The organism is Streptomyces glaucosporus (genome assembly GCF_039533345.1).
GTDB lineage: Bacteria > Actinomycetota > Actinomycetes > Streptomycetales > Streptomycetaceae > Streptomyces > Streptomyces glaucosporus.
In genome coordinates, this window is the sequence record NZ_BAAATJ010000022.1 from 1 (window position 1) to 57671 (window position 57671).

Sequence of the window (57671 nt, forward strand, 5' to 3'; positions counted from 1 at the left end):
CGCCCGCCGCGCCTGCGCGAAGCGCAGGCGGCCCCCTTCGCTTCGCTCCGGGGGCCAGTTGGCCGGCCTCGCTTCGCTCGCCGCGCCCGTGCGGAGCACGGGCGGTTCCCTCCGCTTCGCTTCGGGAACCGAAGCCCTTCGCTTCGCTCCGGGGGAGCCAACTGGCCCCCTTCGCTTCGCTCCGGGGGCCAGTTGGCCGGCCTCGCTTCGCTCGCCCGCACTTCCCGCCCGCTGCGCGCCCGGGCTCGGCGCTGCGCGCCTCGCGCAGCGAGGGCGTCTTCGCTGCGCTCGACACCTGAGGGGGCGTCCGTGCTGTGCATGGAAGTGCCCGGCTCGCTTCGCTCGCCGCGCCCGCGCGAAGCGCGGGCGGCTCCCTCCGCTTCGCTCCGGGAGCCACCGGGAACCGAAGGCCCTCCGCAAGCCGGAAGGTCTGAACGCCTCGCTGCGCTTGCTCGACCTGAAGGGCGACCCGCCGCGCGGGCCGAGAGGGGTTCCGCTGCGCTCCACCCCCGAAACCGGGCCCAGTCACAGTGGAGGTGAACAGCCGTCAACGCATGAATGGGAGTGGGGGCCTGGTCCGTTGCACGGGCCAGGCCTACTACAGCGAGAGCGAGCCGGGGCAGTCGACGAAAGTGACGGACAATCACAGAACCGCCGTCCCGCAAAAATTGACAGATCCCCTCGTCTGGAGATGCACTGCTGTGTAGATTCTGGGAAACCATGCCACATCCCGGAAGGGGTTGTGGCCGCGGATCCAGAGAGTTCCAAAACCTGTGCGGGACGCCTCAAGGAGCGGACTCGTATCTTGGCGGGGAAGCCGAAGTACCCTTCGGCACACCGTTCGAGCCCACAGCGCGTGCGGCTGTGCCCACAGCGCATGCGGCTGTGGTGTGAGGCCTGAAACCATCTGGTCCTTGGTTCGCTGCCTCCTCAGCTTCCCCTCAGCGCATCGAACGCTGATGACATCGATGGTGCTGCCCTGCCCGTTCCTCCCATGGCGACCCCGGCCACAGAACGCCCGCCCTCACGGCGTGACACGGGCACGACGGAGTGCGGAGGCCACCGGAGCTGCGCGGCCCCCAGGGCCGCGCAGCGGAACCACCCACCGGCCCCGACCACTCTTGCCTGCTTCAACCGTCACGGCCGGTACCACCCGAGACTCAGCACCGCTGGTGCCGTCCACCGGCCCGCACCTGGAACACGGCGCCGCACGCGAAGCGACACAAGCCACGACGGTGCCCGGGCCGCGCCTGCTCCCAACTTCTGCCACTCATATGTAGGTGGACGAAGAAGGTGCAGGTCACAGCGTTGTGGGTCTCGAGTTATGTACCTGCTGGGGGGACATATCTCTGGCGATGTGTCCCGGCTGAGGGGACACATCGCCTGCTCAATGTCAACTGGAGGCGACACTGTTTCCGACCTGGTGTCAAGTGGAGGCGACATGGTTCCCGACCTGGTGTCAAGTGGAGGCGACATCCCGAGGCGGATGTGTCCGGCGTGGGTCCGGCGGGGGGAGGGGAGATCTGTCACCCCTGGGGGACACAACTCGCACAGGATGTCGTGTTGAAGCGACATGAATGTCAAGCGGGGGTGACATACTGCTGGGCGTCCGGAGATCAACAGCTTGGAGATGCAGCCTCGTGTCGACAGAGCCGCAGCGCCGCCGTACGAGCGCCTCGGGGGCGCCACAGCCGAGGCTGCCGCTGAACGACCCGGCCGACGCCTGGGACAGGCCTCTGCGGCCCGTCAAGGACCTGGACGACGTCGCCCGCGCCTACCCCGGCCGCAAGCTCACGCTGGACAGCGAACGGAAGCCGCTGGAGTTCTACGGGCCGCCGGACCAGCCGACCGCCTTCTCCATGGACAGTCTGGAGTTCTTCCTGGTCATCGCGCAGTTCTTCCGCGAGGCGCTGCCTCTGCGGCTGATCCTGCTGATGATCGCCTGCCAGAGGGCGGGCGGACGCATCCACCTGACCCAGGAGGAGATGGCGCACGTCCTGGACGTCGCGCGCACCAAGGTGAACGAGGCGCTGCAGGAGATCATGTCCCACGGCATCGTGTTCCGGGTGAAGCGCGGCGTGTACCAGTTCAATCCGCCGTACTCCTACCGGGTTGCCGAGTTCATTCCGGGAACAGAGACCATCGAGCCGGAGTACGTGCGGGTCGACCAGCACGTGACCATTGCGAAGATCAGGTCGGATGAGAGTCTGCCCGATCTGGTGCGCTTCCCCTCACTGGAGAGGATGCGCCAGGAAATCGAGCGGCTGCGCGAGGAACGGGCGAGAATGCGTGCCGAGCGCCGCCGCGGGCGGACGCAGCAGAAGAAGGGCACCGAACAGTGAGCGGTCTGCATTTCGCCGCAGTGAACGCGGAAGGCGTCGTCGCCGACCTGGACCTACTGCCCGCGGCCTACCGCGTGCTGCTGAAACTGCGCGCCCACAGTGAGCCGGGCGGCCGCATCGAGATCGACCAGATCACCATCGCCCAGATGCTGGGCCTGAGCCGGGCCGCCGTCAACGCGGCCCTGCGCGACCTGGACCTGGCACAGCTGGTGAAGAAGCAGCGTCCCGGCATCTACCAGCTCAACCCCATGCTCGCCGCCTACCACTCCCCCGAGGACGCCATCGCAGCGGTCAAGGCGATGCCGAAGCACGAACGCCTCAACTCCCCCGACTTCGTCGAGCGCTACCGCCAGGCCGTCGCGGCCTACCAGGACCAGCTCGCCGAGAAGCGTCGGCGCCGGGACGACGCCAAGCGCCGCCAGAACCTCAAAGCCGTGTCCTGACCCGGCGCCCCCTCCTCGTCGCGACGGCGCCGCACTCCCACGGTGCGGCGCCGTTCTCGTGCGGCGGCGTGCTGCACGGTGAAGTCCTCAAAGCCGCCGACTCCCCGAATCCGCTCGGCCCGCCGGAATGCGCACTCTGGAAGTTGGCCGCCCGGAGCCCGGCTGCCGAGGATGAGGACCCGATTCGCACCTCGGCGAAGGGAGCGATGGTGCCGTACGCGGCGGTCGCCGGCGGTCTCCCCCGGATCGGCGGGCCGCCGGCCCGGCATCCGGCCCCGGGCCGCCACGGTTCCTCCGCCGAACCCGTTGTAACCACCGGTACGGGGCCGCGTGCCGGCGCGCCACCCGTTCCCCGTTCCCACAGGAGGGCGACGTGGACTGGTCCATGGCGGACATCCCCCACCAGCGGGGCAGGATCGTACTGATCACCGGCGGTTCCGGCGGGATCGGCCTGGAGACGGCCAGGGCGCTCGCGGCCCGCGGGGCCCACACCGTCCTCGCCTGCCGGGACGTCCGGCGGGGCCGCGCCGCGGCGGACGCCCTGGACGGGCGTGCGGACGTCGTGCGGCTCGACCTGGCCTCGCTGGACTCGGTGCGGCAGGCGGCGGACGAGGTGCGACGCCGGTACGGGCGGCTCGATGTGCTCGTGAACAACGCCGGGGTGATGTTCCCCCCGCGCCCGTACACCGAGGACGGCTTCGAGGCGCATTTCGGCGTCAACCACCTGGGGCACTTCGCGCTGACGGGCCTGCTCCTGGACCTGATGCGGCAGGTACCCGGCTCGCGGGTCGTCACCGTGGCGAGCCTGGCGCACCGGATCGCCCCGGGCGGTTTCGACGCGGACGGGGCCCGGTCGGGGGACGGGCGGCGGTCCGTCGCCGCCTACGGGCGTTCCAAGCTGGCGAATCTGATGTTCTCCCGCGAGTTGCAGAGGCGGCTCGCCGACGAGGGGGCGGGGACCGTGTCGGTCGCCGCGCACCCGGGCCTGTCGGCGACCGGGCTGTGGCACGGCGACGCACCGGCGCTGCTGCGGCCGGTGAGCCGGATCGCCCTGCGGGCCCTCGCCCGGCCGCAGGGCCGGGCGGCGGAGCCGGTGCTGCGGGCGGCCACGGACCACCGCGTGCCGGGGGGCGCGTACCTGGGGCCGGGGAGGCTTTTCGAGACGCGGGGCGCGCCGGTGCCCGTGGGGTCCGGCCGGAACGCCCGGAGCGTGCGGGAGCAGCGCCGGCTGTGGGAGCTGTCGGAGGAGCTGACCGGGGTGCGGTACGGGCGGCCGTCCCGCGGGGAGCGGGAGGGGCGGGCCGCGGCCGGCGCAGGCCGGGACGGAGGGCCGTCCGGAGGGGCTCTGCCCCGTCACCGCCCGCGCGGGGCGGCCTGAAGCACCGCCTCGCGCGGGCGGTGACGGGGCAGGGGCCGCGGACCGCGGGAGGGCGGGCCGGGCGCCTTGTTCAAGTGCTTTTCTCCGGGATTGCCGTTCTCGGCCCGAACAGCCGTCCGGCGGCTGAACGTCCCCTACGGTCGACGCACCATCGGAGAACGGCAGAAGGGTCTTTCCGTGTATTCCGTTCTGGACAGGACTTCCGGCACACGGCGCGTTCCTCCCGTCTCGTCCGACGACGGCCGGCCGCGTTCGCTGTTCGTCAACGGCCACTTCCCCCGCCGGCGCGGGCTGGTGGTCTCCGTCGCCGCGCTGTTCGGATTCGCGCTGACGGTCGTGTGGTCCCACGAGTTCGTCGACCAGACCATCGGCGCCAACGTCGCCGGCGCGCTGCTGGGTCAGGACGCCGCGACGGCGTCCCTCGGCAGTTCCCTGATCGGCATCGCGTTCGCCCTGGCGACCGGTGTCGCGGGAACGTTCACCGCGTGCAACGTGGCGGTGTTCAGCGCGGTGGCCCCGCTGGCCGGGCAGGCCCGGTCGCGCCGCGGCCGGCTGGTGCAGCTCCTCAGGCCGCTGGGGTACCTGGCGGCCGGAGCCGTGGCCGTGTCGTCCGTCTACGGCGTGATCGTCGCGCTGGTGGGCACCGGCATGCCGCAGTTCCAGCTCGGTTCCCCGGGAGCGAGCGGTTTCCCGCCGGTCCTGATACAGGCCATGGTGACCTACGGGATCATCGGCGCCGTGCTGGTGTGGCTGGGGCTGGCCTCGCTGGGGTGGGTTCCCGACCCGCTGGCGCGGGTGTCCGCGCGTTTCCCGAACGCGCCCCTGGTCGTCATGGGCGCCCTCGTCGGCGGTTTCCTCATCGGCCGCCCCTACCCCCTGTTCCGGCGTCTGTTCCACGACGCGGCCGAGAGCGGCAACCCCCTCTACGGGGCGGCGGCCTTCTCGCTCCAGGCGCTGGGCAATCTGGTGGTGATGGGCGTGCTGTTCGTCCTGATCTCCCTGCTGGCGGGCGAACGGCTGCACCGCTGGATGTCGGCGCGCCCCAGCCGCGCCTCCGCGGTGATCGCCGCGGCCTTCGTCGCGGCGGGGGTCTTCATGGTCCTGTACTGGGACGTGCGCATGCTGGCCCGCCGGGATCTGATCTGGTTCCCCATGGCGCCCTGGGCGTGAGGCGTTCCGGCCGGAACGGCGGCACCACCGACGGCACCACCGACACGGCCCGGCTCGCGGCGGGGGAAACCGCCGCGAGCCGGGCCGGTGACGTGCCGTCGGGGGCCGCTACAGGCCGGCGGCCTTGCGCAGCGCATCGGTGCGGTCGGTGCGCTCCCAGGTGAAGTCCTCCAGCTCCCGCCCGAAGTGCCCGTACGCGGCGGTCTGCGCATAGATCGGCCGCAGCAGGTCCAGATCCCGGATGATCGCCGCCGGCCGCAGATCGAACACCTCACCGATCGCCTGCTGGATCCGCTCCACCTCCACCGTGTGGGTGCCGAAGGTCTCCACGAACAACCCCACCGGCTCGGCCTTGCCGATCGCGTACGCCACCTGCACCTCACACCGCGCGGCCAGCCCGGCGGCCACCACGTTCTTGGCCACCCACCGCATCGCATACGCGGCCGACCGGTCCACCTTCGACGGATCCTTGCCCGAGAACGCCCCGCCCCCGTGCCGGGCCATCCCCCCATAGGTGTCGATGATGATCTTCCGGCCGGTCAGCCCCGCATCCCCCATCGGCCCGCCGATCTCGAACCGCCCGGTCGGATTGACCAGCAGCCGGTACCCGTCGGTGTCCAGCTTGATCCCGTCCGCCTCCAGCCCGGCCAGCACGTGCTCCACCACGAACTCCCGGATGTCCGGCGCCAGCAGCGACTCCAGATCGATGTCGCTCGCGTGCTGCGAGGAGACCACCACGGTGTCCAGCCGCACCGCCTTGTCCCCGGCGTACTCGATGGTCACCTGGGTCTTGCCGTCCGGCCGCAGATACGGCACCGTGCCGTTCTTGCGCACCTCGGTCAGCCGCCGGGAGAGCCGGTGCGCCAGATGTATCGGCAGCGGCATCAGCTCCGGCGTCTCGTCACAGGCATAGCCGAACATCAGCCCCTGATCACCGGCGCCCTGCCGGTCCAGCTCGTCCTCGTCCCCCTCCACCCGGGTCTCATAGGCGGTGTCCACGCCCTGGGCGATGTCCGGGGACTGCGCCCCGATCGACACCGACACCCCGCACGAGGCGCCGTCGAAGCCCTTCTTGGAGGAGTCGTAGCCGATGGCCAGGATCTTCTCCCGCACCAGGGTGGGGATGTCCGCGTAGGCGGCGGTGGTCACCTCGCCGGCCACGTGCACCAGACCGGTGGTGATCATCGTCTCCACCGCCACCCGGGAGGTGGGATCCTGGGCGAGCAGGGCATCGAGGATGGTGTCGCTGATCTGATCGGCGATCTTGTCGGGGTGGCCCTCGGTCACGGACTCCGAGGTGAACAGGCGTACCGTCATGTCGTCATCTCCTCAGATCCGCGCATCGCTGTGCGGATCTCCTCGACGGCATCCGGGTCCGGGCAGGCGTGGGCGGCTCGCGCGGGATCCGGATGCTCGCGTGTCTTCGGGTGGTCGGGGGTCGCCGGGGGAGCGGAGCCGGCCGTGCTCCTCCCGTCCGGCGCGGCCGGCTCCGGACGGGCCCCTGACGTACTGGGTGACCGCGTACTCCCCCGTCACGGCCAGTGCCTCGTACAGGTCGTGGCGGCTTTCGAGCCGGGAGGAGTCCAGTGCCACCAGGGCGCGGCCGCAGCCCGCCTCCCGCAGCCGGTCGAGGGCCGCTCCGATCAGGACGAGCCCGACGCCCCTGCCGCGGAAGGCCGGAGCCACGGCCATGTCGACGATCCGTCCTCTGCCCTCCCACGCCTGCGCGAGGACGTGGCCGGCGGGGGTGCCGTCGAACTCCATGAGCAGGGACACCCCCACACGCCGCGCGGTGGCGGCGCCGAGCTGCTCCAGGCGGGCGCGGAAGGTCTCGGGGCCGAGTGTCCTGGCCCCGGTGGTCCGGGTGCGGAGGTGGATGTCGTACAGGGCCCGCGTGTCGTCCGACGCGCTGTCGACCTGCCGGATGCGGCCGCCCTCGGGCAGTTCGGCGGGGAGCGCCGCGCGGGACAGGTCGATCTCGCAGCGGTTGTACGTGATCTGCCTCAGGAAGCCCGCCTCCTGGAGCACGCGGGGGACCACCGGGTCGCCGTTCAGCACACCGCAGAGGGTGGCGGGGCGGCTGCCGCCGCACTCGCGGGAGAGTTCGTCGGCGCGCCGGAGAAGGCGGGTGACCAGTTCGCGCGCGATGCGGTCGCTGCCGTCGGGCAGCACGGTGAGGGTGCAGTCCAGTGAGGGGCCGCCCCTCGCGGTCAGGGCCGCCCAGGCGACGACCTCGCCCTGCGGCCTGATCACGCACCAGCTGTCGCGGAGGGCGTCGTGCGCCGGGTGGCCGGTCTCGAGGAGGATGTCCCCGCCCGTGCACCAGGCGGTACCGGTGATGGCCCTCTCGTAGGCGCGGACGAGCCGGACGAGGCTGTCCAGCCGTACTTCGGCGGCGCTCTTCACGGTGAGTGGCGAGGGTAGAGCCATGCGTCGCGGGCTCCCTTTCTGGAGACGGTGCGCGGCGGCCGTGGTCGTCGCGCACACGTGGATTGCTCAGGCCCTCCACGCCACCGGAAATCCCGCGGCGGAATTATGCCGATCCCATGAGAAGTGCATCCTTTCAGGTGAAGGGCGGCTCTCGGACCCAAGGGAATGTTTTCGTTCCGCAGCCTGCGGCACCGGTACCGCAGAGGTATTCGGATGCTAACGGCAAGCCGCTGACCTGGTGTTATCCGAGAATGCTGAGCATGTCCGGAGCCATGTGACAGGCAGCGGCCGTGTTTTCCGAATCGCCATTCGGATTTCCTGCGGTCCCGGCGGTGCCCGTGAACCCACCGGCCGGTCCGGTGTGGCGGCCCGTGCCGGTGCGCGGGCCCTCTCCGCGGCGCGGCGGCGCGGGTGGCTCCGCCCCGCCCGGCCGCCGCCCAGGCCGCCGCCCAAGCCGTCTCTCCGGGCCGGGCGGGCGCGTCCGTGCGCGCCCGCGCGCGCCCGGCTCAGATGGCCTCCCCCAGCAGGTGGGACTCCAGTTCGGAGGAGAGCCGGGCGCCGAGTCCCTCCCCGGGCTCCCTCGTGATCCGGAGCCACTCCTCGAACTCCGTGTCCCCGTCGGCGGATCCGGCCGTGCCCGGGTGGTCCCGGCCCTCCTCGTCGGGTGCGGTCATGTTCCCCACTCCTTCCTCTCGTCTTCCTCCCGGCCCGGTGGACGCGGACGGGACGCGGCGTGCTCCCGGTGGCCCGGGCCCCCGGGGCCCCGGGCGGGCACGCCCCCGGCGGTCCTCTCAGGCCACCGCGCCGAGGAGCGGCGGCCGCCCGGCGGCCGCGCGGGCCCCGCCCATCCACAGGACCTGGGAGATCATCCGCATCAGCCGTTCCTCCTCGGGCGGCACCGGCCCGTCCGCGGACGGCGGCGCGGGCGCCCGGGACACGGCCACTCCCACCGGGGTGGGCCAGCCGCGTACCGCGTGGCCGATGGTGCGGAGCGTGGCCAGGGTGGAGGCGGCGCCCTCGGGGGCGGCCCCGACGGCGACGCAGCCTATGGGGCGCCCGTCCAGGTAGGGCTCCGGCCCCTCCAGGTCGTTGATGTAGTCGAGGGCGTTCTTCAGCAGGCCCGAGACGGTTCCGTGGTAAGTCGGGGAGACCAGGACGACGCCGTCGGCGCGGCGCAGCTCCGACAGGAACTCCTCCACCGCGGGGTGCGTGGAGGCGAGGCCCGGCCGGTAGGCGGGGAAGTCTATCTCGGCTCCCGGGAAGACCCTGGCCGTCGCGCCCTGGTCGGCGCAGCGCAGCGCGCACCAGTCGGCCACGCGGTCGGAGGTCGATCCCCGGCGGAGGGAGCCGCTGACCAGGACGATGTGCGGCCCGGCGCCCCCCGGCACGCGGTCCGGTGTCTCGCGGGCCGCCGGGAGGCGCAGCTCCGTGCGGTGGGCGGGGGACCTGCGGCCGGAGGCGCCGGCGGCCCCGTGCGCGGCCGGTTCCGCCCGGGTGCCGCCGTGTCCCGTTCCGGCCCTGCCGGGCTCCCGGCCCGGCACGTCCCGGCGGCGCGCGGTGGGCACCGCCGCCCCGGTCCGCTCCAGGCGTTCGCGCTGGAAGGCGGCGAGCGCGGAGGGCACGTCGTCGTGGGCGGCCATGGCGTCGGCGAGGACGAGGGCGTCCTCCATGGCCGTGCCCGCTCCCCGGCCGGGGACCGATGCCTCGTGGCGCGCGGCGTCGCCGAGCAGGACGACCCGGCCGTCGGCCCAGCGGGGGGCCGGGGCGCGGCCGCGGAGGTCGGCCACGGCGATGTCCCGCGGGTCGGTGTCCCTGACCAGGTCCACCACGGGCGGGTACCAGCCGGTGAGCGCGGCGATCAGGTCCGTCCGCGCGCGGGCGGGCCCCTTGGCGGGCCAGATCCCGGGCGGCGAGGCGATCGTGGCGTTCCAGCACAGGGTGTCCCCGCCGACCGGGGTGACGCACAGCCGGATGCCGCGGCTGCCGACCGTGTACGGCCGCCGCTCCAGGACGGACCCGCGGACGCAGCCGGACACCGAGGCGTGCCCGCGGTGCTCGGCGGGGCCGTCCGCGAGCATCCGCCGCCGGACGGCCGAGTCGGCGCCGTCCGCGGCGACCAGGGCGGAGCATTCGAGGGTCTTGCCGTCCGACAGCCGGACGGTGACGCCGTCGCCGTGCTGGGTGTAGTCCTCGACGGCGGTGGCGAGCAGCACCGCCGCGCCCGCGGTGAGGGACTCGTCGAGCAGGGCCCGCTGCAGGGCGGAGCGCAGGATCAGGATCCGCGGGGCGTCCGGCGTCTCCTCCGCGGCGTCCGCGGGCTCCTCGGCCAGGATCTTTCCCGCCTCGTCCATCACCAGCCGGACCTCGCCGGGCCGGGGGACGTGGCCGGTCTCCCTGAGGCGGGCGCCCAGGGTGCCGCCGAGCGCGTCGGCGGCCCGTACTCCGCCGGGGTGGAGGACCAGGCCCGCGCCGCGGGTGCCGATCCGTCCGGCCCGTTCGATCACGGTGACGTCGATGCCCCGCCGGGCCAGCGCGACGGCGGTCGCCAGTCCGCCGATGCCGCCGCCCGCGACGGCCACTGTTCTCCTCTTGGCCATGGTTCAGCTCTCCTGTCCGTGTGTGCGGGCGCCCGGTGCCGGGCCGGTCGCCCGCACGGGACGGGCCCATGGGCGGTGCGCCGAGCCGGGCCGCCGGGGAGGCGGGTTCCGGGTGCGCCGGGGATGCCGTGGAGGTGTGCCGGACGCCCCGTGGCCGCCGGGCGCGTCCCGTGCGGGCGGTTGCCGGAGGGAGGCCCCGGGCCGGTGCCCGGGGCGGGGCCGGCCGTCCCTCCCAGGCCGTGGGGTGTCCTGCTCCCTCCCGGGGGCGGTGTGTGCGCTCCCCGGCCCGCGGGAGGGAGGGCCGCGGCGGCCGGACGGAACCGGCCGGACAGGGCGGGACCGGGGGAGCCGCGGACCCCTCCGGAGGGGCGGCAGGCTCCGCGGCAGGATGACGGCTTCATCGGCCCGGCCGGTTCCCCGGGGCCGCCGGCGGGTGGCGGGAAGCGAGCCGGGAGGTGAGGAGGACCGCGGTCCTCAGGGACGCCCAGGCGGTGAGCTCCACCAGTTCCCGGTCGCCGGGGTACCGCTCGCGGAAGGAGGCGACGTCGGCTTCGGTGACCTGGTACGGGGCGAGCGCGGTGAGCAGCGCGAGCCGGGCGGCGGGCAGGTCCGCCGGGCGCAGGGGACCGGCGAGCGCCTCCCCCAGCCAGGAGCGGCCGAGGCCGGGCGGGGACCCGTCCCAGCCGTCGAGCCGGGACGCCAGGGCCCGGCGGACCGGCGGGGGGACCCAGCGGGCCCCGTCCTCGACGGCGGCGGCCGAGCGTCCGAGGGCGTCCGCCACCACCGGGTCGGCCCGTGCCCACTCCAGACCGGGCGGCAGCGGCGCGGCGGGCAGCAGGCCGTTGCTCTCGCCGGGCCGCGGGGGGCCGGCGGCCGGGCTCATGGCCCTGGCGACCGTGCGCAGGATCGGGCCGCGCACGGCCGCGGGGGTGCGCGCGGGTACGGGCGAGTCGTCGAGGAAGACGCCGACCATGCGGTTGAGGTAGTGGAAGGCGAGGACCACACCGAGGATCTCGGGGGCCTCCTCGGCGGTGAACGGGGGCCGTTCGCCGCGGCCGGCGCCGGACCGGATCCACTCGGCGGCCCCGGCTCCGGGCGCGTCCGGCGCCGGCCGCCGGAGGGTCTCCAGCGCGGCCCGGTGGACGTCGACGCAGTAGGGGCAGGAGTTGCCCCGGGACACCTCGGCCGCGACCGCCTCCTTGACGGCCCGGCCGACGCGGCCCTCGACCAGCAGGGTCTCGCGCAGCAGCAGCCAGCTCGCGGCGAGGGCCCGGGGAGCTCCGGAGTGCAGGGCCAGGGGCGGTGCGATGATCCCGAAGTCCCGTTCGGCCTGCGCGTACACGCGGGCCACCAGCCCCCGGGCGCGGCCGGGGGGAACGGCCCCGACGTGGTGGATGTCCCGCAGGGAGCCGCGCAGCACGGCCCGTACGATCGTCCTCGTCGTCATCTGTGTGCCTTCCTGGAGCGCGGCGCGCCCGGCCGTGTCCCGGGCGCGCCCGCGGCTGCCGGCCTATTCGACGATCTCGAGCTGGGCCATCATCCCGGCGACGTTGTGCTCCTGCATGTGGCAGTGGTACACGTACTTGCCCTGCCAGCCGTCGAAGGTGGCCTGGATGCGGACCCGCTCGCCGGGCCGCACGAGCACGGTGTCCTTGAAGCCGGACTCGCCGGGCAGCGGCGGCTTCCCGTCGCGGTCGAGCACCCGGAACTGCACCAGGTGCAGGTGGAAGGTGTGGTCGATTCCGCCGAACTCCGAGTCCACGGTGTCGGCGTTGTAGATCTCCCAGATCTCGCTGGTCCCCTCCTTGACCCTGGCGTCGATCCGGTCGGGGTCCCAGGTGAGGTCGTTGATGGCGTACGCCATCTTGGAGGGGGCGACGGCGAGTTTGAGGCGGCGGGTCTCCCGGGGCGCGGGCAGCGGCGGGAGGGTGCGGAGCCGGTCGGGTATCCGGCTGGGGTCGTCGGCCCGGTGGGTGACGTCGAAGCGCACCACCGGTTTGCCGGCGTCGGAGAGCACCAGCTTGTCGCCGACGTTGTGGCGGGAGAAGTCCACGACGATCTCGGCGCGTTCGGCGGGGGCCAGTGTGAGGGTGGTGCGGGGGACGGGTTCCGGCAGCAGGCCGCCGTCGGAGGCTATCTGCACCATCTCCGCGCCGCCGAGGTCCAGCTCGAAGATCTTGTAGATGGAGGAGTTGAGCAGCCGGAAGCGGTACTTGCGGGCGGCCACGGGGAAGTAGGGCTGGGGCCGCCCGTTGGCCAGGAGGGTGGAGCGGGCCTCGGGGTGCTCGACGTCGAGGATCAGCCCGCCGTCCGCGTCGAAGTGGGCGTCCCGGAGCATGATCGGCACGTCGTACCTGCCCCGCGGCAGCCCCAGCCGCCGCTCCTCGGGGCTCTCGATCAGGTAGAAGCCGTGCATGCCGCGGTAGACGTGCTCGGCCTCCATGTGGTGGGTGTGGTCGTGGTACCAGAGGGTGGCGCCGTCCTGCCGGTTGGGGTAGTCGAGGGTGCGGGACGCGCCGTCGGCGATGAGGTCCATCGGGTAGCCGTCGCTCTCCGGCGGGACGTGTCCGCCGTGCAGGTGCACGTTCGCGGGCCTGCCGAGCCGGTTGGCGTAGGCGATCCGGACCTTCCGGCCGGCCGTGGCCCTGATGGTGGGGCCGACGAACGTGCCGCCGTAGGTCAGCGCCGGGGTGGTCTTGCCGGGCAGGATCTCGACCTGCGAGGGCCGCATGTCGATCCTGTACAGGTCGGCGTCCTCGGTCCTGCCCACGGGCCGGGCCACCGCGGGGACGGGCATGCGCACGGAGAACGGCTCGGCGGCCTGCCGGGACGAGGCCATCGCGCCCCTGGCCATGCGCCGCATGTGCCCGGCCCCGTGGTGGGACGGCGCGGCCGGGACGGCGCCGGCGGTCTCCGCGGTCGCGCGGCCCGCCTCCCGGATCGGCCATGCCAGGATCCCGCCGGCGGCCACCGCTCCGCCGAGTCCCAGCAGAACACGTCTGTCGAGCATCTGAGTCCCCTCGTCGCTCCGCGGGCGCCCGTGCGGTGCCCTTCCCGGCCTCGGCGCCCCGGAGGGGGCGCCGAGCCGATCCTGGCACCGCCGGCGCGCGGAGCCGTTATCCGATCGTGCGCTCCCGCGGTCTCGGCGCGGTTTTGGCAAACCGGCGGGTGCGGGGCAGCAACGACAGAGATGCGGCCGGCCGGGCGGACGGCGGAGGATGGTCCGCCGTCCGCCCGAAGACCGTGCGGAGCCCCGATGGGAGGGACGGGTCCATGGAAGACGCGACAGCCAGTCCGGCGGAGATCGGAAGGCACTACGACCGGCGTTCCCCCATCGGGGACGAACTCCGCGGCGGCCAGCTGCACATGTGGTACTGGTACGACCGCGACGACGACGCCCCGCTGCCGGAAGCGGTGCACCGCATCACCCGCAAGGTGACCGGCACCCTGGGGCTGCGCCCCGGGGAGCGCGTGCTGGACGCGGGGTGCGGCCCGGGCGAGACCGCGCTGTTCCTGGCCCGGCACCACGGGGCCGAGGTGACCGGGGTGACCGTGAGCGACGTCGAGCTCGAGGCGGCGCGGAACCGGGCCCGGTCCACCGGGCTGGAGCGGCTGGTGGACTTCCGGTACGGCGACTACATGGATCTTCCCTTCCCGGACGGCTCCTTCGACGCCGTCCTGGCCCTGGAGTCCCTGCAGAACGCGCCCGATCTGGGGAGGGCGCTGGGGGAGCTGCACCGGGTGCTGCGTCCGGGCGGCCGCGTGGCGTTCTCCGACTTCTCCCTGGAGAGCGCGGCCGAGCCGGAGCGGGTGGAGCGGTTCATGACCACGTTGAGGCTTCCGGTGCTGCCGACCCTTCCCCAGTGGCTGGCGTACGCCCGCTCGGCCGGGTTCGAGGTCGAGGAGTACACCCAGTGCGGGCCGCGCGTGTTCGGGATGAAGGGCAAGTACCTGAAGGCCGCGATGGAGCGGCGCGGGGAGGTGGCCGGGAAGTTCGGCGAGCGGGACGTCGCGGAGTTCTCCCGGCTGCACCGGGGTTTCTTCGCCCCCCGCAGGGACCAGATCGGCTATGTGATCGTCTGCGCGCGCAAGCCCGGCTGACGCCGGGGACGCACGGCGGGGGCCGGCGGGCCGGAAGGCCCGCCGGCCCCCGCGGTGTCCGCGCGGTGCGGCCCCGGCCAGACGGGTTCGGTCAGGCCCGGACGGGCTCCGGCTCGGCCTCCTGGGGCTGCCCGGCCTGCTCCGCGCCGCCGGATTCGGCCGCGGAGGTGGGCGGCAGGTGCCGGAACCACCGCCAGGCGAGCGTGGCCAGCACGACGAAGGTCACGGCGGCCAGCGTGCCCACCGCGTTGAGGCCGGAGGTGAACGCCCCCCGGGCGGAGGCGATCAGCTCGCCGGCCACGGGGTCGGACAGCCGCTGGGCCACGGCCACGGCGTTCGTGATGCTCTCCCGGGCGGCGGACGCCGCTTCGGCCGGCAGGCCGTCGGGGACCGCGATCTGGTCGCGGTAGACGAGGGTGCCGATGCTGCCCATGAGGGCGATGCCGGCCGCGACGCCGAACTCGCCGCTGGTCTCCGACAGCGCCGACGCCGAGCCGGTCTTCTCCGGCGGGGCGGCGCCCAGGAGCATGTCGTAGCCCAGCGCCAGGGTCGGGCCGAGACCGGCGTTGATCAGGACCGCGCCGATCACCACCATCACCAGGCTGTCGTCGCCGGGGACCTGGGACAGCACGACGTAGCCGGCCGCCGACACCAGGAGCCCGCCCGCCATGAGGTACGCGGGGCGGATCGTCCTGGCCAGTCCGGTGCTCACCCCGATGGCGACGAGCGTGCCCAGGGCACCGGGCACGAGCCAGAGCCCCGTGCTCCACGGCGAGAGCCCCTCGACCATCTGCAGCTGGAGGTTGACCAGCAGCAGGCTGCCGCCCGTGATGGTTCCGACCAGCAGGCTCAGCACCATGACGCCGCGGGCGATGCGGATCCGGAACAGGCCGAGGTCCAGCAGCGGGTCCTCCAGACGGCGCTGCCGGCCGACGAACAGCACACCGAAGACCACGCCGACGACCAGGGCCGCGGCGGCCTCCGGCGTCCAGCCGCGGGCGAGCTCCTTGACGCCGTAGATGAGCGGGATGATGGTCACCAGGGAGAGGCCGACGCTGAGCGGGTCCAGCCGTCCGGCTCCGGGGTTGCGGTACTCCGGCAGCAGCAGCGGCCCGGCGACGAGCAGCAGCGCCATCACCGGGACCGCCAGCAGGAACACCGAACCCCACCAGAACGACGACATCATGAAGCCGCCGAGGATGGGGCCGAAGACGCCGCCGCCCACGAAGCAGCCCGTCCACACCGCGATGGCGGTGCCGCGCTGCTTCGGGTCCTTGAACATGTTGGTGATCAGGGACACCGTCGACGGCGCGAGGGTCGCTCCGGCGATGCCCAGCAGCGCCCGGGTGGCGATGAGCATCTCCGGGCTGGTGGAGTAGGCCGCGAGTACCGAGGCGACGCCGAAGGCGGCCCCCCCGATCATCAGCAGCTTGCGGCGGCCGATCCGGTCGCCGAGGGTCCCCATGGTGACGAGGAGCCCCGCGAGCATGAATCCGTAGATGTCCAGGATCCACAGCTGCTGGGTGCTGCTCGGCTGGAGGTCCTCGGCCAGGTGCGGGAGCGCCAGGTACAGCACGGTCAGGTCCACCGACAGCAGAAGCGCCGGCAGGACGAGAACCAGCAGGCCCAGCCATTCCCTGCGGCCCGCTTTGGGGGTCGGTTCGTTCTCGGTGCTCGTTTGCATCGAGGGGGGTCCTTCCTTGGTCTCGGTCGGGGCGCGGCCTCGGGGGACGGCGCCGCGGCCGGCGGGGCGCCGCTGCCCGGCAAAGACCACGGGGGCGGCACTGTCCACGACCGCCCCCGCCGACGCGGCACCGGTTCCCCCCTCCCGGTTCCGGGTCGCGTTCGTTCCTCGATGCCGGGCGGGCCGCGCCGCCGCGGCCACGCCGGTGTCCCGAATCAGCGTCACACCGGCGGATTCGGGGCGGCAACTTCCAGATTGCTCTCCTCCCGCGGGGCGGTGTCCGCCCGTGCGGGCGGCCCCGGACGACGCGAGCGGCGCCGCTCGCGTACCGGGTCGGGTACGCGGCGGCGCCGCTCGCACGGCGGGCCGGGCGGGGGCGCGCCGGGTCAGTCCTCGCCGTTACCGGCGGGCGGGATGTTGTTGTTCACGCGGAACAGGTTGGTGGGGTCGTAGGCGCGCTTGACGGCGCGCAGCCGCTCCCAGGTGCGCTCCGGGTACGCCTCCCGGATGCGGGCCCGGCTGTCGTCGGCCAGGAAGTTGACGTACACGCCCGGCACGCCCTTCTGCAGCGCCGCGGTGAGGTCGTCGGCCCAGCGGGTGTGCTCCTCGGCCTCCCCGGGGTTCTCGTACATGGCCGCCACGTTGATCATTATCTTGCGGTCGCGGTGGGCGAACGCGGTGGCGTCCTGGGGGACGCGGGCCATCGCGCCGCCGAGCACACGCACCTGGACCGCCGGCACGACGGCCGTCGACGTCCTGATCCGGTCCAGGATCAGCGCCGCGTCGTCGGTGTCGAGGGTGTCCGTGAACAGGTTGCGGGCCGCGGCGACCGGGTGCTCCTCCTCCTCGGGCGGGTAGATCGCCGGATACGGCATCGGCTCGATCATGTCGGCGATCGGCGTGGCCAGGGCGCGGAAGGGCGCGATGGCCTTCTCGGCCGCCTCGCCCTCGCCCGCGTAGACCATCATGGCCATGACGATCGGGGTGCCGTGCAGCTCCTCGGGGACGAAGGGCATCGGCATCGCCGGCATGATGTTGACGATGCTGGTCAGCTCCTCCGGGGCCTGCTGCGACAGCTCCACGAAGCCGGCGACGACCTCGGGGGTCCCCGGCAGGACCAGCAGGCCGCCGAGGACCGTGCTCAGCTCGTGCATGCGCAGCCGCAGCCGGGTCACCACGCCGAAGTTGCCGCCGCCGCCGCGGATCGCCCAGAACAGGTCGGGCTCGTGCTCGGCGTCGACCCGGCGCAGCTCGCCGTCGGCGGTGACCACCTCGGCCGCCAGCAGGTCGTCGATGGTGAGACCGTACTTGCGGACCAGGTAGCCGATGCCGCCGCCGACGGTGATGCCTCCCAGACCGACGCTCCCGGTGTCCCCGAAACCGGTGGCGAGGCCGTGCTCGGCGGCCGCGTTGGTGAACTCGCCGGCGGTCAGGCCGGCCTCGGCCCAGGCGGTGCGCGTCGCGGGGTCGATCTGCAGGCCGCGCATCGAGGACATGTCGAGCACGATGCCGTCGTCGCAGAGGCAGAACATGCTGTGCCCACCGCTCTTGACCGCCAGGGGGATCCCGCTGTCGCGCACCAGCGAGACGACCCGCGCCACGTCGGCGGCGCCGGCGGGCCGCACGATCGCGGCCGGCCGCTGGTTCATTCCGCCCAGGTAGACGGTGCGCGCCCGGTCGTAGCCGGCGTCGCCGGGTACGAGCACCTGGCCCTCCGTCAGGGCGCGCAGCTGCGCCACCGGCACGGTGCCCCGCTCGATGACCGTGTTGGTCCTCTCCACTGTCAGAAGTCTCCTCGTGTCTTGCGGCGGTTTCGCCAGGGCACCATCGGCCCCGTACGGGTACGTCGCCGGGGCCGGCGAAGGTTCGGCGGTCCCGGCGGTTCGCTTCCGGCCGGTGGCGGCCGGCGTCTGGGGCGGGAGTCCGGCCGGCGGCAGCCGAAGGGCTCCCGTGGGCATGACCTGCCCATCGTGGTACGGGCGGAAGGCGCGGCGCATCTTGTGGATTGCGGTGTTCCGGCCCGGCGCGGCCGGGGGTGTGAGGGCATGCCAGGAGATGCGCGGCCGGCCGCCGGCCCGCACGCTGTCCGTGTGCCGTCCTGTCGTGCTCTGAGAGGTGGGGGATCGATGACATCGCCGTCTGACCGAGGGTGCGGGCCCGCCGTGGCCGGTGCCGGGACCGGGAGGTAGGGGTCGTGGCGCGGATCGTGGTCACCGGGGGATGCGGGTTCGTGGGCAGTCATCTGGTGGACGAGCTGGTCCGCCGGGGCGACGAGGTCACCGTGTTCGACGGTGGCGCGCCGCCGGCCGACCGGGCCGTCACGGGCCCGGTCCGCCACGTCACCGGCGACGTCCGGGACGCGGCGCGGCTGGCCGAGGTGATCGGGGAGGGGGTGGACACCGTCTACCACCTCGCCGCGGTGGTCGGGGTCGACCGGTACCTCGACCGTCCGCTGGACGTCATCGACATCAACCTGCTGGGCACCCGGAACGTGCTGGACCTGGCCGCGAGGGCGGGCGCGCGGGTCGTCGTGGCGAGCACCAGCGAGGTCTTCGGGAAGAACCCCGCGGTCCCCTGGCGCGAGGACGACGACCGGGTGCTGGGCAGCACCGCCGTGGACCGGTGGTGCTACTCCTCCAGCAAGGCGCTGGGCGAGCACCTGGCCTTCGCCTTCGCCCGTGAACGCGGGCTGAGAGTGTCCATCGTGCGCTACTTCAACGTCTACGGTCCGCGGCAGCGGCCTGCCTTCGTCGTCAGCAGGAGCATCCACCGGGCCCTGAACGGGCTGCCGCCGGTGGTGTACGACGGCGGGGGCCAGACCCGGTGCTTCACCTACGTCGGCGACGCGGTCGACGCCACGATCGCCGTCGGCACCAGCGACAGAGCGGTCGGGGAGTGCTTCAACGTCGGCAGTTCGGTGGAGACCACGGTGGCCGAGCTGAGCGCCGCGGTCGCGGAGCTGACCGGCACCGGGGCGGCCGTGCCGGTCGGGACCCGGGACCGGCTCGGCGAGCGGTACCAGGACCTGCGGCGGCGCATCCCGGACACCACCAAGATCAGGACCACCCTGGGCTGGCGGTGCACCACCGGCCTGCGCGACGGCCTCACCGAGACGATCGCGTGGGCGCGGCGGAACCCCTGGTGGCTCGCCCTGCCCGACAGCGGCGTGGCGCCGGAGGACGAAGCCGCCCCCCTCGGCGGCGCCGGCTCCCGGGGCTGAGCCGCCCCCCGCCCCGCCGCCCCCGGAGGCGGCGGGGCGGACGCCTGTCCGCGCGCGGGGGCGGACCGGTCACCCGGCCTCCCGCTCGTGCATCAGCAGCAGGAGGTAGGCCGCCACGGTGGAGTCGTCCCGTATGCTGCCCGCCCGGATCATCCGCTCGAACTCCGCGCGCGGGAACCAGCGGTGGCGCATGTCCTGCTCCTCGTGCTCGCGCCGGGGGGTGCCCGCGCTCAGGCCGGTGGCCAGGAACACGGTGAACGCCTGCCCGCTGGCGCCGTGCCAGCCGTAGAGCGTGCCGAGCGGCGTCCACGACGCCGCGCTCAGGCCGGTCTCCTCGGCCAGCTCGGCGCGGCCCAGCTCCTCCGCGGTGCCGGTGCGGCCCTGCGGGAAACAGCCCTGGGGGAACTCCCAGTACCGCCCGCGGATCGGGTACCGGTACTGGTCGACCAGGTGGAACCCGCCGCGTTCCGCGGCTATCACCACGGCGTAGTCGGGCCGGTCGACCACCGAGTAGATGCCGCGGGTGCCGTCCGGGCGCTCCACGACGTCCTCGCGCAGCGACAGCCACGGATTGCGGTACACCTCGCGGGAGGAGACCGTCCGGATGGGTCCGGACGCGGGCTTGGCGGGCCGGGCCATCGCATACCGCCTTTCCTCGCTCGCCGACCGTCGCCGTCAACGGTATGGGCGCCGCGCTGGGCCCCCCTACTCCCCCGTTGCTGAATTCCGGGCGGCGGCACGCCAGAAGATGCCCGCCGCACGCGGCGGTGAGGAGCATCGGCGTGGGCCACACTGCCTTCGATTGGAGATGCAAGATGCGCTTTCTCCCCGACCGCGGCGATCCCACCGTGGCGGTCATCGGTTTCGGGTACGTAGGTTCCTGCGTCGCGGCGACCCTGGCCGAGCGCGGGTTCGGCGTCATCGGGATCGACACCGACCCCCGGCTGGTCGAGGAGCTGGGCAGGCGGGAGTGCCGGTTCAGCGAGCACGGCCTCGCGGAGAGGCTGTTCTCGGGCCTGGACTCCGGGCGGCTGCGGGTGACCACCGAGACCGCCGAGGCGGGCGCCGCCGACGTCGTGCTGATCACCGTCGGCACGCCGGTGCGCGACGACGGTTCGCTCGCCGACGAGCAGCTGCGCGGCGCCGCCCTGGAGCTGAGCGGGCACCTGCGCCCCGGCCAGCTGGTCGTCCTGAAGTCCACGGTGCCGCCCGGCACCACCCGCGACCTGCTCGCTCCCCTGCTGGAGACGGGCGGGCTGGTGGCCGGCGAGGACTTCGGTCTGGCCTTCACCCCGGAGCGGCTCGCGGAGGGCACCGCGCTGCGGGAGCTGAGCACCTTCCCGATCGTGGTCGGCGGGCTGACCCCCGACTGCGCCGCGTCGGCCGGAGAGCTGTGGCGGCGCGCCCTGGGGGTGGACATCCTGCCGATGGAGACCCTGGAGGCCGCCGAACTCGTGAAGCTGGCCGACAACTGGTGGATCGACCTCAACATCGCCATGGCGAACGAGCTGGCCAAGCTGTGCGCGCTCTACGGCGCGGACGTGCTCGACGTCATCTCCGCGGCGAACACCATCCCCAAGGGCGCCGGCAACGTCAACATCCTGCTGCCCGGCGTCGGCGTCGGGGGGTCGTGCCTGACCAAGGACCCGTGGATGGTGTGGCGCACCGCCGACGAGCACGGCGTGCGCATCCGGACCGCGGCGGTGGGCCGGGAGGTCAACGCCGGGATGCCCGAGTACACGGCGGAGCTGATCATCGACGAGCTGATCGGGCTCGGCAAGGACCCGGCGGCGTCCACCGTGGCCGTGCTGGGCCTGGCCTTCAAGAACGACACCGGCGACCTGCGCGCCACGCCGGTCCGGGGGGTGGTCGAGGCCCTGGCCGCCGCGGGGGTCACCGTGCGCCTCCACGACCCGCTGGTCGACCGGGAGGCCGCCGCCGCGCTGTTCGGCACGGAACCGGAGGCCTCCCTCGACGACGCGGTGCGCGGGGCCGACTGCGTCGCGGTGCTCGCCCTGCACCGCGACTTCCTCGGCATCGACTTCGCCTCCCTCCCGGTCGCCGAGCCGTGCCTGCTGCTCGACGGCCGCGCCCACTACCCGAAGGAGACGATCGCCGAACTGCGTGCGGCCGGGTACGTCTACCGCGGCATCGGCCGGGGCGGGACCCCGGTGGCCGGGCGGCCCGCGCGGCGGCTGTCCCTGGTGAGGCCGGAGGAGCCCTTCTACCTGGAGGCGGGCTGACGGACTCCGCGGGCCCGGCGCGGAGGCGGTGGCCGGGCGGGGTCCGCGGCGGTGCCGTCCGGCGCCCGGCCGCCGTCCCCGTGCCGGTCCGCACCGCAATCCACGAGATGCACCGCGGTCCCGCCCGTACCACGATGGGGCCGTCATGCCCACGGGGACCTTCGGTGCCCGCGTGTTCCCGGCGGCCCGACGCCGCACCCGCCGCCCGCACCGGCACGGCCGGCCGCGCCACGTGCGATCCCCCCGCCGGCGCCCGCCCGGCCGGGAACGGCCGCCGCGCACACCGCGCCGGCCCCGAACGACGACCGAGTGGAAGGCATCATGACCATCATCGAAGGCACCATGGCCGTCACCGGAGGCGCCATGGCCGTCACCGAGTGCACCGAGTGCCGCATCTGCGGCAACCGCACCCTGCTGCCCGTGCTGGACCTCGGGACCCAGGCCCTGACCGGCATCTTCCCCCGCCCCGGCGAGATCGTGCCGACCGCCCCGCTGGAGCTCGTCAAGTGCTCCCCGGACGGCTGCGGGCTGGTGCAGCTGCGGCACACCGCGGACCTCTCCCTCATGTACGGCAACCGCTACGGCTACCGCTCGGGCATCCGGCCCTACATGATCAACCACCTGCACGGCAAGGTCGCCCGGCTCACCGGCATGGTCGATCTCGGCGCCGCCGACCTGGTCGTCGACATCGGCAGCAACGACTCCACCCTGCTGCAGGGGTACCCGGCCGACGGCCCCGCCCTGGTGGGCATCGACCCCACCGGCGAGAAGTGGCGCCGGTACTACCCCGAACACATCGAGCTGATCCCGGACTTCTTCTCGAAGGCGGTCTTCACCGAGCGGTTCGGCAACCGCAAGGCCAAGATCGTCACCTCGATCGCGATGTTCTACGACCTGCCGGACCCGGTCGGGTTCATGGCGGACGTGCGCGACATCCTCACGGACGACGGCGTGTGGATGATCGAGATGAGCTACCTGGCCTCCATGCTCGACGTGCTGGCCTACGACGCGGTGTGCCACGAGCACCTCGAGTACTACGCGCTGAGCCAGATCGAGTGGATGGCCGAGCGCGTCGGCCTCACCGTGTCGACGGCCGAGATCACCGAGGTCAACGGCGGCAGCCTGTGCCTCACCCTGGTCAAGGACCCGGCCCGGCACAGGATCGACACCGCCGGGATCGAGCGGATCCGCCGCCGGGAGGCCGAGCTCGGGCTGGACACCATGGCCCCCTACGAGGCCTTCGCGCGCCGCGTCCGCAGCCACCGCGACGTGCTGCGCGCGTTCCTCGACGACTCGCGGGCCGCCGGCAGGCTGACCCTGGGCTACGGGGCGTCGACCAAGGGCAACGTGGTCCTCCAGTACTGCGGGATCGACGCCCGGGACCTGCCCTGCATCGGCGAGGTCAGCCCGGAGAAGCACGGCTGCCTCACCCCCGGGTCCGGCATCCCCATCGTCTCCGAGGAGGACGCCAAGGCGCGCCGCCCCGACCAGCTGCTGGTGCTCCCGTGGGTGCACCGCCGGGGATTCGTCGAGCGGGAGCAGGAGTTCCTGGCGGGAGGCGGGAGGATGGTCTTCCCGCTGCCGTCCGTCTCCTGGATCTGACCCGGCCCGCCCCGCCCGAACGAGGAACAGGAGCGGCAGTGTCCGCACACATCGCCCCCGCCGGCCGCCCGGATCCGAGGAGCGGTCCGCGGAACGCCCTGCGCCTCGGTGTGATCGGCTGCTCGGCGTTCGGCGCGCGCACCATGCTCCCCGCCATCCGGGACACCCCCGGCGTGCTCCTGACCGCCGTCGCCAGCCGGGACCGCGCCAAGGCCGCGGCCTTCGCCGAGAGGTTCCACTGCGACCCCGTGGCGGGCTACGAGAACCTGCTGCTCCGCCAGGACGTCGACGCCGTCTACATCGCCCTCCCCAACGCCCTGCACCACGAGGCGGCGGTGGCGGCGCTGGAGTGCGGCAAGCACGTCCTGGCGGAGAAGCCCCTGACCACCACCGTCCGGGACACCGTCGAGCTGACCCGGCTGGCGGCCGCCCGCGGCCTGGTGCTGCGGGAGAACTTCGGCTTCCTGCACCACGGCCAGCACCGGCGCGTGCAGTCCCTGGTGCGCGAGGGCCGCATCGGCCGGCTGCGGCACTTCTCGAGCTCCTTCTGCTTCCCGCCCCTGCCCGGGGACGACATCCGGTACCGGCCCGAGCTGGGCGGCGGGGCCCTGCTCGACGTCGGTGTCTACCCGGTGCGGGCGATGCAGTACTTCCTCGGCGACGACCTGACCGTGGCGGGCGCCGTGCTGCGGAGGGACCCGGCCTCCGGCGTGGACGTCTCGGGCAGCTTCGTCGCCTGCTCGGCGGACGGCGTGATCGCCACCGGCGACTTCGGCTTCGAGCACGGCTTCGGGTCCCGCTACCGGCTCTGGGGCAGCACCGGGCAGCTCACCGTCGAGCGGGCCTTCACCCCGCCCCCCTGGTACGCCCCGGTCCTGCGCCTGGTGTCGCAGGACCTCGTCGAGGAACTCACCCTGCCCGCCGAGCACCAGCTGAGCGCGGGGGTGAGCGCCTTCGCGGCCGCGGTCGGCGCCGCCCGCGCCCATGGCCGAGACCCGCACCACCGGGAGTGGGCGGCGACGGCCGTCCGCACCGCCGAGCTGGTCGCCCGCATCGGCGAGGCCGCCCACCGGATCTAGACGAGTGAGTCCGATGTTCGTGCCGGCCGCGACCATGGCGAAGGGCGCCCGCTGGCCAGTGTGTGAAGACAACCCTGGACGCTTTTCCGGCGGCCCTGTACGTGTTCATCGACGACCACGTGGCTCCCCGTCGCCGGATCGGGCGACCCCCGAAACCGGCGGACGCCGACCTGTCGTGCACTGTTGTGCCTCGCGGTCGCCCAGGTCCTGCCCGGTTTCCCCCCGGCTCGCCACCGGATCCGCTTCGCACATGCCCGGCCGGGGCGCCTGTTCCGCTGCCTGCCCCGGCAGTCCGCCCGCACCAAGCGCCTGAACGCGGCCGGGCCGCTGATCAGCCAGGTGATCGAGGCACTGGCCCGGCAGGCGCCGACCTGGCACGGCGATCCGCGGCTGATCGACTCCACCCCGCTGCGCTGCGCGGCCTCCCGCGAGACCGTCAAGCGCTCCGGCCTCGCCGGGCACTGCGGGTACGGCCACTGCCGCGGCCACTCCCGCTTCTTCCGGCGATTTCCGCCCCCACCTGGTCACCACCGCCGAGGGCATGCCCGTCACCTGGTGCCCGGCCCACCCGAAGACCGGCGAGCGGGAGGTGATGGCCGCGCTGCCCGAACGCGACCACCACCTCGTCCGCCAAGGGCAGGCGATCCTCGCCGACAAGGGCTTCGCCGGTCGGCTACCTGCTCTTCCGGGAGACCGGGATCGAACCCGGGGCGCGGAAGCCGGCGTCCTCCCGGCCTTCACGGCCGCCGAGGACGCCGGGCGGGCCCTGGCGCGGGCCGCGAGGACGGATCTACCTGTTGATCCAGATGCCGAAGTCCCGCGTGGCCGTGTAGAAGTCCTGGAAGCCCAGGCGCGCCCCCGCACTACGGGTCACCGTGCCCTTGGCGATCGCGCCGCCGGCGGCCGAGGCGGTGTAGACCGGGCCGCCGCTGTCACCGCTGCGGGCCGCCTCCCGGCCGTCCATCTGCTCCGCCTCCACCAGGTCTTCGGAGTCGTTGTAGAAGAAGAGGACCTTCATGTTGCAGACCGGGCCGCCCGTGGCCCGTGCGCTGGTGATTCCGGACTGGCACAGGTACTCACCCGGGAAGACGTGGTCCCAGCCGTCGACCCGCACGCCCGCGTCGCTGTCGGGTCCCCCGGTGTACATGAAGTTGTCGGAGTTCGTGGGGATGAGCATCACGTCGTGGGCGTCACTGGACTTGGTGGAGGTGCCGATGTAGGCGCCCTGCGGGTTGGTGAACCGATTGCCGCTCCGACCGCAGTGCTCAGCGGTGAGCAGGTAGGTCGCGCTTGCGTCACGCACACCGAACCCGGCCGTGCACGCCCCGCCATTGAAGTTTATCTGTGCTCCGCCCGACCACGGCGCGCCGTCGTTCACACGCGAGCGTTCCTGGAGAGGCTCCTCGCTGATCGTCTTCACGGACACGCCGGCGATCCGGTCGACCGTGCTGTGGTCCTGCGCGACGGAGGCGGTGCGTGCTGCGCGGGTGGTGTCCTGTGCCAGGACCAGTCCGCTGCCGTCGGTGGGGATCTTGACGCTGTGGCCGAGCGAGGGATCCTTCTCCAGCCGGGCCTGTAACAGCTCGGAGGCGTCCCTGAGTTCGGCCAGCGAGTGGTCCGCGGCGACGATGTGCACGGGGGCGGTTCTGCGGGCCCGCTCCGCGGCCCGCTGTATGGGCTCGGGCAGGTCGCCCTTCCACCACAGGGTGACGTGGTCTTCCTGAAGGCCGATGCCCGTGTAGCCCTCGTAGTGGCCCCGCTCCTGGGCCTTGGCCAGGATGCTCGCAGCGGCGACGAGGGGTCGCTGCTCGTTCATCTTCCGCAGGTTGTCGGCGCCGACGGCCTGTGAGATCGGGACGCTCTTCTCGCTGTTGCCGTCGCGCTGCTGCTCGGCGCTGGCGCCCGGGGCGAGGGTGCCGACGAGCGCCATCGCCGCGGCCAGGGCCGAACCCGCAGCCCACAGGCTGGTTCTGCCGTATCTCATGAGTTGCCTTTCCTCTTGGCGTAGCAGTCTGTGATCAGACGGCACAAACATCCTCATGGGCCCCGATTTACATTCGATCTACAAATGATTAATACCAACCAGATACTCGGGGGTCGGAAGTGAAATACGGGGTCGTACGTGCAGCCGGGTGCGGTGCCGGGAGAGCCACCTTCTCGACGGACTCCGTGAAGACGTACCGCTCGACGTCCACGCACGGCTGGACGCCGACCGGACCGTCGAACCGAGTGCCGTACCGGCTCCGGTGCGACCGGCAGGGAGCCCGGCTCCACCGCAGCGTGCTCTCCACCGCCGTCGGCCGGAAGACGGCCGGACCCCACGCCCGTCATGCCGACTTCCTGCGCACCTGAAGGACGGACTGCCGCACTCGGCCCGCGACACCCCAAGTGGGCGCCCCCGCCGGCACCTTCACCCAGCCGCTGTCGTCCACGCGGCGCCCGGCTCGCCCGGCTTCTCGCGGTCTCCGGCCGTAGTGGAGATCGCGGCAGCCGATGACGAAACCGCGCCCGCGGTCCAGGAGTTGCCCGCCGCTCCGTGCGATCGCACCGGCGGACCGTACGAGCCCGGAGCCCGGCGAGCCCGGTGTACGGCCGCGCTGCTTCCTGGACTCGCGCCACGCTCGTGGCGCCGGGGGCGGCCGGCCGGGTTCCACTGACCAGCCATGGCCGGGTTCATGGTCGGGGTTGACGGCAGCCGCCGGTGACCCGCTCTAAAGGGCGTCCCAGACCTTGATGTAGCCGATGTTGTCATTCGCCCGGTCGCCCACGCACTCCGTGGCGTAGCCGTAGTAGTAGACCGGGTTCGGGTCGTCGTTGAGGGCGGCCATCTGCCCGGCGCAGCTGTTGTGGGTCTCGAACGAGGAGATCATGTACCGCGACATGCCGGCGGCGAGGGCGAGGAGTCGTTGTCCGGTGCGGGCGAAGACTCCGGCCGGTGTTCTGCCGCCGTGCTGTTCGAGGCTGAGCCGGCCTTTGAGGGTGTCGATGACGGCCTCGATCCACTGCCGGACCCGGCCGGGCATGTGCGAAGCGGATCCGGTGGCGAGCCGGGGGGAAACCGGGCAGGACCTGGGCGACCGCGAGGCACAACAGTGCACGACAGGTCGGCGTCCGCCGGTTTCGGGGGTCGCCCGATCCGGCGACGGGGAGCCACGTGGTCGTCGATGAACACGTACAGGGCCGCCGGAAAAGCGTCCAGGGTTGTCTTCACACACTGGCCAGCGGGCGCCCTTCGCCATGGTCGCGGCCGGCACGAACATCGGACTCACTCGTCCAGGGGGCCGCCGGAGCGGCCGGGTCACGCCGCCCGGGCCCTGCCGAGCCGCGCGGCGGTGCAGTCGCGCACCTCGGCGACGACCCGGTCGACGTCGGCGTCGGAGAGCGACTGGTGGATCGGCAGCAGCAGCGTCTTGGCCGCGGCGGCCTCGGCCCGCGGCAGCACGGCGTCCGATCCGTACGCCCGGATGCGGTGCATCAGCGGGTACCGGAAGGTGGTGTAGATGCCGCGTTCGTAGAGGTCGCGCGCGACCTGGTCGCGGATGCCCCCCTCGAACTGCACCCAGTACATGTAGTACGAGGAGGTGTGCCCGGCCGGCGGCCGCGGCGGCACGCGCAGCCCGGCCACCCCGGCGAGGCCCTCGTCGTAGGCCCGCGCGACCTCGTGGCGGCGGGCGACGAACTCGCCGAGCCGGCTCAGCTGGACGCTGCCGATGGCGGAGAGCACGTCGTTGGTGGTGGAGCGGCCCGAGAACGACGTGACGTCGTAGTCCCACCAGCGGGTCCGCGAGCGCAGCGCCTGGTCGTAGCCGCTGTGGAAGGAGGCCGACGACCCGGACCGGGCGGGCCCGCCCTGCTCCAGGCCGAAGTAGGCGATCCTGGGGGCGCGGGCGGCGAGCTCCGGATCGCGCACGTACAGCATGCCGCCGTCCACGGTCACCAGGATCTTGGCGTGGTCGAAGCTCCACACGCCCATGTCCCCGAAGGTGCCGCAGGCCCGTCCGTCCACCGTGGACGCGACGGCCAGGGCGGCGTCCTCCACCAGGCGGACACCGCGGGCGCGGCACAGCTCGGCGATCTCGGCGACCGCACCGGGGTGCCCGCCGTAGTGCAGGATCACCACGGCCTTGGTCCGTTCGGTCAGCACCGCCTCGACGTCGGCCGCGCTCGGGTTGAGCGTGGCCTCGTCGACGTCGCAGAAGACCGGCCGCGCGCCGCGCGCGGCGATCGCGTTGCCGACCCCCACGAAACTCACCGTCGGCAGCACGACCTCGTCGCCGGGGCCGACGCCGAGCAGCTCCATCGCGATGAACGTGGCCGAGGTGCACGAGTTCGTCGACGTGACGTGCCCGGGATCGACACCCAGGTGCCGGGCGAAGGCCGCCTCGAACTCGCCGGTTCGGGCGCCGCGCCCGACCCAGTTGCTCTCGAACACCTCGCGCACCGCGGCGAGTTCGCGCTCGCCCAGCGTCGGCTGCACAACGTTGATCATGCGGTCCATCCAGACTCCTTGGCGGTGGTTCGAACGGGGAAGCCTGGCCGGACGCGCACGGCGGGGACGGCCGGCGGAGGCCGGCGGGGCCGACGGATGCGAATGTGCCACCCGGCCCCGCGGGCGCGCATCTCCCGGCGTGCTGTACCCGCGCCCGGACCGTCCCGGCGCGCCGCAACGGGGAAGATGCGCCGCGTGCCGCGGCCGTACGACGATGCCCGCAACCACGTCCCCTGGGGGTTTCCGGTGCCCGCACTCCTCCGACAGCCCGCCGCCGGCACGTCCGCCGCCCTGGCCGCCCGCGTCACCGCCTCGGCGCGGACCGCCTCGTCGCGGATGAGCCCCGATGTCGACGCCTGGCTGGAGGAGAAGAGGCGGCAGCCGTTCGAGAGCACCGTGATCCCCCTGGAGGAGCTGACCGAACCGGGCGGATGGCGCTTCGCCCCCGGCACCGGGAACCTGGAGCACCACAGCGGCCGGTTCTTCACCGTGGAGGGACTGCACGTCAGGACGGACCACGGTCGCGTCGGGGAATGGTGGCAGCCCATTCTCGTACAGCGGGACATCGCCATCCTCGGCGTCATCGCCAAGGAGTTCGACGGCGTCCTGCACTTCCTGCTGCAGGCCAAGATGGAGCCCGGCAACACCGGCCTGGTGCAGTTGTCGCCCACGGTCCAGGCGACGTCCAGCAACTACACCCGGGTGCACCGCGGAGGGCGCACCCCCTACGTGGAGTACTTCACGGAGGCGGGCAGAGGGCGGGTCCTCGTCGACGTCCTCCAGTCGGAGCAGGGCGCCTGGTTCCATCTGAAGCGCAACCGGAACATCGTCGTCGAGGTCACCGGGGACGTGCCCGTCGGGGACGACTTCTGCTGGCTGACCCTCGGGCAGATCCGCAGGCTGCTCCGGCGGCGCAGCGTCGTCAACATGGACGCCCGCACGGTCCTGGGATGCCTGCCCGTCGAGGCCCCGGCGGGCGCGCCGGACGGCGAGGAGGTGTTCGACCGCGGCCCGGAGCCCTGCGGCCTGCACACGATGACCGAGGTCCTGAGCTGGTTCACCGGCCGCAAGAGCGCGTACGAGCTGTCCGCCCGGCTGGTTCCGATGGACTCCCTGGTGGGATGGCGCCGGGAGTCCGGGAGGATCGTCCCCGAGGACGGCGGGAACCTCGGCGCCGTCGGCGCGGACTTCAGCATCGTCGGCGTCCGGGCGCACGCCCGCACCCGCGAGGTGCACAGCTGGAAGCAGCCGCTGCTGGCGCCGCACGGCCTCGCCCTGGCGGGTCTGGTGGTCCGGCGCATCGGCGGGAAGCTGCACGCGCTGGTGCGCGCCGAGGTCCTGCCGGGCCACCGGGACACGGTGGAACTCGGCCCCACCGTGCGGTCCACGGCGGACGGCCGCGGCGGCACCCCGGCGGACCCCCGCCCGGAGTTCCTCGACTACGTGCTGTCGGCGCGCGGGCGCGTCCGCTACGACGCCGTGCAGTCCGAGGAAGGGGGGCGCTTCCTCCACGCCGAGACCCGCTACCTCGTGGTCGAGGCCGACGACGACTTCCCGCTGCGGGTGCCGCCGGATTTCGCGTGGGTCACCGTCGAGCAGCTGCTGGCGCTGCAGCGGCACAGCTACTACCTCGGCATCGAGGCCAGAACCCTGCTCTTCTGCCTGAACAACCTGTGAGCCGCCCCGGGGACGCGGCCCCCGGGCCCTCGTCCCCGGGGCGGCCAAGGAGGCAATCCAGAAGACGTCCGCGACGGGAGCCCGACGCCATACTGGTCACCGGGCGCGAGGCCCGCGCGGGCGGGATCCCGGTGCCGCGGAGAGGCCGCCGGACGCCACCGCCGCCGCGGTGGCCGGCAGTGCGCCCCTCGTTCCGGGCGTGTGCGCGGGCCCCCGCCGTCCGGCTGCCGCCGCCGGGCGCGTCACCCGGCACAGCCGCTGTCACCCGTCACCCCAGTGGAAGGACTGCGATGCGGATTCTCTTCGTCACCAACCCCTTCAGGGCGCACCTGTACGTGCAGGTGCCGCTGGCGTGGGCGCTCCGCACCGCAGGGCACGAGGTGTGCGTCGCCGGCCCGCCGGACATGGCCCAGGACATCGCGCACACCGGGCTGCCCGGGGTGTCCGTCGGCGAGGTGCTCGCCCTCGGAGAGAAGATGGCGCAGGCGGCGCCGAGCGAAGAGCCGATACGGATGGCGAAGGGGGCGCCGGACGGCGAGTCGGCGGGGCCCTGCGACCCCAGGGGCCTGCGCACCGGGAGATCGGTGCAGAGCGACTACGGCTGGGGCGACCCGCACGTCGAGCTGGAGGACTTCACCGCGGGCGTGCGCGCGGTGTTCTTCCCCGACTCCGCGTTCGAGGACCTGGTGGACTTCGCGCGCAAGTGGCGGCCCGACCTGGTCATCACGGACCCGACCGCCTTCCCCGGCGCGGTGGCGGCCCGGGTCGTCGGCGCGGCCCATGCCCGGATGCTGTGGAGTGTGGACAGGGTGGCGCAGCTGCGGGCGGCCTGCCGCCCCCGGTTCGGTTCCGCCGGCGACCCGATGCGGGACTGGCTGCAGCCGATCCTGGAGCGGTACGGCTGCGACTTCGACGAGACGGCGGTGCTCGGGCAGTGGACCATCTCCCCCTCGCCGCCCTGGATCTGGCAGCCGGAGGGGGTCCACTACCTCCCGATGCGGAACATGGCGTTCAACGGCCCCTCGATCAACCCGGACTGGGTGTACGAGCGCCCCTCCCGCAGACGTGTGTGCATCACGCAGGGCATCTCGCACCGGGATGCCACCATCGGCGGCGGGTCCTCGGCCCGTGACCTGCTGGACGCGGTGGCCGACCTCGACGTCGAGGTGATCGCGACCCTCGACGCCCGGCAGCTCGGATCGGCGGTGCTGCCGGACAACGTGCGTGCCGTCGACTTCGTCCCGCTGAACGCGCTGCTGCCCACGTGTTCGGCGATCGTCCACGAAGGCGGCACGGGCGCCTTCGCGGGGGCGCTCGAGCACGGCGTCCCGCAGATCGTCGTGCCCAACGACTTCAAGGTCGAGAAGTGGGGCGGTCCGCTGGCCATGGCGCACGGGCTGGAGCAGCGCGGCGCCGGGGTGTACGCGGGCAACTCCGGCACCCTGACCGCCGACGCGCTGCGGGACAGCCTCAAGCTGGTCCTGGAGGACCCGTCCTACGCGGCGAACGCCGCCCGGCTGCGCACCGAGGTGAGGGCGATGCCGAGCCCGAACGACGTCGTGCCGGCGCTGGAGAGGCTGACCGCCGAGTACCGCGCCCCGCGCCCCTGACCCCGGGCGGCCGCCCTCCGCCGGCAGTGGACGGCAGCCCGTTCGACGAGACGCGGCCCCGGCGCCGGGCGGTGCACCGCCCGGCGCCCGTTCCGTGCCGGGACGCGTCCGGACGAACCGACCACCGACCCACGACTCGAAGAACGGACCGGATGATGAAGGGAATCGTCCTCGCCGGCGGCAGCGGCACGCGGTTGTTCCCCCTGACCCTGGCGACGTCCAAGCAGCTGCTTCCCGTCTACGACAAGCCGATGGTCTACTACCCGCTCTCCGTGCTGATGCTGGCCGGGATCCGGGACATCCTGATCATCTCCACGCCGTCCGCGGTCCCGGTCATGCAGGAACTGCTCGGCGACGGTTCGAGGCTCGGCCTGAACCTGTCCTACGCGGTGCAGCGGGAGCCGCGCGGCGTCGCCGAGGCCCTCCTGATCGGCGCCGGGCACATCGGTCACGGCAGCTCGGCGCTGGTCCTGGGCGACAACGTCTTCCACGGCGCCGGGCTCCCGGAGGTGCTGCGCCGCTGTCGCGAATCGCTCGACGGCTGCACCCTGTTCGGCCACCCCGTGCCCGACCCGCAGCGGTACGGCGTCGGCGAGGTGGACTCCGAGGGCACGCTGGTCTCCATCGAGGAGAAGCCGCTGCGCCCCCGGTCCGACAAGGCGGTCACGGGCCTGTACTTCTACGACGACCAGGCCGTCGACATCGCCCGGGGGATCGCCCCCTCGCCCCGCGGCGAACTGGAGATCACCGACGTCAACCTCGAGTACCTCAGGCAGGGCCGGGCGAAGATGGTCGAGCTGGGCCGCGGTTTCGCCTGGTTCGACTGCGGCACCCACGACTCCCTGCTGGCCGCCGGCCAGTACGTGCAGTTCGCCGAGAAGTACGAGGGGGAGCGGGTGGCCTGCCTCGAGGAGATCGCCCTGCGGATGGGGTTCATCGACGCCGAGGCCTGCCTCCGGCTCGCCGCCGGGATGCGGCAGTCGGACTACGGCCGGCGCCTCGCGGACATCGCCTGCGGGCCGGCCTGAGCCGCCCCGCGCGCCCCCGGGGATCCGGGACGGCCCGGACCCCCGGGGCGCGCGGGGCGGCGGCGCCCCCGGCCCCCGGGGCGCGTCCGGACGGAGCCCGCCCGGACGCGCCGGAGCCCGCCCCCGGAAGCGTCCGGCGGCGCGGGGGGCCGGATGCTCCCGGGGGGCGGGAGAGCGCGGTCACAGCGGCGACGGCGTCCGCTCCTCTGCCGCCGCACCGGCCGTCCGCCGGGCGGGACGGTCCGGGACGGTCCGCCCGGCCGCCTCCCCGGCGGGGGCGCGGCGGCGGCTGCGCGAGGTGCCGAAGCGCCGCATGACCGGGCGTTCGACCAGGGTGAACAGCAGCCACGACACCAGCAGGGTGGCGCCGAAGATCAGCGCGAGCAGGCCGATCGCCCGCGGCGTGTCCCAGCCCGTGCCCACCCCCAGCAGCTGGTGGGCGTAGCTCTGGACGAGCTGGTGGGTGATGTAGAAGGCGAAGGAGATCTCCCCCAGCCACACCATGGCCCGGCCGGAGAGCCAGGTGCGCCGGCCGGCCGCCTCCTCCCTCGCGGCGCTGGCCACGAGGAGGCCGAGCGGCACCACCATGACGGCCACCAGGTGGTAGGAGGACGGGAAGAGCGGGGCCACGGCGTAGGCCGCGACGACGAGGGCCACCGAACCGCCGAAGCCGAGGGGGAGCCTGCGTCCCTCCATCACCACCCGCGCCAGGATGATGCCGAGGACGAAGTCGAGCAGCCGCGTGCCGGGGAACTGGTAGACGAGCCACAGGTCCGCCGCCGTGACGTCCATCGTCGGGAAGGTCCCCTGGTCGGGCAGCCGGTCGGCGGCGAACGGCACGGCGAAGACGGCCGCCACGACGGCCCCCGCCCACGCCCACAGGCGCTCGGGGCGGATGCGGTCGATGATCCGGATCAGGACCGGGAACAGCGCGTAGAAGAACGCCTCGCAGGACAGCGACCACGCCACCCCGTTGAAGGAGCCGCGGACCATGATGTCGGGGGACCACGACTGGAGCAGCAGCACCTGGAGGGCCAGGTTCCAGCCACTGACCGAGGCCTGCGCCACCCATGCCGCCAGCATCATGGCGATGACCAGGGTGATCAGGTGGAGCGGGTAGATCTTGAAGAACCTGCGCCGGAAGAACGCCGGCGCGGTGTCGTCCGCGCGCATCGACCAGGTGAGGATGAAACCGCTGAGGACGAAGAAGAAGCCGACGCCGGCCCAGCCGCCCTGGTAGAAGAGCGCGTGCGCGATGTCCTGCGTCCGCTCCGACGCGAAGAACCCCTGGTGGACGGCGTGGAAGAGGAAGACCAGGACGGCCGCGACGAAGCGCATGCCCGTCAGGGAGGGGAGCCTGGACGGCCCGGCCGTTTCGGTGGTGCGGAGTCTCGTCGTGTGCTGCGGCATCGGGATCGCTCTCCCCCTGCTGTGACCGTCTTCGAGTTCCGTGACTGTGGCAACCCGTCCGTGTCGCAGGCATCTCCCAGGTTGCGCAGTCCGCCTCCCCCGGTGCGCGGCGGCCGGGAAGCGCCCGAAGACCGCAACCCAGGAGATGCGCCGTCCGTGGCCGGAAGTCGACCATGGCCCGGGCGAGCCGACCGCGGCCGCCGGCACCAGACGGCGAAGGGATGACGGACGTGCCTGGTCCGGACAGGTGGGATCTACTGGTCAGGCGGGACGACCTCACGGCGGCCGAAGTACGCCCGGCCCCGTCGACTCCGCTGCGGCCCGGCCAGGTCCGGCTGGCGGCGGAGAGGTTCGCGCTGACGGCGATCACCGCCACCTACGCGCGCCTCGGCGAGTCCGAGCTGCCGTTCTTCGACGCGTTCCCCGGCCCCGAGGGCCACGGCCGCGTCCCGACCTGGGGCTACGCCCGGGTCGAGGAGTCGCGGCACCCGGACGTCGCCGTGGGAACCCGCTGCTTCGGTTTCCTGCCCCTGTCGACGCACGTCACGCTCACCGTCTCGCCGGCGGCCGGCGGGTTCGCCGACACCGCCCCCGAGCGGGACTACCTGCACCCCTGGTACCGCCGGTACCTCCTCGCCGGGGAGCCCGACGCCCTGGACGACCACCGCGTCCTGCTGCGCCCCCTGTACCCCGCCTCGTTCGCCCTCGCCGAGTTCCTCGGCCGCGAGGCCGCCCCCGGGACCGTGCTGATCACCAGCGCCTCCAGCAAGACCGCTCTGGGGCTGGCCGCCCTGCTCGCCGGCCGGGAGGACGTCACCACCATCGGCGTCACCGCGTCCCGCAACCTGGAGTTCGTGCGGGGGCTCGGCCACTACGACCGCCTCGTCACCTACGACGGACTGCCCGGCGCCGAGGTGCCCGGGTCCGCCGTCCTGGTCGACTTCACCGGCCAGGCGGAGCGGCTGTTCCGCGTGTACGAGCGGTTCGGCGCCGTGCTCGAGGACGCGCTGCTCGTCGGCTACACGCACCCCGGCGCGCAGATCGAGCCGCCTCCCGGGCTGACCGACCCCGAGCCGTGGATCTTCTTCACCCCCTCCGAGGAGGAGCGGCTCGTCGAGAAGGAGGGCGAGGAGTCCTACCGGGCCCGGTACCGCCTGGCCGAGGAGCGCTTCGTCCGGGACGCGCCGTCGTGGCTCGCCGTCGACCGGCTCGGCGGCCCCGAGGCGCTCGTCGGCGCCTACCGCTCGCTGATGGCCGGTGAGATCCCGGCACACACCGGCACAGTGGTCACCCCCCGCTGAGCCCCCCATCGTCGCCCACCCAGTCACCAACGGAGCGCTGCACCGTGACCCAGAGCCTCGACAGACCCGTCGCACCGGCCCGGCCGGCCCCCCCGGAGATCCCCCCGGCCCGGCCGGGCGCGCATCCCGCTCCCCGGAGCCGGCGGGGCTGGTTCGGCCGGTACTACACCGTCCCCCTGGCCGTGGCCACGGCCGCCTACCTGCTCTACCAGCTTCCCCCGTACCTCACGTTCGACCCGGCGCGGTCGGGCATCCCCATGCGGTTCCCGCTGCACTACGCCGTCCTCGCCGGGCACGTCCTGACCGGCACCGTGACGCTGGTCACGATGTGCCTCCAGCTGTGGCCGTGGCTGCGCCGGAACCACCCGGCCGTCCACCGCTGGAGCGGACGGCTGTACGTGTTCGCGGGTGCGCTGCCCTCCGCGGCGCTGGCACTCGTCATGTTTCCGTTCTCGTTCCCCTCGGGCAGCGTGGCCGTGCTGATGTCCGGCGTGATGTGGGCGGTGACGTCCGTGGTCGGCTGGATCCGGGCCCGGCAGGGCCGGTACGCCGAACACCGCCGCTGGATGCTCTACAGCTTCGCGATCGTGTGGGGGCAGACGGTCTGGGGCCTGGTCATCGGCCTGACCCTCTTCAGACTGCCGTTCGCCATCGACATCACCTACATCGCCGAGTCGGCCCGGTGGGTCGGCTGGGTCGGCAACCTCGTGCTCGTCCACTGGTGGCTGGAGCGGACCGCCCGGCACGGCCGGGACCTCGCGGAGGCCGGCCGCCGTCCCTGAGGGGCGCGGCCACCGGGCCGGGCGTCCACCGCTCACGGCGCCGAGCACCCCGGGGCGACGTCGCCCCGGAACAGCCCGGAGGGGTCGACCCGCGACCGCACCCGGTCGACGGCGCGGACGTCGTCGGCGCCGAGGTGGCCCTGGGGCTGCTCCGGGGTCGCCACGAACGTGGGTGCGGTCCGCCCGGTGTCCCAGGGGGACAGGGCCCGCCGGACCAGGGCGCAGTGGTCGCGTATCCGCTTCTCGCCGGCGGCGTCCCAGGGCACTCCCGCCCCCGAGTACGCGTAGCGGGCGTCGATGCGCCCCAGCGCGCCCGAGGCCGGCGTGCCGCGGGACAGCGCACCGCCGAGCTGCCGCAGCTCGGCGACGGTGAGGGCCTGGTCGGCCCGGCCGGCGGTCACGCGCAGGAACTCGGCGACGCCCTCCTCGCCCAGCTCCTCCAGGAGCAGGTGGTCGCCCAGGACGGGGACGGGCTCGGGCGGGTCCATGTGGGTGTCCGGCACGGCCGCGGGGCCGGCCTCGTGCCAGGTGTCGACCAGCGGGTCGGCCACCTCGCGCAGCGGCGTGAGGAGTTCCTCGCACATCCGCCGGGCCGCGGCGAGGTCGTCCCCGTGCGGGGCGACGACCACGCCGTCCAGGCACACGACCGTCCCGGCCGTCAGGGCGGCGGGGAGCTCCGGCAGTTTCGGCAGGTTCATCACCCGGACCGACGTGGTCGCCTCCGAAGGGGCGTCCAGGGTCCACCGCTGCCACCGCGCCAGCAGCCGGGCGGCGTGCTCGGCGGGCCAGAAGGCCGCGCCGGTGATCACCCCGGCCACGGGGAACAGCGCGATCTCGACGGCGGTGACCACGCCGAAGCCTCCCCCGCCGCCGCGGACCGCCCAGAACAGGTCGGGGTCGTGCTCGGCGTCGACCCGGCGCAGTTCCCCGTCGGCGGTCACGAGCTCGACCGCCAGGACGCTGTTGGCCGCGAGGCCGGTGTACCGGGCGTACATGCTCAGGCCCCCGTTGAGGAGGTAGCCCACGGCTCCCACGGTGGGCGACGAGCCGTGCGCCGCGGCCAGCCCGTACGGGGCCGCGGCGTCGACCACCTCCCCCCAGCGGGTGCCCGCCGGCACGCGTGCCACCCGGCGCCGCGCGTCGATCCCGACGCCGCCCTCCAGGGCCGTGCGGATCAGCAGCGAGTCCTCCATGGGGCGGGCCGTGGCCGAGGCGTGCCCGGTGGCGTGCACCCGGACGCCCAGGCCCTCCGCGCGCGCCCGGGCGATCGCGTCCCGGACGTCCCGGACGGAGCGCGCGGTCACGGCGGCCGCCGGATTCAGCGGAGCGAACAGGTTGAAGACCCGGGTGGGGTCCCCGTCTCCGGGGGTCCCGTGCGTCCCGGTTCCCACCGGGCGCTCGCCGAGCGTGGTCATGGCGGGTTTCCTCCCGTGCTTCAGGGGTCCGGGCCGCCGCGCCCCGGCGCCGTCCCCCGGCCCCGCGCGGGGCGCGGCGCGGGCAGTCCCGTGCGCGGGTCCGGGCCGTGCGGGCGGGCAGAACGGCTAGGCCGTGCGCACGGCCGTGATCAGGACGGTGGAGCCGACGCCGGACTCGTCCCGGATCTCCAGGCCCGCGTCCGCGAGCCACTTCCTGAGGTCCTCGAGCTCGAACAGGAGCATGCCCGCGGGCCGGCTGGGGAAGTGGTGGGAGCTCTGGAAGTAGCGGTCGACGGGGTCGTCGGCCCAGCGGAAGGTCATCAGGGTGAACGTGCCTCCCGGCTTGAGGCAGCGGCCCACCTCGGCGATGGCCACGTCCGCCTGCTCGGGGAACGCCTGCAGGGCGTTCCAGCAGTTCACCGCCCCCAGGGTGGCGTCCCCGAAGGGCAGGTCGAGCGCGCTGGCGATCACGGCCGGCACGTCGGGCAGGCGCCTGCGCAGCGTGTTGAGCATGGGCAGGCCCAGGTCCAGGGCGATCAGCCGGTCGGCCCCGACCGCCTGCTCCAAAACGGCCGTCCAGCGCCCGGCGCCCGCCGCGAGGTCGAGCACGGGACCGTCCACGGGACGGGTGCGGGCGAGCAGGTACGCGTCCTCGTCGGCCGGGGTGAGGGCGTCGTCCCAGTTCAGGCCCGATATCCGGAGGAACGCGGGGCGCAGGACGGACTCGTAGTACACGCCCATGCTGGGCATGGCCGCGAGCTTCTGCAGCAGGTCCGCCGTGTCGTCCTCGTCCGTCGCCCGGGAGCCGGTCGCCCCGCCCGACAGGTCCAGCATGCCCCGGGCGAACGGGAAGGGGGTGGAGCACTCGCCGCAGCGGACGCCGCCGCCGGCGAAGTCGAGCCGGCCGCGGCAGGAGGGGCAGCGCAGCGCGTCGGCGTGCCGGGCGAACGCGTCGGCGCCGGGGCCGGAGGGCTCCCCGGCGGCGGCCCCGGCCGGCGGGGCCGGGTACGACGTCTCCAGGGCCGCGCCGTGGCGAACGGCCCAGTACGCCTTCATGCCGGAGTAGGCCAGCACGGTGCGGGTGTCGTTGTTCCAGTTGGCCGTGATCTGCTCGGGGGTCAGTCCCCGGATCTGCCCGCGGTCGAAGTCCCGCTCGTCCTCGTCGAGGTACCACGCGGCGGGAGAGGGCCAGCACCGCCCGAGGTCGGGGTCGGCCGGGTCCAGGCCGCGCAGGGACCGCTCCAGGCGCGTGAGGTCCTCCTTGCCGACCGCGAGGCTCTCGTCGGCGGCCGCCGCCAGGATCCGCTCGCGGTCGCCGGGGAAGTGCGACAGCAGGTACAGCAGGGCGGTCGTCAGGGGCGTGCCGGCGCCGCTTCGGCGGAGCAGCTCCAGGTACCGGTCCAGTCCCCGGCGCACGGCCGCCAGCACCGGGCCGTCCGTGGCCGGGTGCTCGGACTCGGCGAGCAGGCCCAGCAGGACGGCCAGGTATCCCCTGCGCCGGTCGTCGGCCGAGTCCATCAGCTCCACCAGCGCGGGTACGGCGCGCACCGCCGCGCCCCGCGGGGCGTCCTCGCCCCACACGGCGCCGGCGAGACGGAGGAACTCCGCGTCGAGCCGGTCCTCCGGGGCCTTCGCGAAGGCGTCCAGGAGGCCGGTGTCCAGGGGACCGGCGGGGGCCGGGGCCGTCGTCCGGGTGGTCATGTGCGGGTCCTGCCTTTCGGAGAGTCGGGTGGGTGCGGGCGCCGGGGCCCGCCGCGGCGCCCGCGGGCCGCCCGGCGGGCGCGCCGGGTCCCCGGCCCGCCGTCCGGTTCCCGGGCCCGTGCCGCGCGGTCCGCCACCGTCCCGGGCCTCCCGGGGCGGTCGGCGAGGGGGCGGCGCGGGAGGACGGCCCGCCGGGCCGGGAGCGGACGGCGGCGCGCCGCCGTGCGGGACGGCGCGGGCCGTGGGGCCCGCCCGGCAGGGCGGCCCGGGTCGGTGACGGCGGCCGCGTCCAGCCCCCTGGCCGGCTGGGAGACCAGCTTCGGCGCAGCCGTCGCGCGCTGCATCTCGCGGATTGCGGTGTTGACCGGGGAGGGCCGGCCCTCCCCGGGGACTCCCCCTGGCACGCGAGCCGATGCGGCGGGGGCGCGGCGGACCGTACGGTCCGCCGCGCCCCCGCCGCATCGGCTCGGATCAGGCGTTCGCCAGGTGGTCCCCCAGGCAGTCGAAGAAGCTGTTCCAGCCGTCCCGGGCCTCGTCGGCCTTGTCGGCCTCCAGCCGGCTGATCTGCTGGAACGACAGCTCCGTCTTGCCGTCGCGGTCGGTGAAGGTGACCGTGGTCAGCTCGTCGGTCCCCTCCTCGTCCGAGGTCTCCTCGTCGTTGAGGTCGATCGTGCTGAACACCAGGCGCTCGTTCTCCACCACCTCGTGGTAGACGCCGGCGAAGGGGAACTCGCCGATGCCCTCGGCGGCCATCGTGGCCTTCCACTCCCCGCCCACGCGGACGTCGAGGGACACCGTGGACGGGTCGGTGGTGAAGCCGCGGGGGCCCCACCACTGGGCGAAGCGCTCCGGGTCGGTCCACGCCCGGTACACCTCCGCGCGCGGCGCGTCGAAGACGCGGGTGATGGTGATCTGGTTCAGGGACGTCGTGTCGGTCATGGTGGCTGTGGCCTTCCGGCGGTCGCAGGGAGGGAGCTGTCCGGGTCGGGATCCGGCCGGGTCAGCCCTCCTCGGGGGCGTCGAACAGCGGCCGGACCTCGACGCCGCCGTCGTGCACGGGGACGAACCTGGCGATCTCCAGGGCGTGCTCGATGTCCCTGGCCTCCAGCACGAACGTGCCGCCGATGGAGTGCTTGCCCTCGGCGAACGGGCCGTCGGTGACGGCGCCGGCGCGCACGGCCTTCGCGGTTCCCGCCGGCTGGAGGGCCAGACCGTTGAGGATCTTCCCGCCGAGTTCCTCCACCTTGCCGGGGAAGGCCTCGTGGGCGTCGAGAAGCTCCTGGGGGGCGTTGTCCCACCCGCCGGGGATCTCCGCCTCGTAGATGAAGACCGCGTACTGAGCCATGACGGCTCTCCTTCCTGCCTGTGTCTCGCGTCGTGGCGCGCACCCGCGGCGGGAGCGGGCCCGCGCCCGCGTGGTGTCGCCCCGTCCACCCTTCCGCACCGCCCCCCGCGGCCTCATCTCCCAGATTGCTCTCTGTGCGAGGGGATCCCGCCGACCGGGCGCGTCGCGGGCCGGAGCGCAATCCCGGAGATGCGCCGGGCCGGGGGCCGCCGCGACGCTGACCGCATGAGTGACTTCGCGAACAAGACGTACTTCATCACCGGCGGCGGCAGCGGCATCGGTCTCGCCACGGCCCGCCTCCTCCTCGACGAGGGCGCGAACGTGGTGATCGCCGGCCGCAGCGCCGAGCGGCTCGACACGGCCGCCAAGGAACTCGACGGCGGCGACCGCGTGCTGGCCGTGACCGCGGACGTGTCGCGCCCGGCGGAGCTGGAGAGCGCCGTCGAGCAGGTGCGGCGGCGTTTCGGCACGCTGCACGGGGTGTTCGCCAACGCGGGCGTCAGCCTCAACGCGCGCACCGCCGACGTGACCGAGGCGGACTTCGACCAGGTGGTCGGCACCAACTTCAAGGGGGCGTTCTTCACCGTCCAGAAGGCGCTGCCCCTGCTGGCCGAGGGCTCCTCCGTGGTGCTCAACGCCTCCTGGCTGGTGCACCGGGGCATGGGCCCGGGCTCGGTGTACGCGGCGAGCAAGGCCGCCGTCCTCAACCTTCCCCGCACCCTCGCCCCGGACCTGGCCGAGCGCGGCATCCGGGTCAACGCCGTCACCCCGGGCCACATCCGGACCGAGATGTTCGACACCGTCGCGCCGGTCGAGGAGGTCCGGGAGTTCTTCCGCGGCCAGGTGGCCCTGGGCGCCCTGGGCACCCCGCGGGACGTCGCCGAGACGGTGCTGTTCCTGCTGTCGCCGCGGTCGGCGTACATCACCGGCCAGGAATTCGTCGTGGACGGCGGTCTGACCGGTTCCGTCCCGGCCTGACCGGCCTGACCGGCCGCCCGTGCCGCACCGCCCGCCGTACCGGGCGGCGGGCTCCGCCCGGCGGCCCCCCGTTCCCGTTCGCACCACCGGAGCACACCCGACCCCGTCCACGAGCACCTGTTGGGAGACTTGCCTTGAAGATCGGCCTTGCCCTCGCGGACTACTCCTGGGAAGGCGGGGCGCCGCGGATGGCGGAGACCCTCGCGGCGCTGTCCCGCTCCGCCGACGACGCCGGCTTCGACACCATCGGCGTCGCCGACCACGTGTGGCAGGGGCCTCACCTGGGCGGCCCCGAGCAGCCCATGCTGGAGTGCTTCACCACTCTGGCGACCGTCGCCGCCCACACCCGCCGCATCCGCGTCATGCCGCTGGTGGCGGGGGTGCACTTCCGCGCGCCCGGACTGCTGGCCAAAACGGTGACCACCCTCAACGTCCTCTCCGGCGGCCGGGCCGACCTCGGCATCGGCGCCGGCTGGTACGAGGAGGAGGCGCTCGGCCTCGGCATCGGCTTCCCCCCGCTGGGCGAGCGCTTCGACCGGCTGGAGGAGGCCGTCCGCGTCTGCCTGAGCATGTGGGAGGGCGAGCGGGGCGCCGAGAAGCCCTTCGACGGCCCGTACCACCGGCTGGAGCGGCCCCTGAACGTCCCCCAGAACCTCGCGCGCCCGAGGATCGTGATCGGCGGCGGCGGCGAGAAGCGGACCCTGCGGCTGGTCGCCCGCTACGCGGACGCCTGCAACCTCTACCCGGGTCCGGAGCTGCCCGGGAAGCTGGAGGTGCTGCGGCGGCACTGCGAGGCGGAGGGCCGGGACTACGACTCGGTGGAGAAGACCTGCATCATGCCCTTCACGGTGGCCGACCGGGCCTCGGCCGACGAGCTGGCCGAGACGCTGCGCGGGCTCGGGGAGCTCGGTGTGCAGCGGGTGATCGGCATCCTGGAGGGGGCCGGTCAGCTGCGGCAGGTCGACCTGATCGGTGAGCGGGTCCTGGACGCCGTCGCGGACGTGTGACCCCCCGTCCGCGCGGAGCGCCTCGGCCCGCTCGCGCCGGTGCCCGGCCCCGCTCGGCGGGGCCGGGCACCGGCGTTCTCCGGAAGGGGGTCAGTCGGGCAGCCGGACGGACAGGGCGTGGCGGAACACGTCCCGCGGGTCGTAGCGCTTCTTGACCTGCTGGAGCCGCGGGTAGTTGTCCTTGTAGTAGAGCGTGTGCCACGGCACGCCGGAGGTGTTCAGCTCCGGGTCCGCCAGGTCGGTGTCGGCGTAGTTGATGTACGAGCCGTCGTTGGCGTCGTTCGGCACCGGGACGCCGCCGGTGTCGGCGTACACGTCGCGGTACATGGCGCGCAGCAGCCCGATGTTGGTCTCGTCCTCCGACTCGTCCGCCCACACCGACATGTAGGCGGCCTTCAGGATCGAGTCGCGCTGCGCGGTCGCCGTGGCGTGCGGGGCGACCGTGTTCACCCTGCCGCCGTACCCGATGAGGATCAGCTGCGCCGGGTTGCGCTCCCCCGTGGTCAGGTGCCGGTACAGGGTGGCTGTCTGACGCTCCGAGTAGCCCTTGCGCAGGTATGCCGCCTTGATCTTGATGCGGCGTGTGAACGGGTCGCCCGGGTCCCCCCAGCCCGGGTAGGCGGAGCAGTACAGCCAGGGCCTGACCTGCTGGCCGCTGAGCACCGGGGCCACGCCGACGCCGGCGGCGACCTCGTCGAAGAACGCCGTCATCAGCTTGCCGGCGCCGGGGACGTCGTCGTCGATGTGCGCGCCCACGGTCAGCCCGAAGCCCGAGCGGTGCGTGGCGTGGAGGAAGCCCGCCAGCGGCGCGTACGGGGAGTCGGCGCCGCTGTTGCGCTCGAACCAGGAGCCGAAGTTGCGCTGGATGGCGGTGAACGCCTCCTCGGTCATCGTCTCCCAGGACCAGACGACCGAGCCGCTGCGCCACCGGCCGGGGGCCTTGGGCAGCAGTTCCGCCGGGTCCTGCGAGTCGGCGCCCGGCGCCCGCATCCAGTAGCGGGTCACCACGCCGAAGGTGCCGCCGCCGCCTCCGGTGTGCGCCCACCACAGGTCGCGGTGCGGGTCGTCGTCCTCGCGGGTGGCGACCACCGTCCTGGCGACGCCGTCCTCGCCGACGACCACGACCTCCACCGCGTACAGGTAGTCGACCACCGCGCCCAGACTCCGCGACAGGGGACCGTAGCCGCCGCCCACGATGTGGCCGCCGACGCCGACCTCGGGGCACTCGCCGGCCGGGATGGTCACCCCCCAGCCCTTGAACAGCGTCCGGTAGACGTGGCCGAGGGTCGCCCCCGCCTCGATGGCGAAGGCGCGCCGCTCGCTGTCGTAGCGGACGTCCGTCATCTCCGACATGTCCAGGAGGACCTCGATCCCGTTGGCGGTGAAGTCCTCGAAGCCGTGCCCGCCGCTGCGCACGGCGATCCGCCTGCCGGCCGCGACGGCCTCGGTCACCGCGGCCGCCACCTCCTCGGCCGTGGTGACCACGCGGACGTAGTCGGGCCGTGCGGGGAAGCGGTGGTTGGTGCCCAGGACCATGCTCGGGTACCGGGGGTCGCCGGCGGCGATCGTGCTCGCTCCAAAGGCCGGGGTGTCCGTCTGGGTCACGTCTTTCCTCCCTCGGGGGCCGGCGGCCCCGCGGGCACGCCGTGCCGGTTCGCTGCTGGGCCGTCACCAGCCTGGGGGAGTCCGGCCGGTGGTGTCTTCTTCCGCCGTGCTGTTCACGTGTGCTGTTCACGCGTGCTGTCCACGGCAGGGGCGCCGCCGTCCGCGGGGTGTCCCGGCGTTGCCGGGCCCGTCTGTCGGCGGCAGTCGGTAGGGTGCCGTCCCGTGCGGGGCGGCCGGGCCGGACGGGCCCCGCGCGGAACGACGACGGCCGCGGGGACGCCGTCCAGGCTCCGTCCCGCGGTCGGCGGTCCGGCCCCGTCACCCCCGGACTCCGAGAGAAAGCAACCCGTGCGCAAGTTCAAGCTTCAGGTTCAGACCAGCGTCGACGGCTACATGGGCGGCCCGAACGGCGAGATGGACTGGATGACGCTGCCGTGGACCGACGACATCGGCGGCTACGTCAACGCGCTCACCGAATCGGTGGACTGCATCGTGCTGGGCCGCAGGCTAGCCGAGGGGTTCATCCCGCACTGGGCGGCCAGCCCCGAGGGGGAGGACCAGGCGTCCATCGACTGGATGAACGGCACGCCCAAGGTCGTGGTCTCCAACACCCTCGCCGAGTCGCCCTGGGAGAACGCCGTCGTCGCCGGCGGCGACCTCGCCGAGATCGTGCACAAGCTCAAGGCCCAGCCGGGCGGGGACATGATCGCCTACGGCGGCGGCACGCTCGTCTCCAGCCTGATCGCCGGGGACCTGCTGGACGAACTCCACCTGTTCGTCAACCCGACCTCGATCGGCGGCGGCATGCCCGTGTTCCCCCGCGACACCCGCCGGCGGTTCCGCCTCGTCTCCGTGCGGCCGTTCGACTGCGGGATCACCGCGCTGCACCTCGAACCGCAGCGCTCCTGACGACGACGGCGGCGGCGCGGACGGTGCGGGTGGCGCGGGCGGTGCCGTCCGCGCCGTCCGCGCCGTCCGCTCAGATGCGCACCGCCAGGCAGTCGGGGGTCTCGGGCCCGGTGCCCAGCGCGTAGGCGTTGTAGTCGTCCAGCAGCTCCTGGGCGCGGACCTGGGCGCGCGCGAACCGCTCCCGGGGGTCGGCGCCGCCCGACAGGACGTCCTCCATGGCCTCCATCATCACGATCTGGATGGCGTGGAACCCGCCGAGCACCGCCCCGTGCGCCTCCGGCGGGCCGCTGCGGAGCCCGAGCTGCTCCCCGGTCGCCCGGTGGTGCGGGTGCAGGTCGAACCAGCCCTCCTCCTCCAGGAGGGCGATCGCCCCGTGGGTCGCGGGGGCCGAACCGCTGGCCTTGTGCCACTCGGCGGCGGCGCGGGGGCTGTTGAGGTACTGCATGAAGGCCAGCGCGCCGTCGCGGGTGGCTTCGTCGAGGCCGTCGGCCAGCCACAGCGAGTCCCCTCCGATCCAGTTCCCGGCGCAGGGCAGGCCGCCGTTGCGGGGCAGGACGCCCACCTCGATGTCGAAGCCGGCCCCGGCGGCCGCGCGCACCATGTAGTTGGCGTCGAAGGAGGAGCTGAACCGCAGGGCCACCTCCTGGTCGGCGAAGGCCTTGAAGGTGCCCGCCCAGTCCTCCGGCACGCCCGTGTGGAGGTAGTGGCCGTTCCGGTGCAGGTCCCGCCACCAGGCGACGTAGTCCATGAGCGCGTCGGAGGTGAGGTCGATCGTCGTGGCCCGGCCGTGCCGCCCGTTTCCGGCGTCGGTGAGCAGCGCGCCCTGCTGGGCCAGCGCGTGCTGCATGAACTTGCCGTCCACCGGCCAGGCGATGGCGTGCCGCGGGCCGTCCGCGAGCCGGGAGACGGCCTCGCACACGGCCGTGGTCTCCTGCCAGGTCCGCGGGACCGACGCGACCCCCGCCGCGCGCAGGACGGTCGTGTTGGCGTACAGCAGCATCGTCGACAGGGTCAGCGGCATCGTCGCGAAGTCGCCGTCGACGGTGTAGTACTCGCGCACGCCCGGCAGGAAGTCGCCGAGGACGACGGGCTCGCCGAGGATCTCCGTGCGGCCGGCGACGGCCTTCTCCACGGAGGTGAACAGCGGCCTGCCGTCCCGGGCGCGGGCGTCCCGTGCCAGCTGGGACGCCCCGGCGTAGTAGGTGGCGATCGCCGGGGCGGCGCCCCGGGCGGCGGCTTCGGCGACCGCCCGCGGGAGTTCCTCGTAGGAGAACCCGCGGATGTCGATCCGGTACCCGGGGTGCGCCTTCTCGAATTCCCGGGCGCGTTCGCGGATCGGCTCCAGGAAGCCGGGGAACGGGAACTCGGAGAGCCAGGCCTCGATGACGACCTCTCCGTCCTGGGTGCCGGCGTGCATGGGTCCTCCAGTCGTGGGAACGGGTCGTGGCGGCAGGTCCGTCAGGCGGCCGGGGGGAGCGCGGCCCGCCGCGGGGCGGCGTCCGTGTCCGGCTCCTCGCCGCCGGGCGCCGGGGCGGGGGCCACGGACACCGGGACCCCGTTGAAGACGGCGTTGCCGGAGAGCGGGTCGACGACGGAGTCGTCGGTGAGGGCGTTGGCGTTCACCCCCGGGTGGCGGGCGGCGGTGCGCTGCGGCGACCCGGCGTGCCCCCAGCCGTGGGGCAGGCTGACGACGCCCGGCATGATGCGGTCGCTCGGCTCGACGGGGACGACGAGGTCGCCCGTGGCCGAGGCGACCCGCGCGTGGGTCCCCAGGCCCAGCCGGGCCACGTCGTCGGGGTGGACGTGGAGCGTGCACCGGTTGCTGCCCCCGACGAGCGCCGGGACGTTGTGCAGCCAGCTGTTGTTGGAGCGCAGCTGGCGGCGGCCGATCAGGAGCATCGGCGGCACGGGCGCGGCCAGCCGCTCGCGCAGGCGGGCGATCTCCCCGTCCAGCTCGGCCGGGGCCAGCCGCACCAGGCCGGACTCGGTGCCGAGCACCTCCCCGAGGCGCGGTTCCAGCGGCCCCAGGTCGATGCCGTTCGGGTGCTTGCGCAGTTCGGCGAGCGACAGCCCGTACGGGCCCAGCCGCAGCATCGCGTCGAGCATCAGCTCCGGACCGCTGTCGCCGTCGAGCAGGGCCCGCGCCTCGGCGACCTCCATGCCCTCGAAGGGGGAGCCGGGGATCCGCACCCCGGCCTCCAGCAGTTCGCCGACGACGGCCTCGTCCAGCCGGGCGGGATCGGCGTCGGCGCCCTCGCCCGCGGCGATCAGGGCGAGGCGGGCCATGATCTCCGCCTCGGAGAGCTGCCCCGGTTCCAGCGGCAGGACCGGCGGGGAGAACCGGGTGTAGTTGCGCACGGTGACCGTCAGCAGCAGCAGGTCGTAGTGGGGCATCTGCATCATCCGCGGCGGCGGCAGGATGACGTCGGCGTGGCGGGTCGTCTCGTTCAGGTAGGGGTCGACGCAGACCATGAAGTCCAGACCGCTCAGGGCGCGTCCCAGCCGCGGGCCGTTGGGCGCCGACAGGACGAGGTTGCCGGCCACCGAGACCAGCGCCCTGACCTGCCCCTCGCCCGGGGTCTCGATCTCGTCGACGAGGGTCGCCACGGGCAGTTCGCCGAGCGCCTCGGGAAGCCCGCGGACCCGGCTGCGCCAGCGGCCCGAGGTGAAGGGCCGCGGGCCCCAGGGCACCTCCATGGTGGCGGGCCGGGTGAACATGACGCCGCCGGGGCGGTCGAGGTTGCCGGTCAGGACGTTGACCGCGTCGACGAGGTACTGGGTCAGGGTGCCGAAGTCGGCGGTGCAGGTGCCCACACGGGTGTAGACGGCCGCGGTGGGCGCGGCCGCCAGGTCGCGCGCCAGCCGGACGATCGTCCCGGCCGGGACGCCGCAGACCTCCGCCACCGCCTCCGGGGCGAACGGGGCCGCGTGCTCCCGCAGCCGCTCCAGGCCCTCGGCCCCCACCCGCAGCGTGACGAGGTCCTCGGCGAACAGCGTGTGCACGATCGCCATCAGCAGCAGGGCGTCGGTGCCGGGCCGCACGGGGACGTGCTCGTCGGCGAGGTCCGCGGTGCGGGTGCGGCGCGGGTCGACGACGACGATCCGGCCGCCGCGCCGGCGCAGCGCCCTGAGCCGTCCGGGGAAGTCCGGGGCGGCGCACAGCGAGCCGTGCGACTCGGCCGGGTTGGCGCCGATCACCAGCAGGTGGTCGGTGCGGTCCAGGTCCGGCACGGGGATGGCCATCGCGTTGCCGAACATCAGCCCGCAGGCCACCTGCTTGGGCATCTGGTCGATGCTGCCGGCGCTGTAGAGGTTGGTGGTGCCCAGGGCCTGGGAGAGCGGCCCCCGGTAGAAGATGCCGGCCATGGTGTGGAAGGTGGGGTTGCCGAAGTACGCGGCGACGGCCTGCCGCCCGTACCCGTCGATGACCCCGGTCAGGCCCTCCTCGACCCTCCGGAACGCCTCCTCCCAGCTCACCTCGCGCCACTGGTCGCCGGTGCGGACCATCGGCGCCCGCAGCCGGTCGGGGTCCTCGTCGATCCGGCCCAGGCTCGCCCCCTTGGGGCAGACGTAGCCCTTGGAGAAGGGGTCGTCCCCGTCGCCCCGGACGCCGAGGACCCGGCCGTCGTCGCCGAGCTCGATCCGCAGGCCGCAGACGGCGTCGCAGATGGGGCAGGTGCGGTGCGCGGTTCTCAACGGGACTCCCCTGGATCGTCGAAGGACAAGATCCGCACGCCCGGCCGGACCGGGCCGTCCGACGGTTCCACGGGACGCCTTTCGCCGGCATCTTCCCGTGTGCTGTGTTGCCGTCCCCGCGGGCCGGGCGTTCCGCAATCGAGGAGATGCCCCCGGGGCGGGCGGATGCCACGCTGCGGACCATGGCCGTGGGCCAGGGCCGCGGCGCGGCGGAACACGGACGGTGTCCCTGCGGCGCGGTTTCATCCGAGGCAAAGGAATCCGCTCTGCAATGAAGGCCACCGCGAGTGCTCCCGAGACGACCGCCTCCCCGGTGCCCGAGCCCGGCCTGACCCCCGACGAGGTCGTGGCCCGGGCCGAGGCCATCGCCCACGATCTGGTCGGCCGCCAGGCCGAGACGGAGCAGCGCGGCTTCTACGCCGAGGACACCCACGAGCGGTTCCGCCGGGCGGGCTTCTACCGCATCCTGGTCCCCCGGCGCTACGGCGGCTACGAGTTCGGCGTCGAGACCTTCATGCGCGTGGTCGTCGCCCTCGCCAGGGGGTGCCCCTCGACGGGCTGGATGTACTGCCTGGGCGCGGCCCACGCGCACGCGGTGGCCACGCTGTTCGGCGAGCGGGCGCAGGCGGAGATCTTCGCGGGCGGCGACTTCGTCTGCCCCGCCACGGTCGCGCCGAGCGGCACCGGCGTACGCGCCCCCGACGGGGGGTGGACGGTCAGCGGCACCTGGCGCTACTGCTCCGGCTCGCCCTACGCCACGCACTTCATGGGCCACGCCCTCGTCGACGACGGGGACGGGGAGGGACGGCCTCTGCTGTTCGTCGCACCGCGCAGCGAGTTCACCCGGCTCGACGACTGGGGCGGGCAGCTGGGCCTGCGGGGCAGCGGCTCGCACGGCGTCCGGATCGAGAACGGCCGCATCCCGGCCCACTTCGCCCTCGACACCCACCTCAGCCAGGTGAACGTCACCGGCGGCACGCCGGGCCGGGCCCTGCACGGCAACCCGATGTACGGCGGCGGCCCCCTGAGCTTCATGATCCTGGAGGACGCGGCGCTCGCGGTCGGCATGGCCAAGGGCGCGCTCGACGCCTACGAGGAGCTGATGCGGTCGCGCCGGACGCTGTTCCCGCCCGTGGTCACCCGCACCGAGGACCCCGACTTCCAGTACTGGTACGGCGAGGCCGCCGGGCTCGTCCACTCCGCGGAGGCGAGCCTGCTGGGGGCGGTCCGGCAGTGGGAGGAGATCTCCGCCCGGGGGCCGGAGCACGTCACGCCCGAGCGGGAGCTGCGGATCGCCTCGGTCTGCCGCGAGGCGGTGCGGATGAGCTGGCGCGCCGTCGAGAGGTACCTGTTCCCCACCGCCGGCTCCAGCGCGATACGCCACGGCGAGCGCATGGAACGCGTCTGGCGCGACATGTCCATGCAGCAGAGCCACGCGGGCATCGCCGTGTTCCTGTTCACCGCGGCGAACCGCGAGCTGTCGCGCGCGTACTTCGGCACCGGCGACGCCGGCCGCTGAGGCGCCGGGGACTTCCCCGATCCGGTCCGAGGCGGCACGGCGGCGGCCGGGCAGCACGCCAGGAGATGCGCCGTGCCCGGGACCGGCGCGACGATCGGCGCACCTGGAACCGGTCACCGGTTTCCATCCCAGTCACTGATTCCCATCCCATCCCATACCGGGAGATCCGAGGAGGTACCCGTGTCGGGTGACAAGACCGGTACTCGGGCGGTGGTCCTCGGCGGAAGCATCGCCGGCCTGTTCGCGGCCAGGGTGCTCGCCGATGCCTACGACGAAGTGCTCATCGTGGACCGCGACGTGCTGACCGGGGTGGAGGGGCCGCGGAAGCACTGCCCCCAGGGCCGCCACATCAACGGTCTGCTGGCCCGCGGGCAGCTGGCCATGGAGGAGCTGTACCCGGGCATCACCCAGGAGATCTTCGACGACGGTGTCCCGACCGGTGACCTGGCCGGCCACGTGCGCTGGTACTTCAACGGCAAACGGCTCAAGCAGCAGGTCGCCGGGCTGACCTGTGTGGCCGCCAGCCGTCCGATGCTGGAGAAGCACATACGCCGCCGGACCGCCGCCCTGCCGAACGTGTCCTTCCGCGAGCAGCACGACATCCTGGGGCTGGTCACCACGGCGGACCGGGGGCGGGTCACCGGGGTGCGCGTCCAGTCCCTGACCGGCGGCGCCTCCGAGGAGACCGTCGAGGCGGACCTGGTGGTCGACGCGACGGGCCGCGGTTCGCGCACCCCCGTCTGGCTGGAGGAGCTCGGCTACCCGCGCGTCCCCGAGGAGCGCAAGAAGATCGGACTCGGCTACGTCACCCAGCACTACAAGCTCCTGGCCGACCCGTACGACGGCGACCTGTCCATCAACCCGGTGGCCTTCCCCGAGGTGCCCCGGGGCGCCATCTTCACCAAGACCGACGGCGGCCGGGTGGAGCTGACCACGTACGGGCTGCTCGGCGACCACCCCCCGACCGACCAGGAGGGCCTGTACGCCTGGGTGAAGTCGCTGGCCGTCCCCGACATCCACGACGCGCTGCAGAACGCCGTCCCCCTGGACGAGCCGGTCGCCTTCCGCTTCCCGACCACCCTGCGGCGCCGCTACGAGGACATGGACCGGTTCCCCCAGGGCCTGCTGGTCACCGGGGACGCGGTCACCACGTTCAACCCCGTCTACGCCCAGGGCATGACGGTCGCCGCGCTCGGCGCCCTCACCATCCGCGACCACCTGCACACCGGTGCGGCGCCGGTCCCGGCGCAGTACTTCCGCGACCTCGCCCGGGACGTGATCGACCCCGCCTGGGAGATGACCAACACCGTCGACCTCACCTTCCCCGGCGTGCAGGGCGAACGCACCCCGCAGGTGAGGGCGGCCCAGGTCTTCCTGAAGCTGGTGCAGAAGGCGGCGACCCGTGACGGCAAGGTCACCGCCGCCTACATGCGCGGCGCCGGCCTGGTCGACAAGCCCGACGCCATGAAGCGCCCGGCGTTCGTCGCACGCGTGCTGTGGAACGTGGTGTGCGGCGCGGTCGGGGAGAGGCTCCGCTCCCGGCCCGGACCCCGGCCCGGCGCCCGGCCCGGCCCGGGCACCGCGTCCGCGGCCCCCGCCGGCTCCCGCAGCGAAGACCTGGTGTCCGCGGGCTGACCCCGCGGGCCGGAGACGAGACGAAGGGAGCGGACGTGACGGAGACGGCCCAGGTGTGCCGGGCCTACGCCGTGGCCGGCGGCCTCGACACGCGGGCGCTGCGCGCCGCCTGGCGCGAGGCCACCGCCCGGTACGCGGCGCCCGGCCGCGGTCCCTTCGGGTTCGCGGACCTCGGCGGGGTCCCGGACCCGGGACCGTGGGAGAGCGCCGGCCGCCTGTGGGCCGACCCGGACCTCCTCTCCTTCCCCGCGGCGTGCGGGCCGGCCGCCCGGCTCGTCGTCGCGCGGCCGGCCGGCGGCGCGCACCTGGTGATGCTCGCGGTGAACCGCGCCTTCGCCGCCCGCCACTCCCTGGCCTCCCTGGTCGGCGGCCTCGGCGCGGCCTACGCGGCCGTGGGCGCGGGCCGGTCCGGGGAGTTCGCCGGCGCGGACTTCGACTGGTCCGCCGACCTGTCCCCCTCCCTGGGGGCACTGTGCTCCCGGGAGGGCGCGGCGCCCCCCGACGTCCTGCTGGCGGCGTACTGCTGCCTGGTGGGCAGGCACACCGGCGAGGACCGGCCGACCGTGGGGGTGCCGGGTCCGGACGGCGGCCACCGGGTGGTCCGCGCCGACCTGTCCGGGCGTCCCTCGTTCCGCGAGCTGGTCGTCCGCACGGCGGCGGCGCGGCGGGCCGGCGCGGCCGCGGACCGGGCCGCGCGGTACGACGCGCTGCTCTCCGTGGAGAGCCCCGCCGAACCCGTGCTCGGGCTGACCGGCGCCCGGGTGCACCGGCTGCGGACCGACGACGGCGTGCCCGACGCGGACCTCGCGCTCACCGTCCGGTGCTCCGCCTCCCTCCTCGCCGGCCGCCTGGAGTACCGCACCGCCCCCTTCGACGCGGCGGCGGCCTCCGGCACGCTCGGCCAGCTCCGCACGCTGCTGCGCGCCGCGCTGGACGCCCCGGGCACGCCGGTGGACGCGCTGCCGCTGGAGACGCCCGGGCAGCTCCGTGCCGCAGCCCGGGAGGCCGACCGGACCGCGGCGGGCGCGTGGAGCGGCAGACCGGTCCACGACCGGGTCCGCGCGGTCGCGCGCACCCGCCCGGACGCCCTGGCGATCGACGGGGGCGGGGCAGGCGTCACCTACCGGGAGCTGTGCGAGGAGGCCGGGGCCGTCGCGCGCGGGCTGCGCGCGCTCGGCGTCGCGGAGGGGGAGCCGGTGGCGCTGCTCCTGCCGAACGGCCCCCGCCGGGCCGCCGCGCTGCTCGGCGCGTTCCGGGCCGGCGCCCACGCGGTGTGCGTGGGCACCGCCCTGTCCGGGGACCGCGGCAGGGCCGTCCTGTCGGACCTGCGTCCGCGCTGCCTGCTGGCGGCCTCGCCGGCCGGCGACTCGCCGCTGGTCTCCTGGTTCCGCGGGGAACTGGGCGGCCACGTCCTCGACCTGGACGTCCCGCGGGACGTCCTGCCGGACCCGGAATCCCCCGACCGGGCGGCCCCCGGCGCGGGCGGCTCCGCTCCGCCCGCGCCGGACGGGCCGGGGGAGGCCGGTCCGGCCGACCGCTGGGCCTACATCGCGTACACGTCGGGCTCCACGGGACTGCCCAAGGGGATCCCGCAGACCCACCGCACCCTCGGCCAGTTCGTGGAGTGGTTCGCCGCCGAGTTCGGCATGGGGCCGGGGTCCCGGGTGGCCCAGTGGTCCGCGCCCGGCTACGACGCCGGCCTCGTGGAGCTGTTCGCCGCGCTGACCGCCGGGGCGACCCTCTGCCCGGTCCCGGACCGGATCAGGGCGCATCCGGGGAAGCTGGCCGACTGGCTCCGGACGGAGCGGATCACGCACCTGCAGACGGTCCCCAGCTTCGCCCGGCAGCTGCTCGCGGCGGTCCGGGACGCGGGCCCGCGCCGCCCGTCCTCGCTGAACCACCTGCTGCTGGCGGGCGAGGCGCTCCCCGGGGAACTGGCCGGAGACCTGCGGGAGGCCCTGCCCGGCGTCCGGCTGGTCAACCTCTACGGCGCCACCGAGACGATCCTGGCGACCTGGCACGAGGTGGACGGCCCCGTCCGCGGCGCCGTGCCGATCGGCCGCCCCATCCCCGGGCGCCAGGTGCTCGTGCTCGACGAGCACGGCCGGCCCTGCCCGGCCGGCGTCACGGGCCGCATCGTCGTGTGCGGTCCCCACGTCACGCCCGGCTACGTGGGGACGGACCGCCCCGGGGACGCCTTCCGGCCCCTGGCGGGCCCTCCAGAGTCCGGTGTGGCCGGCGGCCCCTGCCACCGCACCGGAGACCTGGGGCGCAGGCGGTGGGACGGGCTGCTGGAGTTCGCGGGACGCGGCGACAGCAGGGTCAAGATCCTCGGCACCCGCCTGGAGCTCACCGACATCGAGACGGCGCTCGTCGCCGACGAGACGGTCGCCGACTGCGCCGTGGTCGCGTGCCCCGGAGCGGACGGGCTGGTGACGCGGCTGGTCGCGTACGTGGTGCCGCGCCGCTCGCCGGACCGCGGGCCGGCGAGCGGCGCGAGGGCCTGGCGGGCCGGGCTGCGCCGGTGGTTCGGCAGGGCCCTGCCCCCCGTGTCGTTCGTGACGGTCGAGGAACTGCCCCGCAACCCCGGGGGGAAGGTCGACCGGCGGGCACTGGCGGACCTCGCCCCGTCCCCGCACTGAGCACCTCACCGGCACCCACGATCCGCTGCCTCTGTCCACATACCTACCGATCCCACGATGGGGTGAATGCCGTGACCATGCTGGAGACCAACGTCCCGACCGGCTCAGAGGGCCTGGGCGTCGACATCGACGGCGAGCACCTGGACATCCCGGCCGTGCGCCGGGTCGCCGAGGACCTGGCCCCGGTGTCCGTGCCCCCGCAGGTCCTGGCCAAGGCGGCGAGGAGCCGCCGGCAGTTCGAGGACATCGTCCACGACGGCGCCCCCGTCTACGGCGTCACGACCGGCTACGGCGAGATGATCTACATGCTGGTCGACAAGTCCAGGGAGGTGGAGCTCCAGACCAACCTGGTGCGCAGCCACAGCGCCGGGGTCGGCCCGCTGTTCGCCCAGGACGAGGCCCGCGCCATCGTCACCGCCCGGCTGAACGCGCTCTCCAAGGGCTACTCGGCCGTCCGGCCCGAGCTGCTCGAACGCCTGGCCCTCTACCTCAACCTCGGCATCACCCCGGCCATCCCGGAGATCGGGTCGCTCGGCGCCAGCGGCGACCTCGCGCCCCTCTCCCACATCGCGAGCACGCTGATCGGCGAGGGCTACGTCCTGCACGACGGCAAACGGGTCCCGACGGGCCAGGTGCTGCGCGAGAAGGGCATCGAGCCGCTGCAGCTCCGCTTCAAGGAGGGCCTCGCGCTCATCAACGGCACCTCGGCCATGACGGGCCTGGGCTCCCTGGTCGTCGGCCGCGCCCTCGACCAGGTGCGGCAGGCCGAGATCATCACCGCGCTGGTCCTGGAGGCGCTGCGCGGCTCGACGAGCCCCTTCCAGCCCGAGGGCCACGACATCGCCCGGCCGCACCAGGGGCAGATCGACACCGCCGCCAACATGCGGGCGCTGCTGCGCGGCAGCGGCCTGGTCCTCCGGCACTCCGACCTGCGCCGCCAGGCGGAGGCCCAGCGCACCGGCGACAGCGTCTCGCGCACCGAGGTGTACCTGCAGAAGGCGTACACGCTGCGCGCCATCCCGCAGGTGGTCGGAGCCGTGCGGGACACCCTCTACCACGCGGTGCGGAAGCTGGAGACCGAGCTGAACTCCTCCAACGACAATCCGCTGTTCTTCGAGGGCGAGGAGGTGTTCCACGGCGCGAACTTCCACGGCCAGCCGATCGCCTTCGCCATGGACTTCGTCACCCTCGCCCTCACCCAGCTGGGGGTGTTCTCCGAGCGCCGCACCAACCGGCTGCTCAACCGCCACCTCAGCGACGGCCTCCCGGAGTTCCTCGTCGCCGGCGACCCCGGCCTCAACAGCGGGTTCGCCGGCGCCCAGTACCCGGCGACCGCGCTGGTCGCCGAGAACCGCACCATCGGCCCGGCCAGCACCCAGAGCGTCCCCTCCAACGGCGACAACCAGGACGTGGTCAGCATGGGCCTGATCGCGGCCCGCAACGCCCGCCGCGTGCTGTCGAACAACACCCGCATCCTCGCGGTGGAGTTCCTCGCCGCCGCCCAGGCGGTCGACCTGTCCGGCCGCCGCGACCGGCTCGGCCCGGCCGGCCGGGCCGCGTACGACATGATCCGGTCGCTGGTGCCCACGCTCGACCGCGACCGCTACATGGCGGACGACATCGAGCTGGTGGCCGCCGCGCTCGCGCGCGGCGAGTTCCTGGAGGCCGCCGACCGGGCCGGCGCCGTGCTGGTCTGACCCCCGCCCCCGCCCCGCCGGAACCCGGCGGGCCGCACCGCCGCGGCGCCGCCGGGTTCCGGCGGCGCCCGACCCCGACGAGACCTGGGACGGACCCATGCGTATTCCGCTCTCCTTCAACCAAGAGTTCCTGTGCCTGTTCGACCAAGGGGACGGGGAGGGCCCCTTCGGACCGCTGTACAACATCGTCGGCGGCTGGAGACTGGCCGGGAAGGTCGACCCGGCCGCCCTGCAGGACGCGCTGGACGACGTCGTGGCGCGCCACGAGGCCCTGCGCACGACCGTCGTGCGCACCCCGGGCGACCGGCGCCAGGAGATCCTCCCGCCCTCGCCCGTCTCCCTGACGGTCCGGGAGATGCCCGAGCCGGACCGCGCCGCGCGCGACCGCCGCGCGGAGGAGCTGCTCATCGAGCTGGAGGGCGGGCACTACGGCGTGGACCGGCTGCCGCTGCTGCACGCGGTGCTGGGCCGGTTCGACGAGGACGACGCCGTGCTCGTCCTCGTCGCCCACCACACCGCGGCCGACGAGGTCTCCATGCAGCTGATCATCCGCGACCTCGGTGTCCTGTACGCCAGGCGGTGCGGGCACGAGGTCGCCGAGCTGCCCGAGGCGGTCCAGTTCCGGGACTTCGCCGTCTGGGAGCGGGAGCGCTACGCCCCCACCGCGCGGGTCGGGGCGCGGGACCACTGGCGGGAGCGGCTGGCCGGGGCGAGGATCACCGGCGTCCCCACGGACCACCCGAAGTCCGCCGGGCTGGAGAAGACGACCGCGGTGCACCGCTTCCTGGTGGGCCGGGAGCCGACCTCGGCGGCCCTGGCGCTCGCCCGGGAGACGCGCAGCTCGGCCTTCATGGTGCTGCTCGCCGCGTACAAGGTCTTCCTCAACGGCCTGGTCGGCGCCACCGACGTCGTCGTGCCGACGATGGCCTCGGGCCG

At 73.9% G+C, this 57671-nt stretch carries 43 protein-coding genes and 2 pseudogenes (1 of these 45 running past the window's edge); 25 read left to right on the forward strand and 20 right to left on the reverse strand.

The genetic code is table 11. The features are described from left to right. Window positions 1–1640: 1640 nt before the first annotated feature. The 4 genes from ABD358_RS21035 to ABD358_RS21050 all read left to right on the forward strand — a co-directional run bounded on the left by ABD358_RS21035 (window position 1641) and on the right by ABD358_RS21050 (window position 5333). On the forward strand, window positions 1641–2342 hold the full coding sequence (locus tag ABD358_RS21035; protein ID WP_344632653.1) for a hypothetical protein: 702 nt from the start codon (window positions 1641–1643) through the stop codon (window positions 2340–2342). Further along, window positions 2339–2785, forward strand: a complete 447-nt coding sequence (locus ABD358_RS21040) for a helix-turn-helix domain-containing protein (protein WP_344632654.1) — start codon at window positions 2339–2341, stop codon at window positions 2783–2785. Before ABD358_RS21035 ends, ABD358_RS21040 begins: the two co-directional genes overlap by 4 nt. Before the next feature lie 373 nt (window positions 2786–3158). Further along, window positions 3159–4163: an oxidoreductase gene (locus ABD358_RS21045; protein ID WP_344632655.1), complete on the forward strand. Its 1005-nt coding sequence runs from the start codon at window positions 3159–3161 to the stop codon at window positions 4161–4163. Between the two features lie 177 nt (window positions 4164–4340). Beyond that, window positions 4341–5333 (forward strand): hypothetical protein, encoded by a 993-nt coding sequence (locus ABD358_RS21050; protein WP_344632656.1) that lies wholly within the window; start codon window positions 4341–4343, stop codon window positions 5331–5333. A 108-nt stretch (window positions 5334–5441) separates the two neighbouring features. On the opposite strand, the gene metK is transcribed toward ABD358_RS21050, so the two are convergent. From metK to ABD358_RS21080, 6 genes are all read right to left on the reverse strand, one after another. Continuing rightward, entirely contained in the window at window positions 5442–6650 is a 1209-nt protein-coding gene (metK, locus tag ABD358_RS21055) for a methionine adenosyltransferase (RefSeq protein WP_344632657.1), read from the reverse strand. Window positions 6651–6662: 12 nt separating this feature from the next. Continuing rightward, window positions 6663–7763, reverse strand: coding sequence for a GNAT family N-acetyltransferase (locus tag ABD358_RS21060; RefSeq protein WP_344632658.1), 1101 nt, complete (start codon window positions 7761–7763; stop codon window positions 6663–6665). A gap of 506 nt (window positions 7764–8269) precedes the next feature. Then, the gene (locus ABD358_RS21065; protein ID WP_344632659.1) at window positions 8270–8437 is read right to left on the reverse strand and encodes a hypothetical protein; all 168 of its coding nucleotides are present in this window, start codon (window positions 8435–8437) and stop codon (window positions 8270–8272) included. 117 nt (window positions 8438–8554) lie between these two features. Continuing rightward, window positions 8555–10360 carry an NAD(P)H-dependent oxidoreductase gene (locus tag ABD358_RS21070; protein ID WP_344632660.1) on the reverse strand — a complete coding sequence of 602 codons (1806 nt, stop codon included), beginning with the start codon at window positions 10358–10360 and terminating at the stop codon, window positions 8555–8557. A gap of 397 nt (window positions 10361–10757) precedes the next feature. Continuing rightward, window positions 10758–11807: a carboxymuconolactone decarboxylase family protein gene (locus ABD358_RS21075; RefSeq protein ID WP_344632661.1), complete on the reverse strand. Its 1050-nt coding sequence runs from the start codon at window positions 11805–11807 to the stop codon at window positions 10758–10760. Between the two features lie 63 nt (window positions 11808–11870). Then, the gene (locus tag ABD358_RS21080; RefSeq protein WP_344632662.1) at window positions 11871–13370 is read right to left on the reverse strand and encodes a multicopper oxidase family protein; all 1500 of its coding nucleotides are present in this window, start codon (window positions 13368–13370) and stop codon (window positions 11871–11873) included. A gap of 263 nt (window positions 13371–13633) precedes the next feature. Here ABD358_RS21080 and ABD358_RS21085 point away from each other — a divergent pair, with 263 nt between their 5' ends. Then, window positions 13634–14461 (forward strand): SAM-dependent methyltransferase, encoded by an 828-nt coding sequence (locus ABD358_RS21085; protein WP_344632663.1) that lies wholly within the window; start codon window positions 13634–13636, stop codon window positions 14459–14461. A gap of 91 nt (window positions 14462–14552) precedes the next feature. Here the strand turns inward: ABD358_RS21085 and ABD358_RS21090 are convergent, their stop codons facing one another. Beyond that, window positions 14553–16145 carry an MFS transporter gene (locus tag ABD358_RS21090; RefSeq protein ID WP_344632664.1) on the reverse strand — a complete coding sequence of 531 codons (1593 nt, stop codon included), beginning with the start codon at window positions 16143–16145 and terminating at the stop codon, window positions 14553–14555. A 386-nt stretch (window positions 16146–16531) separates the two neighbouring features. Beyond that, on the reverse strand, window positions 16532–17926 hold the full coding sequence (locus tag ABD358_RS21095; RefSeq protein WP_344632665.1) for an FAD-binding oxidoreductase: 1395 nt from the start codon (window positions 17924–17926) through the stop codon (window positions 16532–16534). Window positions 17927–18339: 413 nt separating this feature from the next. Between ABD358_RS21095 and ABD358_RS21100 the strand changes: the two genes are divergently transcribed. Beyond that, window positions 18340–19365 (forward strand): NAD-dependent epimerase/dehydratase family protein, encoded by a 1026-nt coding sequence (locus ABD358_RS21100; protein WP_344632666.1) that lies wholly within the window; start codon window positions 18340–18342, stop codon window positions 19363–19365. A 69-nt stretch (window positions 19366–19434) separates the two neighbouring features. On the opposite strand, the gene ABD358_RS21105 is transcribed toward ABD358_RS21100, so the two are convergent. After that, window positions 19435–20004 carry an NUDIX domain-containing protein gene (locus ABD358_RS21105; protein WP_344632667.1) on the reverse strand — a complete coding sequence of 190 codons (570 nt, stop codon included), beginning with the start codon at window positions 20002–20004 and terminating at the stop codon, window positions 19435–19437. A 176-nt stretch (window positions 20005–20180) separates the two neighbouring features. Between ABD358_RS21105 and ABD358_RS21110 the strand changes: the two genes are divergently transcribed. From ABD358_RS21110 to ABD358_RS28470, 4 genes and pseudogenes are all read left to right on the forward strand, one after another. After that, on the forward strand, window positions 20181–21608 hold the full coding sequence (locus ABD358_RS21110) for a nucleotide sugar dehydrogenase (RefSeq protein ID WP_344632668.1): 1428 nt from the start codon (window positions 20181–20183) through the stop codon (window positions 21606–21608). Window positions 21609–21950: 342 nt separating this feature from the next. Next, window positions 21951–23210, forward strand: coding sequence for a class I SAM-dependent methyltransferase (locus tag ABD358_RS21115; protein ID WP_344632728.1), 1260 nt, complete (start codon window positions 21951–21953; stop codon window positions 23208–23210). A gap of 38 nt (window positions 23211–23248) precedes the next feature. Beyond that, on the forward strand, window positions 23249–24289 hold the full coding sequence (locus tag ABD358_RS21120; RefSeq protein WP_344632669.1) for a Gfo/Idh/MocA family protein: 1041 nt from the start codon (window positions 23249–23251) through the stop codon (window positions 24287–24289). 62 nt (window positions 24290–24351) lie between these two features. Next, window positions 24352–24962 (forward strand): annotated as a pseudogene (locus ABD358_RS28470) (IS982 family transposase); the annotation flags it as partial. Between the two features lie 117 nt (window positions 24963–25079). Here ABD358_RS28470 and ABD358_RS21125 read toward each other — a convergent pair. After that, window positions 25080–26273, reverse strand: coding sequence for a trypsin-like serine protease (locus tag ABD358_RS21125; RefSeq protein WP_344632670.1), 1194 nt, complete (start codon window positions 26271–26273; stop codon window positions 25080–25082). A gap of 245 nt (window positions 26274–26518) precedes the next feature. On the opposite strand from ABD358_RS21125, the gene ABD358_RS21130 reads away from it, so the two are divergent. Continuing rightward, entirely contained in the window at window positions 26519–26641 is a 123-nt protein-coding gene (locus ABD358_RS21130) for a hypothetical protein (RefSeq protein ID WP_344632671.1), read from the forward strand. A gap of 141 nt (window positions 26642–26782) precedes the next feature. Continuing rightward, complete coding sequence (locus ABD358_RS21135) at window positions 26783–27004, forward strand: DUF6207 family protein (RefSeq protein ID WP_344632672.1); 222 nt, start codon at window positions 26783–26785, stop codon at window positions 27002–27004. A 164-nt stretch (window positions 27005–27168) separates the two neighbouring features. Here the strand turns inward: ABD358_RS21135 and ABD358_RS21140 are convergent. Together ABD358_RS21140 and ABD358_RS21145 are read right to left on the reverse strand one after the other, a co-directional pair. Continuing rightward, window positions 27169–27306, reverse strand: a pseudogene (locus tag ABD358_RS21140) (IS982 family transposase); the annotation flags it as partial. A gap of 281 nt (window positions 27307–27587) precedes the next feature. Next, on the reverse strand, window positions 27588–28778 hold the full coding sequence (locus ABD358_RS21145; protein WP_344632673.1) for a DegT/DnrJ/EryC1/StrS family aminotransferase: 1191 nt from the start codon (window positions 28776–28778) through the stop codon (window positions 27588–27590). 246 nt (window positions 28779–29024) lie between these two features. Here ABD358_RS21145 and ABD358_RS21150 point away from each other — a divergent pair, with 246 nt between their 5' ends. The 3 genes from ABD358_RS21150 to rfbA all read left to right on the forward strand — a co-directional run bounded on the left by ABD358_RS21150 (window position 29025) and on the right by rfbA (window position 33093). Further along, complete coding sequence (locus ABD358_RS21150) at window positions 29025–30455, forward strand: NDP-hexose 2,3-dehydratase family protein (protein ID WP_344632674.1); 1431 nt, start codon at window positions 29025–29027, stop codon at window positions 30453–30455. Window positions 30456–30745: 290 nt separating this feature from the next. Then, window positions 30746–32065 carry an activator-dependent family glycosyltransferase gene (locus tag ABD358_RS21155; protein WP_344632675.1) on the forward strand — a complete coding sequence of 440 codons (1320 nt, stop codon included), beginning with the start codon at window positions 30746–30748 and terminating at the stop codon, window positions 32063–32065. 155 nt (window positions 32066–32220) lie between these two features. Further along, window positions 32221–33093: a glucose-1-phosphate thymidylyltransferase RfbA gene (rfbA, locus tag ABD358_RS21160; protein ID WP_344632729.1), complete on the forward strand. Its 873-nt coding sequence runs from the start codon at window positions 32221–32223 to the stop codon at window positions 33091–33093. Between the two features lie 180 nt (window positions 33094–33273). Here the strand turns inward: rfbA and ABD358_RS21165 are convergent, their stop codons facing one another. Then, window positions 33274–34503, reverse strand: coding sequence for an acyltransferase family protein (locus tag ABD358_RS21165; RefSeq protein ID WP_344632676.1), 1230 nt, complete (start codon window positions 34501–34503; stop codon window positions 33274–33276). A gap of 230 nt (window positions 34504–34733) precedes the next feature. Between ABD358_RS21165 and ABD358_RS21170 the strand changes: the two genes are divergently transcribed. Then, on the forward strand, window positions 34734–35804 hold the full coding sequence (locus ABD358_RS21170; protein ID WP_344632677.1) for a DUF2855 family protein: 1071 nt from the start codon (window positions 34734–34736) through the stop codon (window positions 35802–35804). A gap of 44 nt (window positions 35805–35848) precedes the next feature. Beyond that, window positions 35849–36586, forward strand: a complete 738-nt coding sequence (locus tag ABD358_RS21175; RefSeq protein WP_344632678.1) for a DUF2306 domain-containing protein — start codon at window positions 35849–35851, stop codon at window positions 36584–36586. 32 nt (window positions 36587–36618) lie between these two features. Here ABD358_RS21175 and ABD358_RS21180 read toward each other — a convergent pair whose 3' ends face one another. The 4 genes from ABD358_RS21180 to ABD358_RS21195 all read right to left on the reverse strand — a co-directional run bounded on the left by ABD358_RS21180 (window position 36619) and on the right by ABD358_RS21195 (window position 41047). Then, on the reverse strand, window positions 36619–38001 hold the full coding sequence (locus ABD358_RS21180; RefSeq protein ID WP_344632679.1) for an FAD-binding oxidoreductase: 1383 nt from the start codon (window positions 37999–38001) through the stop codon (window positions 36619–36621). Between the two features lie 126 nt (window positions 38002–38127). After that, window positions 38128–39702, reverse strand: a complete 1575-nt coding sequence (locus ABD358_RS21185; protein WP_344632680.1) for a class I SAM-dependent methyltransferase — start codon at window positions 39700–39702, stop codon at window positions 38128–38130. Between the two features lie 471 nt (window positions 39703–40173). Beyond that, complete coding sequence (locus tag ABD358_RS21190; RefSeq protein WP_344632681.1) at window positions 40174–40641, reverse strand: SRPBCC family protein; 468 nt, start codon at window positions 40639–40641, stop codon at window positions 40174–40176. Between the two features lie 61 nt (window positions 40642–40702). Continuing rightward, on the reverse strand, window positions 40703–41047 hold the full coding sequence (locus ABD358_RS21195; protein ID WP_344632682.1) for a YciI family protein: 345 nt from the start codon (window positions 41045–41047) through the stop codon (window positions 40703–40705). 225 nt (window positions 41048–41272) lie between these two features. On the opposite strand from ABD358_RS21195, the gene ABD358_RS21200 reads away from it, so the two are divergent. Together ABD358_RS21200 and ABD358_RS21205 are read left to right on the forward strand one after the other, a co-directional pair. Further along, window positions 41273–42025 carry an SDR family NAD(P)-dependent oxidoreductase gene (locus ABD358_RS21200; RefSeq protein WP_344632683.1) on the forward strand — a complete coding sequence of 251 codons (753 nt, stop codon included), beginning with the start codon at window positions 41273–41275 and terminating at the stop codon, window positions 42023–42025. A gap of 134 nt (window positions 42026–42159) precedes the next feature. After that, window positions 42160–43032: an LLM class F420-dependent oxidoreductase gene (locus tag ABD358_RS21205; RefSeq protein ID WP_344632684.1), complete on the forward strand. Its 873-nt coding sequence runs from the start codon at window positions 42160–42162 to the stop codon at window positions 43030–43032. A 90-nt stretch (window positions 43033–43122) separates the two neighbouring features. On the opposite strand, the gene ABD358_RS21210 is transcribed toward ABD358_RS21205, so the two are convergent. Continuing rightward, the gene (locus ABD358_RS21210; protein WP_344632685.1) at window positions 43123–44637 is read right to left on the reverse strand and encodes an FAD-binding protein; all 1515 of its coding nucleotides are present in this window, start codon (window positions 44635–44637) and stop codon (window positions 43123–43125) included. Window positions 44638–44985: 348 nt separating this feature from the next. Here ABD358_RS21210 and ABD358_RS21215 point away from each other — a divergent pair, with 348 nt between their 5' ends. Then, a complete protein-coding gene (locus ABD358_RS21215; protein WP_344632686.1) occupies window positions 44986–45546 on the forward strand; it encodes a dihydrofolate reductase family protein in 561 nt (186 codons plus the stop codon). 70 nt (window positions 45547–45616) lie between these two features. On the opposite strand, the gene ABD358_RS21220 is transcribed toward ABD358_RS21215, so the two are convergent. Both ABD358_RS21220 and ABD358_RS21225 read right to left on the reverse strand, forming a co-directional pair. Next, window positions 45617–46963, reverse strand: coding sequence for an extracellular solute-binding protein (locus ABD358_RS21220; protein WP_344632687.1), 1347 nt, complete (start codon window positions 46961–46963; stop codon window positions 45617–45619). 41 nt (window positions 46964–47004) lie between these two features. After that, window positions 47005–49242: a molybdopterin oxidoreductase family protein gene (locus tag ABD358_RS21225; protein WP_344632688.1), complete on the reverse strand. Its 2238-nt coding sequence runs from the start codon at window positions 49240–49242 to the stop codon at window positions 47005–47007. Between the two features lie 271 nt (window positions 49243–49513). Between ABD358_RS21225 and ABD358_RS21230 the strand changes: the two genes are divergently transcribed. From ABD358_RS21230 to ABD358_RS21250, 5 genes are all read left to right on the forward strand, one after another. Then, window positions 49514–50761: an acyl-CoA dehydrogenase family protein gene (locus tag ABD358_RS21230; protein ID WP_344632689.1), complete on the forward strand. Its 1248-nt coding sequence runs from the start codon at window positions 49514–49516 to the stop codon at window positions 50759–50761. A gap of 144 nt (window positions 50762–50905) precedes the next feature. Further along, window positions 50906–52396, forward strand: coding sequence for an FAD-dependent oxidoreductase (locus ABD358_RS21235; protein ID WP_425576381.1), 1491 nt, complete (start codon window positions 50906–50908; stop codon window positions 52394–52396). 35 nt (window positions 52397–52431) lie between these two features. Continuing rightward, window positions 52432–55038 carry an AMP-binding protein gene (locus ABD358_RS21240; protein WP_344632691.1) on the forward strand — a complete coding sequence of 869 codons (2607 nt, stop codon included), beginning with the start codon at window positions 52432–52434 and terminating at the stop codon, window positions 55036–55038. A gap of 77 nt (window positions 55039–55115) precedes the next feature. Continuing rightward, window positions 55116–56735, forward strand: coding sequence for a tyrosine 2,3-aminomutase (gene cmdF / locus ABD358_RS21245; protein ID WP_344632730.1), 1620 nt, complete (start codon window positions 55116–55118; stop codon window positions 56733–56735). 97 nt (window positions 56736–56832) lie between these two features. Continuing rightward, a protein-coding gene (locus ABD358_RS21250; protein ID WP_344632692.1) for a condensation domain-containing protein crosses the window boundary here: on the forward strand, window positions 56833–57671 show its 5' portion. 499 nt of this gene lie beyond the right edge of the window; the window shows 839 of its 1338 coding nt (coding positions 1–839); the start codon lies at window positions 56833–56835; the stop codon falls past the right edge of the window.

Coding starts and splice junctions, on each gene's coding strand:
- ABD358_RS21115 (WP_344632728.1), top strand. CDS start 21,951: ATGGCCGTCACCGGAGGCGCCATGGCCGTCACCGAGTGCACCGAGTGC.
- cmdF (WP_344632730.1), top strand. CDS start 55,116: ATGCTGGAGACCAACGTCCCGACCGGCTCAGAGGGCCTGGGCGTCGAC.
- ABD358_RS21180 (WP_344632679.1), bottom strand. CDS start 38,001: ATGACCACGCTCGGCGAGCGCCCGGTGGGAACCGGGACGCACGGGACC.
- ABD358_RS21220 (WP_344632687.1), bottom strand. CDS start 46,963: ATGCACGCCGGCACCCAGGACGGAGAGGTCGTCATCGAGGCCTGGCTC.
- ABD358_RS21125 (WP_344632670.1), bottom strand. CDS start 26,273: ATGAGATACGGCAGAACCAGCCTGTGGGCTGCGGGTTCGGCCCTGGCC.
- ABD358_RS21110 (WP_344632668.1), top strand. CDS start 20,181: ATGCGCTTTCTCCCCGACCGCGGCGATCCCACCGTGGCGGTCATCGGT.
- ABD358_RS21135 (WP_344632672.1), top strand. CDS start 26,783: ATGACGAAACCGCGCCCGCGGTCCAGGAGTTGCCCGCCGCTCCGTGCG.
- ABD358_RS21195 (WP_344632682.1), bottom strand. CDS start 41,047: ATGGCTCAGTACGCGGTCTTCATCTACGAGGCGGAGATCCCCGGCGGG.
- ABD358_RS21075 (WP_344632661.1), bottom strand. CDS start 11,807: ATGACGACGAGGACGATCGTACGGGCCGTGCTGCGCGGCTCCCTGCGG.
- ABD358_RS21085 (WP_344632663.1), top strand. CDS start 13,634: ATGGAAGACGCGACAGCCAGTCCGGCGGAGATCGGAAGGCACTACGAC.
- ABD358_RS21230 (WP_344632689.1), top strand. CDS start 49,514: ATGAAGGCCACCGCGAGTGCTCCCGAGACGACCGCCTCCCCGGTGCCC.
- ABD358_RS21105 (WP_344632667.1), bottom strand. CDS start 20,004: ATGGCCCGGCCCGCCAAGCCCGCGTCCGGACCCATCCGGACGGTCTCC.
- ABD358_RS21185 (WP_344632680.1), bottom strand. CDS start 39,702: ATGACCACCCGGACGACGGCCCCGGCCCCCGCCGGTCCCCTGGACACC.
- ABD358_RS21060 (WP_344632658.1), bottom strand. CDS start 7,763: ATGGCTCTACCCTCGCCACTCACCGTGAAGAGCGCCGCCGAAGTACGG.
- ABD358_RS21200 (WP_344632683.1), top strand. CDS start 41,273: ATGAGTGACTTCGCGAACAAGACGTACTTCATCACCGGCGGCGGCAGC.
- rfbA (WP_344632729.1), top strand. CDS start 32,221: ATGAAGGGAATCGTCCTCGCCGGCGGCAGCGGCACGCGGTTGTTCCCC.
- ABD358_RS21065 (WP_344632659.1), bottom strand. CDS start 8,437: ATGACCGCACCCGACGAGGAGGGCCGGGACCACCCGGGCACGGCCGGA.
- metK (WP_344632657.1), bottom strand. CDS start 6,650: ATGACGGTACGCCTGTTCACCTCGGAGTCCGTGACCGAGGGCCACCCC.
- ABD358_RS21155 (WP_344632675.1), top strand. CDS start 30,746: ATGCGGATTCTCTTCGTCACCAACCCCTTCAGGGCGCACCTGTACGTG.
- ABD358_RS21070 (WP_344632660.1), bottom strand. CDS start 10,360: ATGGCCAAGAGGAGAACAGTGGCCGTCGCGGGCGGCGGCATCGGCGGA.
- ABD358_RS21090 (WP_344632664.1), bottom strand. CDS start 16,145: ATGCAAACGAGCACCGAGAACGAACCGACCCCCAAAGCGGGCCGCAGG.
- ABD358_RS21165 (WP_344632676.1), bottom strand. CDS start 34,503: ATGCCGCAGCACACGACGAGACTCCGCACCACCGAAACGGCCGGGCCG.
- ABD358_RS21190 (WP_344632681.1), bottom strand. CDS start 40,641: ATGACCGACACGACGTCCCTGAACCAGATCACCATCACCCGCGTCTTC.
- ABD358_RS21145 (WP_344632673.1), bottom strand. CDS start 28,778: ATGATCAACGTTGTGCAGCCGACGCTGGGCGAGCGCGAACTCGCCGCG.
- ABD358_RS21080 (WP_344632662.1), bottom strand. CDS start 13,370: ATGCTCGACAGACGTGTTCTGCTGGGACTCGGCGGAGCGGTGGCCGCC.